This window comes from Natronoflexus pectinivorans (assembly GCF_004345615.1).
GTDB classification, from domain to species: Bacteria; Bacteroidota; Bacteroidia; order Bacteroidales; family Marinilabiliaceae; genus Natronoflexus; species Natronoflexus pectinivorans.
Genome location: NZ_SLWK01000001.1, coordinates 1 through 57,671, shown reverse-complemented (window position 1 = coordinate 57,671; position 57,671 = coordinate 1). Strand labels below are relative to the sequence as shown.

Genomic DNA, 57,671 nt, shown 5'->3' with positions numbered 1-57,671 from the left:
TCAGTATATCGAAACAAGTTCTGGGTGCCAACTTCAACGCCCTGCGTGGCGTTGATAACCATTAAAGCCGTGTCGGTAACGTTTAGGGAAGTTATGGCTCCGTTTATAAAGTCATCTGAACCCGGACAGTCGATGATGTTCAGCTTTTTTTCAAGCCATTCAGTGAACAGAACGGACGAAAAAACCGAGTAGCCGTATTCATGCTCTACCCGGTTGTAATCCGAAACAGTATTCTTGCTATTTACATCGCCTCTCCGGCTTATGACCCCGCCCTCGTAAAGCATCGCTTCTGCAAGGGTGGTCTTACCCGAGCCGCTGCTTCCCAGCAGCGATATGTTTTTTATTTGATTGGTTTGATACACCTTCATGGTAAATGTATTTAAAAAGGTTAATAAATTATGAGTTCTAAAAAAGGAATAAATAAGGGTACGACTTCAAAATTAATAATATTTGGTTAAGATGCAAGGTTTCATCCCTTAAACTTGATTGGCAAAAATTGACTTTTTTTGGGTTTTTAAATTGAGGGAATTAATCAAAGAGAACTTGAATTTATGTAATGTTATTGTTAAATTACATATTGAATACAAATTAATCCCATAATCATGGAGCTATCCGGAAAAGTAGTGAGGTTAAAAATTATAGTAGGGGAGAGTGATCAGGTGTATCAGCGTCCCTTATATGAAGCCATAGTTTATGCTGCAAAGAAATATAAGTTGTCTGGAGCTACAGTTGTCAGAGGTATTCTAAACTATGGTTCCGGTAGTTTGGTACAAAGCATTAAAGTCTTTTCGCTGGCGACGGATGCTCCTGTGGTAATAGAAATGGTGGATCACCGGGAGAGATTAACTGATTTCGCCCAGATAGTCAGCCGCCTCATGGAAAAAGCAGATGCCGGAGGTATTATTACACTTGAAGATGTGGAAGTGTTGTATCATTGTTAATTCAGTTTATTATCTTTGCTGCAAAACAAGCAGATTTTGAAACCAGAATATTTCATAGCCGGCAAAATACAATCGGGAGGAGTTTCAGGAAGAAAACTGGCAGGACCTGTTCTCAAGGTGGCTGTTGGAGGCATCATTCTGGGTATGGTGGTGATGATACTATCAATCGCCATTGGAACTGGCTTTAAGAGGGAAATCAGAGAGAAAATTGTGGGTTTTGGCAGTCATATTCAGGTTGTGAACTACGATTTTAACTTAAGCTACGAAGCCAACCCCATCCGTTTGAACGAGGATCTGTTTACCGCCATTGGAGAGTTGGATGGAGTTAGAAATGTGCAGAGATTTGCGGTTAAACCCGGATTGCTTAAATCGGAAGAGGAGATGCAAGGGGTGGTGCTTAAAGGCATTGGTGACGATTATGATACTACTTTTCTTGAATCAATTTTGCAAGAGGGCAATTTGCCAGATTTTACCGGAGAATCGCCGGCAAATGAAATAATAATATCATCTACGCTTGCTAATATCTTGAACTTGCAATTGGGGCAAGATGTCTTTATGTATTTTTTTCAGGAACAAATTAGAGCGCGCCGATATACCATTGTGGGGATTTACGACAGTAATCTTCCTGATTTGGATAAGATGTTTGTGGTGGCCGACTTGAGGCATATTCAACGATTAAACAATTGGGATGCTGACCAGATAGCCGGTTATGAAGTCCTTTTGAACGATTTTGATAATTTGGATCAACTCTGGTATGAGATATACGATTTGACTGCTTCTTATATTTCTCCGGACGGAGCCATGTTAAGAGCTCAGTCCATTAGGCAAACTCAGCCGCAAATTTTTAGTTGGCTGGACCTTTTGGATATGAATATTGCGGTAATCATCGTTCTAATTCTTTTAGTGGCCGGATTTAATATGATTACGGGATTGCTAATCTTGATACTGGAAAGAACCAATATGATTGGCATTCTCAAAGCCATCGGGATGAGCGACTGGCCTCTGAGAAAGATTTTTCTTTCATTGGCTGTCCGTATTGCCATACGAGGATTGGTTTGGGGAAATCTGGTAGGGATTGGGTTGGCGATCATTCAAATGAGGTTTGGCATTGTAAGTCTGGATCCTGCCAGTTACTTCCTTGATACGGTGCCTATTCACATTAATTTGTCGCATATTCTCCTTTTAAATGCGGGTGCAATTATCGCCATTTTCTTAATGATGATTGGCCCATCATATGTAGCTACAAGCATTACTCCGGTTAAAGCCATTCATTTCGACTAAATCTTAAACGTTTTCGAACACTTGCTGTTCGAAAACGAACGGTTTTGTTTTCAGAAATAGTCAGGTGTTTTTATTACAAAAAAAAATGATTGATTTAAGTTTTAGATATTCAGTATGATGAGGGGTTTTGGTCGATTTTTATTCCCAAAAATCATTTATGGCATGCTTTTTATAATATAAGTAATAGGTTTAGGTTAGTAATAGGATAAAAAAATGTAAAGTCATTTCTTCAAACGTGAAGAAATGGCTTTTCATTTTTATTGTAGATTGGTTCTGATTTTGTTAATTTTGCCTTGTTATGAGGATGGTTTAAACAACCTTGCTGATAGCTTGTTCTGCTTTTATTACAAGGTGATTTTTATGCACGATTGGAGAGATATCATAAAACAAGCGCTGGCAAAGCCATTACCCGGAAAGGTGGCTCACGAATTAATGGCTCCTTCAGTTAGGTTTACCGGAACAAAAGAGCCTGACCGAAAAGTGGCACGGCTCAGCAGTGTTCTGATTCTTCTCTATCCGTCCTCAAAGGGGCTTGCCATTCCGTTTATTCAACGACCGGAGTATGCCGGTGTACACGGAGGCCAGATTAGTTTGCCCGGCGGGAAGTGTGAACCGGCTGATGCCTGTTATCACGACACCGCTCTTAGAGAAACCCATGAGGAGTTGGGTGTTGACCCCGATTATGTTACTTTACTGGGCGAATTATCGTCACTTTATATCCCGAACAGCAACTACATAGTTTATCCACATGTTGGATTCCTTGATGAGGAACCTCTATTTCAGCCCAATCAGTTTGAAGTGAAGGAGGTTTTTGCTGTTCCCTTAAATGTTTTTCTCGAACCAATTAATAATACATTAATTAAGAACATTAACGGGCACCGTTTGGAGGCGCCTTACTTTGATGTTGAGGGGCGCCAGATTTGGGGAGCAACAGCAATGATCATGAGTGAGTTTGCAGTTGCTTTAACAAATCATGCATCGGATTGGGTCAGCGAAGTACGTTCTTGTAATGCTCGTAGCGCTCAAGAATCTCCCTAACATAATGATATGGCTCTTCTCCCCGGCAATAACCAAATTGAACAACGGGATCGTTGTAGTATTTAGGATTAGATTTATTTAACACATAATAGTCCACATTGTCATACCAGATTATTGGAGATCTTCCAAACTTCTCAGCCAATCGCATGCCATCCAATACATGCCCGATGCCAACATTGTAAGATGCCAGAACAAACTTCAGGCGCTCTTCCGGATCCTCTATCCTCAATGACATTCTTTCGTCAAGCCATTGCAGTAGTTGCATCCCACCTCTGATGTTTTCGCGTGGTGAAGTTATGGCATGAACTCCAAACCGCTCTGCTGTTTGGGGCATCAATTGCATCAGCCCCATGGCACCTGCCCAGCTTTCAGCGTCAGGGATGAACCTTGATTCCTGGTAGATTATTGAAGCAATCAGACGCCAGTCCCAATCAAAGCGTTCACTTTCCGCACGAATAATCTCATCGTATACAGACACCTGTCCTCCTTTTATAGAATGAAATCCTGAGTTTACAATGTGTCCCGAACGGCGGTTCTCAAAATATTTTCTATGAATTCTTTGGTATCTGGCTGTTTTCTTGAACCCTACCATCCAGTTGTTAACAGCATTTAGCAATTCTGGTGAATTTCTGTTTACTGCCCATGCCTGTTTCTGAGGAAAACTGATGGCAGTTTCGATGTCAATGTTGGGGTAAAAATTAAGGTTTACCCTGGCCAGGTTTTCATCTGACACCGTGTATTCTATTTCACCTTCGGCCACCAGTTCAATTAATTGTTCCACCTCGTAATCGGGGATTTCTACAATATGAATGCTGTCGCCAATTTCGTTGGATAGGCTTCTCAAACGTTGCACAAATGCAGATCCTTTTTGAACATATATGGTTTTCCCGGCCAGATCCAACTGATTTCGGATTAATTCTTTGTGGATGCGTTCGCTTCTTCCGGGTCTTTCGGGGCTGTATGCCTGTTGAACCAATACCTGTCTGCTGTAGCTGTGAGGTTCTGTAAATGCTACTTTTTGTTCACCTTCGCGGGTAACGGCAAGATTACTTGCGATTAAGTCAAGTTCTCCATTTGCAAGTCTGTCAATGTTCTCCTGAAGATTATTGTTTACTGAAACTTCCAGACGAAGGTTCATAAAATTGGCAAACTCCTGCAATAGTTCAAACTGGTAACCCATTGGTTGACCCTTATAAACGAAATAGTTGGTGGAGTTGTAATTGGTTACTACACGGATTTGTCCGGATTCCCGTATTTGTTGTAAATCGGGAATGTTTTTTGCGGAAACGTAGCTGCTTTCCTTTTTGGGGCCGGAACTGCCGCATCCTGTTGTAATAATTGCAATAAGTAAAATCAGTAAAAGTTGCCTCATCTGTCGCTATTAAGTTCAACATGCGCCGGCTAACCTGATTTCTTTGTTCATTATACTTTGAAATCACAATGGAAAGCCATGAATTCTGCATAGAATGCCGAATTCCTAAAATGCTCTATCAAAAAGCAGGCCACAAAGTTACACAGAATTTTGAGATACCCCAAACACCAAAATCAGTCGTAGAAATTCCAGGAGAGACCAAACCTTATTGCACGGGGATTTGCAGGATAATTTAGAGTATGAAAATAATCATTATTCGGATAACCCTGATTGATGTGATCCATTTTTATAAATATCCGTGCACGCTTCAGCTGCATGTTCAGAAACAGATCTACATAGGGATAATCGCCGGTTTTGCGTTGTCGTTGAGCATGAAACTGTCCGGTTGCCGGCATGTATGCCGGAGAATACCAGCGGGTGTTGTATCTTAAATCAAACCCCAATTGAACGAACAGCACTTCGAATAAAGTGTTCTGATAATACAATGAACTGTATAGTGACCATTCAGGCAATGGCATTAATTCTGAGTTGCTGGTTAACTGGTAAAGGATGGTGTTGTGATTGTGGAAATTACCCAGGTTGAAATGCTTAAACAGTCGGAATTCAACCGCTCTCAGGAAAGATCCTGATTGGGTTGGCATGGCATTCTGATCCCAATAGAAGTAGTCGTTAATGAGCCTGGTTTCAGCCGAAAGTTCAAACTTCCTGGTGGGTATTTTAACCGCCCCGCGCAATCTCAGGGTTTTTACCTGGTCAAACCTTTCGTCCCATATGAAGTGGTTGGATGTATACCGGGATTCGAAAAATCCCGGAGAAACAAGATACAATCCACCATCGGCAAATATTCCCGCTGTGTCGTTGGCTAATCGGAACTGACTGTTGATGGCTCCCGTGATTTCAGTGTCGCCGGTGCGATAACCCTGAAAATACAATCTCATCCCGGCATTCCACCTAAAGGATTCACCCAGGTTTTTAAAAATCTGTCCACCAATCAGTGTGGTCGTTAATTGCTCTTCTTCCGACATGTATTCGGGTGAAGTGGTAAAAGTGCCTTCAACTTCCGGCAAGGCCGGGAAGGTGAATTGTTCAACTTCGTTGGTGATGAATGCTCTTAAGCCGAACTGAAGAAGCGGGTTTGCTTCTTCGTTAAACCTTAGTTGAAACGTGTTTTTTATTGATGTATAATAGAGGTAATCTCTTGTTTTTGTTGTGTCTATATAGATGTTGTCATAGAAAAACGGCTCATTAGGAGAGAAGGAGTTACGTAAATTTTCAATGCGATGTTGTCTCCTGTTCCTATCAAGATGAAAGGTATGAATGGCAGTTCCAACAGGCAGCTCAACACGTTCGCCTTCACGCCGGCTCACGGTTATATTACCAATGTTTAAAGCCTGATTGACAAAGATTTGATGATTGTCGATGCGATTGCTGGCATCATAGAATCTAACAGGAATATTCTCCTTCTCATCGTAATCATATCTTTGAGGGTTAAGAACAAAATCATCATCTTCAATTCCGGCATTTTCCAATTGGTCGGTTTTGTTGTACACGTATGATCCGTGAACTTCATACCTAGGTCCGTTATAACTTGAAAAAAAACGGAAATGGCGGTTTTCAACTTGTTGAGCTTCGTATCTTCCAATGGATGATATCAGCTGATAATCAAACCCAACATTCCATCTTTTATTGACATTTTGAGTAAAAAGCACCCCGACAACCTCTTCTGACCTTCGTTTAGGTGCGGCATACTGGTAATATAGATTGGTGTAGGGGGTTTTAGTGTTGTAGTAACGCCACTCCTCCGGCTCTTTAAAAAAAGAACGAAGATTATCGGCAAACATAAAGCGGGAATAGATTGGCATTTTTGAAACCATGGCAGGTTGCCAAGGTGCTCCTATATTTCCCAACTGCACACTAGCGATGGCTTCTCTGTTTGCCGGGTTGTGTATCTGAAAACCCTGTGAAAGTGTATCGATGGAAACGGTATCCCGGCGAGTGCCTAAATCCTTTAAAAACCAATTGGTTATTTTATGTTCTACAGGTTGCTGACGAGGCTCAGATACTTCTCCATGGTCATGACTGTGGTCATGGTCGTGATGATGGTCATCTGTATGACCTTCCTGTTGAGCAGGCGTTCTCCCGCCACCAGGAACTAATTCCCGGTCAGGCATAATTTGCGCATTGAGTGTAAACACACTCAAAAGAATATACGATATCAGAATCAGGAGACTTCTCATGCAGGGCAAATATATTGAAAAATCCACAACCATGGAGTATGAATGTGCAATTCGTTTAGGGTTGGTTTTGTTAATGGTTGTGATTACCTGCAAAAATAACGAATATCATTCGTTATTTATATAAGAAGTAAGGGTTTAATTTCCTGCTTAGTCAGAGTAATGGAATCACTATTCCACCTCCCACACATCACCCTCAACTGCCAAATCCCGAAAAGTTTTGATGTTAGACGATGATTGTACTCTTTCAATCTGGTGGATAACTTCCTGATCGTAAACCGGGGCTTTTACTTTTCTGATAACACCCAGGGCAACGGGAAATTCCGGGTACTCCATATTTGTCAGTTTCAGGTGAAGGAAGGAGTCCTGACATTCGGCATCGTGCACCAGTAAATGATCCTTTGTAATTCCGTTCTCTCCAATTTTTACCACCTTTAACTGCATGCCATCAAGAACAAGCCCTTTGTCGCTGTTTTTTCCAAATATCATGGGTTCACCATGTTTCAGAATAATGGTGCGGTCATGCTTTTCCTCCTTGTCGGTCAGTTCTTCGTGGGTTTTATCATTATAAATCACACAATTTTGCAGCACTTCAACAATGGATGTTCCGCTGTGCATGGCAGCCTCCTTAAATACCTCAGTGCATAAATTTAGTTTGCGGTCAATGGTGCGGGCAAAGAAATTCCCCCGCGCCCCAATGGCCAGTTCTCCGGGTCTGAAAGGATGCTCAATGGTTCCAAAAGGAGAGGTTTTTGAGATGAAACCCCGCTTGGAAGTAGGGGAAAACTGTCCTTTGGTCAGTCCATATATTTGGTTGTTGAACAGGATGATGTTTAAATCGATGTTTCGCCTGATGGTATGAATAAAATGATTCCCTCCAATGGCCAAAGCATCGCCGTCTCCGGTGATTTGCCAGACTTTCAGATTTGGGTTGGCAATTTTTACACCTGAAGCTATGGCTGAACCCCTTCCATGTATGGTATGAAACCCGAAGGTGTTCATATAGTATGTAAATCGCGACGAACACCCGATTCCTGAAACTACCACCACCTCTTCACGTTTTAGGTTTAGTTCGGCCATGGCTTTTTGCACACTGTTGAGTATGGCATGATCTCCGCAACCGGGACACCATCTTACGTTTTGACTGCTTTTATATTCCTCTTTTTGAATGATGGTATGTGGATTATTCATTTCAGTTCCTCCAGATTTTTTCTAAAGAACTCTTTGAGTTCTTTAATGGTGAATGGTAATCCCTGTACTTTATTATATTGAATGTAACGGTGTTGTGGGAAATGGTTCCGCAACCAGGCTGCAAACTGCCCTAAGTTTAATTCACATACAATAATGGTCTTGTATTTACTCAAAATTTCACCGGTGTTTTTTGGAAGCGGATTGATGTAATTAAATTGTGCGAATGCAATCTGATGTCCCTCGTTGGTTAACTCCTCAATGGCTGTATGTAAATGGCCATATGTGCTGCCCCAACCTACCACGAGAACTTCTGCCTCTGTTTTTCCCTCCACTGTAAGTGGAGGAATAAAATTTGCCACCCGTTTAAGTTTTTCCTCTCTTAAATGAACCATGATTTCATGGTTGGGTCCATCATGCGATACAGCTCCGGTTTCGGCATCTTTTTCCAGACTGCCGATGCGATGTTCAAAACCTTCCATTCCTGGGCAAACCCAATCGCGGTTTAATTTTTCGGAATTTCTGAGATAGGGTGAAAATTCACCGGGTTTTTGCCTGCTAACAGGAATCTCAATATTTGGAAAGTCTCCCTCTTCCGGAACCTTCCATTGTTGAGAACCGTTTGCCAGAAAGCTGTCGGTAAGCAGTATCACCGGGATCATATGTTCAAGAGCAATTTTAGAGGCGTAAAATGCATAATCGAAACAGTTTACCGGTGTGCTTGCAGCCATCACAACCAGAGGGCTCTCACCGTTTCTGCCATAAAGTGCCTGCATAAGATCCGACTGCTCTGTTTTGGTTGGCAACCCTGTTGATGGGCCACCTCGCTGAACATTGACCACCACCAATGGCACTTCTGCCATGACTGCCAATCCCAGAGCCTCACTTTTTAGAGATAATCCCGGCCCGGATGTATTGGTAATACCAAGTGCGCCAGCATATGAGGCTCCAATGGCCGATGCAATGGCAGCTATTTCATCTTCGGCCTGAAAAACCTTTACTCCTAAATCTTTTCTGCCGGCCAGTTCTTGCAATATTTCTGTTGCAGGTGTAATCGGATACGAGCCGAGGAACAATTGCAGGCCGCTTTTTTCGGCAGCCAAAAGAAATCCCCAGGCCACAGCCTTGTTACCGCTTAAATTTCTGTAAAGTCCCTTTTGAGGTTCTGTTGTAGTAATGTGAAAAGAGGGCGTACCTGCCTGTATGATATTACCATAATTAAATCCTGTTTCCAGAATTCTCAAATTCGCCTCCATAACCTCAGGTTTATGGCTGAACTTATGGCGTATATATTTTCTGGTATAGTCAATAGGTCGGTTGAACATCCAGTTGATCAGGCCAAGAGCAAACATGTTTTTGCTTCGCAGAATGCTTTTCCTGTCGAGTTTTAAATCTTTGGTGCATTCCTGGCTGAGAGAGGTGATGGGTGCCTTTACGATGTTAAACCCTTGAAGTTTGTCTTCAATAATTGGGTCGTCGGTCTCATAGCCTGCTTTTACAAGGTTCTTTTTGTCGAAGTTGTCAACATCCATGATGATGGTGCCGCCTGGACTCATGAAACTTACGTTGGATTTTAATGCTGCCGGGTTCATTGCAACTAACACATCTGTTAAATCAGCAGGTGTACATACACCCTTACCAAAATGTACCTGAAAACCGGAAACTCCGCTGATGGTTCCTTGTGGTGCACGTATATCAGCCGGGAAATCGGGAAAGGTGGATATGTCATTGCCAAAAGCGGCGGTAGTTAGTGAAAACAACGATCCGGTGAGTTGCATACCATCTCCGGAATCTCCGGAGAATCTGACGGCGATCCTGTTTGCATCAATTATTTTAGATCTTCTTTGCATCGTGACCCTGGTTTATGTATTTGTGTATTTGATGCCTGAATGTATTAAAACCAATTTACCGATTTATTTGTTATAATACAATGACGAGAGTGCTCTGGTGTCGTGCTTTTTCTATGATTTTTATCAACAGAAAATCCAGTTGGCAGGTTGCAGAGTATAATTAGTTATCTTTGTCTGGAAATTAAATAATCAAGTCATGGCATTAGTAAGAGAAGTCAGAGGATTTACACCCAAAATAGGTAAAGACGTTTTCCTGGCGGAAAACGCCACCATCATAGGAGACGTTGTCATTGGAGATGAGTGCAGCATCTGGTATAATGCTGTTTTACGAGGCGATGTTAACTCCATTAGAATCGGTAATCGGGTAAATATTCAGGATGGCACTGTATTGCATACTTTATATCAAAAATCGGTGGTTGAGATTGGTGATAATGTTTCAGTAGGACACAATGTGACCATTCACGGAGCAAAAATTGAGGACAATGTTCTTATAGGTATAGGGGCGACAATTCTGGATCATGCAGTGATTGGCTCAAATTCAATCATAGCTGCTAATTCTTTGGTGCTCACCGGAACCATTGTGGAACCTAACAGCGTTTATGCAGGCGTACCTGCTAAAAAAGTTAAAGAGATTGAACCTGGGCAATCCAAAGATATGATTCATAAAATTGCCAACAATTACCTGATGTATGCAGGATGGTATTCTGAGGATGGTGGAAACTGATTCTATTAGTACTCCAACCTTATTGCTGTTATCTCCCTGTCCATAAATATCGAGGCGGTTTGTGAAAATTTGTTGGGATGTTCAGTGGTGTAAAATAGGCAACGATTGTTCCTTGAAATTCTTGACTCCATTTCAGGATGGCGTGCAAAATAGTCTTTCAGACTTTCGGCAACAATTGGCCCCTGCGAAATAATTCTTACACCTGCGGGAACGTGTTTTTTAATAACTGGTTTGAGCAGAGGATAATGGGTGCATCCAAGTATTATGGTGTCCGTTTCAGGGGCTTTTTTAAACAGATTCTCAATATTCTTTTTTACAAAGAAGTGCGCTCCTTCCGACAGGTGCTCATTGTTTTCAACCAATGGAACCCACATTGGACATGCCTCCTGTTCTACCCTGATATGAGGAAACAATTTTTTTATTTCCAGTGGGTATGATTCTGAAAGCACGGTGCCAGTGGTACCTAAAACACCCACACATCCTGATTGTGTTAGTTCTCCGATTTTTTCCGCACTTGGACGGATAACTCCTAATACCCTTCTGGAAGCATCAATGTGAGGCAAATCAATTTGTTGAATGGTTCTTAGCGCTTTTGCCGATGCGGTATTGCAGGCGAGAATTACAAGTGGAGAACCCATTGCGAAAAGCGATTTTACAGCTTGCAAAGTATAACGATACACCACATCAAAAGATCGGCCTCCATAGGGCGATCTGGCATTGTCGCCCAAATAGGTAAAGTCATATTCAGGAAAAGAGGATAAAAGATCATTAAGGATGGTAAGTCCTCCATATCCCGAATCAAATACTGCAATAGGCCCCGGTTGATGCATGTTCTGGAAATATCTTTGATATAATGAAAAAGGAGGCTTCCCTTTAAACATTTATTGCAAACGAACTACGTTTGCAATAAATATTCAGGAAAAACCTCCTCTAAAATAAGTAAAAATATCTTACCTCGTTAATTAATTCCAAGTTTTGCTTTCACAAGCGGGGCACAGTCAACACTGTCGTCAGAGTGAAACAGCACCACCTGTGAGCTAACATCGAAAATGTAGATGAATCCATTCTCTTCTCCTACAGCATCAATGGCTCTTTGTAGTTTTTCCAGGATGGGCTGATATAATTCCTGCTCTTTTCTGGAAAGCGTTTGTTGTGCCATGGACTGGAAGTTCTGTAGTCGTTGTTCAATTTCCTGTATCTCTTTTTCCATGGTGGCTCTGATGAGTTCAGGCATGTTTTCGCGTTCGGCTAAATATTCACGGAATTTGCGTTCGTGCTCCTCGCTCATTACACGCATTCTGTTCTGAAGAGTTTGTGCCTCTTGTTGGAGTCGCCTGTCTGCTTCCTGCTTTTCAGGCATATGCATGATTAGTTCCTGCATATCGATGTGTCCAAACTTCAATTCCTGGGCTGAGGATATCAAAGGAGTAATCAACAACAGAGTGATTACAACAGAAAGTTTTAAAAGTTTCATATTACGATGCATTATTATTATTCAACATTAATTCTGAATTCCTAATTTTTGTTTTACAAGCGGGGTTACATCCACGCTGGTTGGCGACTCAAAAAGAGTTAAGCCTGAATTTATCTCGAAGATGTACAAAAAGCCATGTTCATTTCCTACCTCTTCTATGGCAGAGAATAGTTTATTGAGAACAGGTATTTGCAATTCTTCCTGTCTTCTTTGTAGGGTTTGCTGAGAATTGGTAAAAAACTCCTGAACCCTTTGTTGAAGCTGAGCATACTCTTCCTCCTTAGCTGTTCGTTGAGCTGGAGTGTAAGTGTCAAAATTGGTTTCATACTCAATTTCAATACGGTTGAGTTCTTCTCTCATGGATGTGAATTGTCTTTCCAGCACAGAGGTTTCATCTTCCATGGTTTTGCCTATTTGTTGGTATTCAGGCATTTGAAGAATAATGTCGGCAACGCTGACATGTCCGAATTTCGGGGATTGTGCCGAAACTCCAAAGGACATTAATAAGGCAATAATAATCAGCCCGCTGTTTCTAATTAATCTCATTGATATCTGGTTTATGTTTATCTTCTATGGCCAAGTCTTTGTAGCACCTGGTCGCTTCTGTCGTGTCTCGGATCAAGATATAATACTCCGTTGGCTTTATCAAATACTGCGGCCAGATCTTCTTCTCTTGCTATTTCACGTATGGCATTTGATACTTGCTCTTGAATCGGTTGTATCAATGTCTCCTGTCGTTTAGCCATTTCTCCTTCAGCCCCAAAATATTTATGCTGAAGCATTTTAGCTTCTCTTTCTTTTGCTATTATGGCCTCTTCTCTGCTTGTTCGCATTTCGGCAGATAAAAATACACTTTCTGTTTGATAGTTCTGATACATACGTGCAACTTCCTGATAAATTTCTTCTATCTCGGCCTGCCAGCGGGTAGACAATTGGTTTAATTGTTCCTGAGCTGCCTGAAAGGCCGGAATGTTTCGTAATACGTAGTCAGTATCAACAAAGGCATATCGTTGTGCATAGGTTGTGGTTTGCAAACCTATTATTGCCAGCAAAATTAAAATTGTCTTCTTCATATGACAAAAATTTTATCGTTCTTGGTTTAAAGCTAATGCAATTATTTACAGGTAATACAAAAACTAAACCATTTTTTAATATTAAAAATTCTGTCCCATTACGAAATGGAAGTTACTGCCGTTTGCATTGGGATTATATGGGTTTTGATCGAAACCATAACCCCAGTCAATTCCCAACAGACCGAACATTGGAAGGAAGATTCTCAGTCCAACACCTGCCGACCTGTATAGTTGAAACGGGTTGTAATCACTAAACTCTGCCCATGAGTTTCCGGCCTCAGCAAAAACTAATCCGTAAACCGTGGCCGATGGCTGAAGGGTTAAAGGATATCTCATTTCCAGAGTCATCTTGTTATATATGTTTGCGTTTGCCACTTGTCGGAAGCCAGAAGACTGTGTTTCATCGGGAATTATACTAAAAGCTGTTAAAGAGTTGTTTTCATATCCTCTCAAACCGACGTTTTCGCTGCCGTAGTAGCTGAAATTCATAGCCATACCGTCGCCACCCATAGTGTACTGCTCTAAAGGTGAGCGTCGATGTTTATTGTAATACCCGAGAAAACCAGCTTCTATACGCGGCATAATAACCAATTTGTTTGCATTATCCAGAGTTTTAAACATACTTCCTTTAAAACTCCACTTATGGTACTCAATGAAGCGATATAATTCTTGTTGATTGGTTACGGTTGAATAGTCTTTATCACTAAACCAGGAATACGGTGGGGTAAATTCAAGCCCTAAACTAAAGTCAGATCCCGATCTGGTATAAAGTGGGTTATCAATTGAGCGACGTGATAGGACTGTTCTAAATTTTATATTATTGGCACGACCGTTTGACATAAGAAAATGCCACCTTTTCATATCGTAATGCTGATAGCTTAATTCATTATATAATACAAAGTAGTCATCGGGCCAGGTGAGCCTTCTTCCTAATCCCACTGACATTCCAAAAGTTTTGAAATGTCGGGAGTCGTCTCCTCTTAAGGCAAAAGGATCCTGTCGCATTCCATACATATTGAACATACTGCCATACCTACTGCTTACACCTGTTTGTATTGATCTGTGTAAGGAAACACTCAGTGAGTTTGGCTTACTACCACCCAACCATGGTTCCATAAAACTGACGCTATATGCCTGGTAATATCGGCCGTTTGTTTGTGCTCTGAGTGATAAAGTTTGCCCATCACCTGTTGGAAGTGGTCGCCATGCTTCACCGTTAAAAAAGTTTCTTACCGAGAAGTTTGTGAATCGTAATCCCAATGAACCTACAAACATTCCTGCTCCCCAACCCCCGGAAAGCTCTATCTGGTCGTTTGCTTTTTCTTCCAGGTTATATTCCAGATCAACCGTTCCTTTATCGGGATCAGGCAATGGAACAGGTCGAATTTTTTCCGGGTCGAAATGGCCTAATTGGGCTAATTCCCGGACTGTACGTATCAGGAGCGCTTTGTTGAACAACTCACCTGGTTTGGTTCTTAATTCCCTGCGAACAACATGTTCGTGAGTTTTGGTGTTCCCCCGAATAATGACGTTGTTAATTGTTGCCTGATCTCCTTCAAAAATTCTCATCTCCAAATCAACGGTATCATTTTCAATGCGCACATCCACCGGGATGATTCGGCTGAAAAGGTATCCGTTATTCATATAGAGATTATGAACCGCATCGTCGTCTATAAATAGTCTTTCATCAAGTCTTGTCTGATTAAAAATATCCCCTTTTTGGATTCTTAATACATGGCCAAGATACTCACCTGGATAAATGGTATTACCGATCCAGGTTATATTTCCAAAGTAATATTGGTCACCTTCCTCAATTTTTATATTTATGTCAACTGTATTATCGTCAGCTCTTGTAACTGATTCTTCTATGATGTATGCATCGCGATAACCTCTTTCATTGTATTTTTCTATAATGGCGCGCAGGTCGTTTCTGTAGTTTTCTTCAACAAAACGTTTGGTCCTGAAAAAGTTACGAAGTCGACGTCGTTGATTGGTCTTCTTCATAATTCGGTTCAAACGGTTATCAGTAAACTCTTCGTTTCCTTCAAAAGTCAGACTGTTAACTTTTACTCTCTCTTTTTTATCTACGTGTACATCCAGTATAACATGGTTTACTCTGGCTGTATCGTCACGTTGCACAATCGAGACTTCCGTATTGTAGAATCCTCTTTCAACAAAATGACTCCTAATGAATCGCTGTGCTCTGTCAATAAGGTATGGAGTAACCTGGCTGCCTCGCATCATGGCGACTCTGTCGTTTACCGCGTCAATTTCTGAGCGGCGCAGTCCTGTATAGTTAATTTCAGATAATCGTGGTCGTTCCTGAAGGTAAATTTCCAGCCAAATTTGGCGACCTTCTATTTTGGCTGCAGAAATTTTTACATCGGAAAAAAGTCCGTAGTCCCAATACTTTTTGATGGCATTGGTAATATCATCTCCGGGAACTGTGATCTGTTGACCAACTCTTAATCCTGATAAATTCGCAAGAATTTGCGGATCATTGTTGAGATCACCGACAACTTCGATTCCGGCAATTGTGTAGCTTCTGGGAGTACCTGAATAAGATATTTCAGGGGTGGACGTTTGTCCGTTAAGCGTTAAAATTGAAATGATAAAAAGGAAAAGAATTGTACTGAAACGTTGCAACATCATTGTTTATTTAAGTATTAACTGATCACTTGTTTTTCCGAAACGTCTTTCTCTTTGTTGATAATTTAAAAGTGCTTCATGGAAATGTTCCTTGCGAAAATCAGGCCATAATACATCAGAAAAGTATAATTCTGAATAAGCAATCTGCCAAAGCAGGAAATTACTTATTCTTAATTCTCCGCTGGTTCTTATAAGAAGCTCAGGATCAGGCATGTTTTTCGTTTCCAAATATTGGCTAAACAAATGATCGTTTATTTCGTCTGAATTAATTTTATTGTTTTTAACATCTTCGGCCAACTGCTTAATGCCCTGAATTATTTCCCATCTGGAGCTGTAACTCAGCGCTAAAACCAAAGTCAACCCTGTATTGTTCGACGTTTTTTCGATGCAGGAATTGAGTTTGTCAATAACATTTCCGGGCAAACTTTTTTTACAGCCTATGGATTTTAATTTTACGTTGTTTTTCATCAGGGTTTTGGTTTCCGATGCAATGGTGGAAACCAAAAGTGACATCAGTGCATCAACTTCATTCTTCGGTCGGGTCCAATTCTCTGTTGAGAAAGCATAAAGAGTTAGAAATTCAATGCCCAGTTCTGCTGCGGCTTCTGTGACTTCCCGTACAGCTTTTACTCCATTTTGATGGCCAAAGACCCTCACGTTACCTCTTTTTTTTGCCCAACGCCCATTGCCGTCCATGATAATGGCTACATGGCGTGGTAATTTTTCCCGGTTCAATTGTTCTTTTAAAAGCATACTATCTTCTTCCTCTGTTGTGGAAACCATCATAACATTTTGCATCTCTGGTAAATATATTGAAGGTAGCATATACACCAACAATGGAATACCAGTCATTATTATGCGTCCAATTCGATCTTCCAAAGCCAAACGGGTCACCCGGGTTGACAGGAAAATCGGTTCCAACTACATCTAAATCATCGGTGAAAGTTTTACGGAAAGTCCATTCTGCTCCAAGTTTGAACCAATCGGTAACTTTCCATTTTACTCCTGCACCGAACGGCAAAGATAATACAAAAGTCGGTTTTTCAGAGTGATTATCATCTACTTCTTCATATCTTGTGTAAAAAGTAGATGCCACACCTAAAGCAACATAAGGAGTAAAGATGGTTTCAGGCCGGTGTGGATGGTCAAATGAGAAAAAATTAATTTCCAAAAGCGTAGATAAATCTATCACATTTCTTTTGAAAGAGTATGGGGCAGAATCATATTCGCGCAAATGTACGTCATTAAACTCGGGGTAAGAGCCGCTGAGACCGGCCAGTTGCAATCCGCCTCTGAATGCAATTCGGTCGTTAACATTATATCTTATAATACCTCCTATGGAAGGATGGATGTTGTAAAACATTCTGTCAGGATTCAGATCTCCGTTATACCAGGAAATTCCAAGAAACGGACCTCCTTCTATTTTTGTTTGTGCTTCTACCGGAGCTGATAAAAAACCAATGAATAGAAATGCCAAAAATAAGCCTGATTTCAGGTGTTTGTATAGACTGTTATACGATTCTGGTTTTTGCATTGATAGAGTTATGAAGATTACCTTGATTATTAAGTCCGTTTTTATAAATAATAAAAACGATAACAGGTTTGATTTATTGCTCTTATTGCCATTGGGGAAACATCTATAATGAAGTCAGTTTCTTTTATCGGCTCCCCACATTAGCTTGGAGCGCAACGTAGAGTAAAATGTATGTCCTTCGGGTTCAATTACTGAAACTGAAAAACCGGCTTTTCTTATGATCAATTCAGTCTCTTCATCTAAAATACAGCTTCTTGAGTCGAGTGATGCCAGGTAGGTGCCTCCGCGTCCTTCAACTTTTAATTTTAACTCTACATCATTTGGCACCACAAGTGGTCGCACCGTTAAATTATGAGGAGCAATTGGGGTTATCACGAAATCCTGAGACGAGGGATGCAATATAGGGCCACCAACGCTTAATGAATATGCAGTGGAGCCTGTGGGAGTGGCCACAATAAGGCCATCTGCCCAATAGGAGTTTAAAAATTCATCGTTTAAATAGGTATGGATGGTTATCATTGATGATCCATCTCTTTTTTGGATGGCTAATTCGTTTAAAGCACATCTGAATTCACCAAATTCAGGGATTTCTGTAACAAGTTTTAGCAAATCCAGTTGTTTTACCCTGAAGCGTTTGTTTAAAATATCATCTAGTGCTTTTGGCAACTCCTCCATCGAAATGTCTGCCAGAAACCCTAATCGGCCACTGTTAATCCCTGCCATAGGGATTTTTTTGTTGCGAATCATGGTCACAGCATCCAAAAAAGTGCCGTCTCCTCCAATGCTGAACATTAGATCTGATTCCGGCAGATCATGATGATTGTTGAACAGTTTGTCGGTTTTAGGATGAATGCCGGCTGTTTGGGTCAGGAAATTGTAGAATGGAGCGTATATACAGAAGTCAATTTTTTGTTCAGCCAAGTGATTGAACAGACTGGTGCATCGTTCATAAAACAATTTTCCAAATTGTTTGCCATAAATAGCTATTTTCATTTTTTTCAGGTTTGCTTACATGGATAGGTTAAAATGTACAAAAATCCCATGTTCGCCAAAATTATTAAAAGAATAATTCAGACTCAAAATTTTATCATAAAAAGTTACCATATCAAACCCAAATCCATAACCCATTAGTAAACTGTTTGCCATTTGATTATAGCTTATGGCTCTATCATTAAGAACGTAACCTGCATCAAAGTGAAGTCTGAAGTATAATGCATAGTGAACTCTCGAAAACTGAGAAACAGGTATCCAGTTGATGTTTCTCTCTGTTCTGGGAATGATCTCATACAATAATCTGTTTTGAACATAACCATAAGATGCTCCATCTATTACCCGGTATTCAAAACCATTCAGATACTCTCTGTAACCAAGACCTGTTCTGAAAACATAAGGAACCTGATCTTTATCGATGGCAGACAAATGTGTTTTACTTCCGGCAAATATTCGATTGGTCAACGGGTATTGGAATGATGCTGTGGCGGTTGTCTGAAAAAAACCTTCATAGCCATTGTCGACGCTGAATCCCCGTCTGGCAAACGAGAATTGATATTTATTTCCCCGTAACGGATAGATTTTTGAATCTCTCCTGTCGTACTTATATTTATATTCGGCATCGATGGATTGATTGTTGTTGGAGTTTGATGGCAAAAAATCGGGATTAATTTTTCGCAAAGTATCTGCAGCATTTAAATTTTCATAGGTGACGGTGATTTGGTGGTGATGGTCAAGTTGATGTCTGTAGAAGTAATTGAACTCAAATGTTGATTGTCTTAAAAGTCTGGACCCTGAGGTTTTTATAAATACTTGCTTGTCGTACATGGTGTTATAGGCCGTTTGGTCATACGAGAGCCATCCTGCGCTAAAGCCCCAACCGGATTGCTGGTTAAATCCGGGTTTTTTAAACTCAAAAAGTACCTGGGAGCGATATCCGGTTACCATTCTCAGTTTAAGAGTCTCGTTTCTCCCTCTGAAATTGTCGTGTTTGAGGTAAACGCCATAATTGAAATGGGAGCCATCGTTTATTCGAAGAAAATCACTGAAGTTGCGTCCTTCCTGTTCAAATACCGGGAAAGCCCATATGTACCATCTCTCTTCAACATCAATATGAAAGCTTACGGTTCTTCTGTCGGGGTAAATCACATCTATCTCAACAAAGTTAAAAAGGGATGTATTCAGCAGGTTTTGTTCTGCGCGCCTGGCAAGAGCAAGAATATCTTTTTCTTTGATGAGGTTGCCGGTTTCAAACGGCAACTCAGTTAAAATGGTTATTTCACGGGTGCTGTGATTTCCGGAAATGTAAATGCTGCTTACCTGGCGGTATTCATCATATGAAGATTGAACCTCAATTCCGGCTGATGCCGGTATTGAGTAAAGGAAAATAGCTATGATTAGCCCAAAATATATATCTGCACATTTCCATCCCATCCCACCAAGAATATCAAAACCTGACCTATACGCTCAAATAACGAATCAACGATTCGTAATTTCGTTTGGCTGTTTCATCCATATGACTTTCGGAGCCATATTCGGCTCTTATTTTATAACCGTATCTTTCAAAACCATTAATTACAGGTTGTAAATCGGTTCGATTTAGTTTTATGGTAATGAACAACTGACCGGATAGCGGCTCTTGTGTTACATATAAACTTAGTATTTTGCTGTCAGAGTCTTCTACTATTCTGGCCAGTTCGGAGAGAGCATAGTCGCGCGGTGCAATCTCAATTTGTATGATTCCGCCGGGGGTGTGCGCTGCTATTAATTCACTAAACTGTTGCATTAAATCGTATTGCGTAATCACACCGGTATATTCCTGTTCAATGGTTAAAACAGGAACAATGCTCAGTTTCAATCTGGAGGCTATCTCAATCACATCATATATGTGTTGATGAGCGAAGATGTAAGGTTTCATCAATGATAACCGGTGATTTCCCAGCGGTTCTCCGGCAGTGTTCAGTTCATAAATGTCGGTGTCTGAAACTAGCCCCAGGAACACTTTGTTATTAACAATGGGTAGATGAGAAACCTTAAAGGCTTCCATCCAGTTAAGTGCATCCAAACCTGTGTCAGAGGTTTTTAATGCAGGGATTATGTCAGATATGAGATCTTTTGCCAGCATAAAAATCAGTAATAACGAAATACTTTATAACTTTGTGCTCTGCAAGCTTATATTTAAAGTTAAACCTTTTTATGCAGAAAATAGTTCTGTTGTTAAATAAAAAAGATAAATAACTTTTGGCTTCAATTTAAACAAAAGTTGCTACAAATTAAATACCGAAAATGACTAAACTTAGTGTAAACATAAATAAAATAGCTACATTACGCAATTCACGCGGAGGATTTATTCCTGATGTTGTTAAAGCAGCAGTGGATGTGCAGTTGTTTGGAGCCGATGGCGTTACTGTTCATCCGCGCCCGGATGAACGTCACATTACCAGGAAGGATGTCCACAATATCCGGCCTGTGATTAAAACGGAGTTTAATATTGAAGGATATCCCTCCCGGGAGTTTATAGATCTTGTTAAGAGCGTTAAACCGCACCAGGTTACCCTGGTGCCCGATCCTCCGGAAGCCATCACGTCAAGTTCAGGTTGGGACACCATCGCTCATTTCTCGTTTCTGCAGGAAGTTATTTCCGAATTTAAGGAAAGTGGCATCAGAACTTCTATCTTTATTGATCCGGTAGAAGAGATGATTGCCAAAGCTGTTGAAACTGATACCGACAGGGTTGAGCTTTATACCGAACCTTATGCAACAGGTTATGCCAAAGATCGGGAAAAAGCTGTAGCGCCTTTTGTAGTAGCGGCGAACCTGGCTAATAAACTTGGAATGAAAGTAAATGCCGGTCATGATCTCAACCTCGAAAACCTTAAATATTTCAATGAATGCATCCCCTTTTTAAAAGAGGTTTCAATTGGCCATGCGCTTATTGCCGATGCCTTGTACATGGGGCTTGAGAGAACCATTGCAAGTTATAAGGCGCTTTTGAAAAAGAACTAACATGGAGCTGTTTGCAAGAGAATTGGGTGCCAAGGGGCCGGTTATGGTGATTGTGCATGGACTTTATGGAGAGTCAGATAATTGGTTGACAGTGGCACGGCAGTTTGAAAATGATTACCGGATCATTATTCCTGATCAGCGTAATCATGGTCAAAGTCCACATAATAAAATCCATACCTATGAAGCAATGGCCAATGACTTGCTGGAACTTATCCGCAGCAAAACCAATGAAAAGGTGATTCTGGTTGGTCACTCCATGGGCGGGAAAACAGTTATGCGATTGGCTCTAAAAAATCCTGAAATAGTTAGCAAACTGGTGGTGTTGGACATAGCTCCCAAGGATTACGGAACCTTTTCAAATTTTGCGCAAACTACTACCAATCACCTCAAAATTTTGGATTCACTTATTCAGATATCCATCGACAAAATGTCGAATAGGGGAGAGATGGATCGGGCGTTGTCAAATGATTTGCCTTCAAAAAAACTGAGACAGTTTTTGCTTAAGAATGTGAAACGCAATAAAACAGGAGGATATTCGTGGCAATTGAACTTGCCTGTGTTAAAAGAAGAGATGCCTGAAATAATGGATGGCTTTTCAAACATTCAGTCCGTCAATTCAGGGGGTAGTTTCCCGGTTTTTTTAATCAGGGGTGAGCAATCTCCTTATGTGGCAGATGAGGATACCCTGGTTTTTAATCGGTTTTTCCCGGGAACCCAAATGGTTACCATCCCTGATGCCGGACATTGGTTGCATGCCGATCAACCTGAACTTTTCATGAAAACGCTTCGCTACCTCATTGAGGATTAATGAAGGAATTGCAGATTCTGATTTTGTGTTTTGGTAACAAAACACTATTTTTACTGATTCTAAATAAGCGGCTCTGTGAACTGCTTAGTTTTTGTGGAGTGATAAAAGTAACAGATTGAATTTAGTTTGAAGATTTTTTTTAGATTATAGATCATTATCCCGAGACATTCGGGATTAGACTGATAGAATATTTAAAATGATTGTTATAGACAATTGGCATGCTATCTTGTCTTGTTTATCGGTCTAAAATCTTATCCCACAATACGGGGATAAATTTAGACAGGCTCTAAAAAATCAATAGTTTATTAATTTCTTCTATTTAACTAATTGTCAAACGTTTATGAAATCGCTATAGTATTGCTCAATCAGTTGATAATAAGAAACATACTTGTATCTAATATCTAATAATCTAACGATCTATTGCTATGAGGATTCATGCAAAAATGAAGATGGCTGATCTGGTGCAATTCAATTTTGAAATACTTGCCGTTATTCAGCGACTTCAAATCCCTTTTGGTTTTAAGGACAAATCCATTGAAACAGTATGCAGGGAGAGTAATATAAATGTTGATTTTTTTCTGCAACTGGCACAATGGTTTAACGAGAGGGAAAACTTTCCTCAGCAACAACTGATTGATCATCCTCCTCATTGGTTGGTAACCTATTTGCATAATACTCATCAGTGCTATATCAATTACCAGATTCCGAGAATTGAAAAGGAGATAGAGCAGTTGGAGTCTATGACCGAAATACCCGACCAAACGGCTGCGTTAATGATTCGGTTCTTCAAAGAATACATCAAGGAGTTTTCCGAACACCTTGACGATGAAGAGCAGGTCACTTTTCCTTACGTTCTTGATCTGGAAAAAGCCATAAATGGGGAAATGACTTCGGAGCAGTTTCGCAACAAATATTCAGAGTACTCAATTGACAAATATCTTGATCATCACAGCGATTTGGAGGAGAAGATTTTTGATATGCAGAGTATTTTATTAAAGTATATGTCGCCTCCATCCGATAATTGCCATTTTACAAACCTACTTCTTGAGTTTTATCGATTAGGCAAGGATTTGAAAGATCATACCATATTAGAGGAGAATGTGTTAATTCCCAAAGTTCGTCAAATGGAGGCTGAATTAAAACAACGACCATCGTTTTTTTAATGATCGACTATTATTAAATCAATCAATAGGTAATGGTAAAAATATTAATAGTTGAACAATCATACCTTGTAAGAAAAGGAATCATCCATATACTAAAACAGTTTCCTGAAATTGCTAAGATAGAGATTCTGGGCTCACATCTTGGGGTTGAAGAGGTGCTGGAACATTTCATGCCGGATATATTAATCATTAACACTTCTCTTGCATCGCTGATTGCAGATGAAAAGGTAAAAGGATTGTTGGGTGATTCATCCCGCGTGATATATGTTATTGGAACGGCTTTGCCATATGAATCTCCAGAAAATCAGTTTTCTGTTTTTGATTCAAAAATTTCTATCACACGAAAGCTTGCCCCATATATAAAGGGTGCAGGAAAAGTAAAAGAACCTGAAGAATCAGAAGAACTGACACCACGAGAAAAGCTGATTCTGAAAAATGTGGCTCTCGGGCGCACCAATAAAGAGATTGCCACACAACTCCATATCAGTACACATACGGTTATCTCTCATCGAAAAAACATTACCCGGAAATTGGACATCAAGAGTGTGTCTGGTCTTACTGTTTATGCCATTATAAACGGGTTGATAAAAATGGAAGATATTTCATAAATTGTATGGCTGCTTTTTGTATCATTGCAATTTAAGAATTATAGAACCATGGCAACAAGCGGACAACCCGATGCGGTTTTAAATGCGCCTCATATGGAGCGCATTATAGCTGCAGTAATAGACATCGTAATAGTAACAGGACTGTTTTTCTTTCCCCGTGTTGGTTGGATGATCGGAATTATTTATCATCTGACCAAGGATTCACTGCCTTTTTTAAAAGGTCAGAGTTTCGGGAAGCATTTAATGCGCATAAAGGTCATTACGCGTCCTGACAACAGGAGTCTGGTTCGTCATCCCGAAAAGTCTGTCATCCGAGGACTGGTTCTTCTTATTCCGGGATTAAATCTGGTTGATATCTGGTATTTTTTTACCAAGGGCAGCAGGTTGGCCGATTATTGGGCTCAAACTTCAGTCATTTATACCTCAGATGAGAATCCCGAGAGTGAAGATTCTTCCTTGTAAGGCAGTTGCACATAAAATACTGAACCTTTATTAATCTCTGTTTCGAACCAGATGTGGCCACCTGCATTTTCAATGATTCTGCGTGCTATGGCTAAACCAAGACCCATCCCTCCGGTTTTTGTAGTGAAACTTGGGACAAAGAGTTTGTCTGTGATTTCATCCGGAATCCCTTTCCCATTATCCTTAATGGCAACTCTCACGCCATGACCTTCATTGGTTACAATGATTTCAATTTTACCCAGTTTGCTTGAAGGGATGGCCTGTATTGCATTTTTGATGAGGTTGTTAAACACCCCCAAAAGTTGCTCTCCATCGGCTTTTACATATACCGGGTCGCCTGCCAGATTGATAAATTCGATGGGGATTTTTGTGGAGTTGGCAAACAGGGTTCTGCTGTTTTCAATCTTTTCAATCAGGTTTACAATCTCAGTTTTTGCCGAGGGCATTTGAGCAAATTTTGAAAACTCCGACGCAATGGATGAGAGATTATTGATCTGCTCGATTAGCGTTTGAGTAACTTTTTTCATGTAGCTATCAAAATCCTCAACTTGATCGTTCCAGGCTCGTTGAAGATACTGAATGCTTAATTTCATTGGAGTCAGAGGATTTTTGATTTCATGAGCTATCTGTTTGGCCATCTCTCTCCAGGCCAAATCGCGTTCCGATTTGGCCAGCTTTTCCGCACTAATGGCCAGTTCGTCAACCATGCGATTATACTCTTTCACCAGACTTCCGATTTCATCTTCACCCTTATAATCAATTTTTTCGTTCAGGTGATCTAGTTTTAAGCTGGATATCCTTTCCTGCAACAACAACAAAGGCCTGGTGATTTGTCGGGCCAGGAATACTGCAAATCCAACTACCAAAAATGAGAAAACTAGGTAGAAGTTAATCACGGTAACAATAACTGAAGAAATTTCGTCGCGTAATTCATTGTTGCCCACAAAATAAGGTAGGTTTACGAATCCTGCAAGTCTGTTGTCAGCAGTTATCACCGGCACATAAAACGAGATGTAATTGAGGTTGCCAATACGTTCTTCGGCCAAATACCTTACGGCATCAGTATATGCCAGGTTGAAATATGCGTTTGGATTCATCTGGTGACCTGCCAACCCATTGTGGAACAATTCCGGTCTGGATGTTCCTGTCAATTTACCATCAACTCCGTATAAATTGATGTCTGCATGAAATACGTTGGATATCATTTGGAGTTGATAATTAAGATACTCACCGGGATTTGTGGTTTCGGGGCCTTCCAAACCAACTTTGTATTCCAGTTCCAGCAGGATGGATTGTATTTTGCTCTCTAAAAGTTCGAGATGTTTTCTCTCGAACTGCTGAACGGTGTAGTACACCGTTCCAATGGCAACGATTACAAGCATCAACAATAAAAGCATCACAAATGCTACCTGTATTCTTTTCTGAATGGATATTCTGAATGAGAATCCGGCGGAGCGCCATTGCATGATTAATATAATGAGTGCACCTGTGAGAAAGAAGAAGATAAAGAATATGGAGAAGGCCATGAATACATCCCAAATGGGGAAATCCTGACGACTTAACATAACGGCCATTTGGTCGGAATGCTGATAAAGCAAATGAGAGTGGTCGCTCTCCTTCATAAATACCTTTGTTCCTGTAGCAAGTGGTAGCCAGGATAATTCATTTTTAAACAAGTAGTCTCCGGAACGTCTTACCAGCCTGCCGTTGAGATATTTTGCATAACTGTAGTCCCTGAAAATTCTTAATCTTCCGTATTCGCGTTCGCTTATCAGTAGTTCGGGGTATCCCAACCCTTCAAAATTGGCTTTGGAATGAAGTTCTATAAATAGTGATATTTCCCGATTCGGATCGTTTGGAAAAAAACGGAAAACACCAAAATAGGAAACTCGTCCATTCACGTTATCAAGATAATGAAAATGGTTGCTTCCTGGAATGGTGTATGCATACTGATCCAGCATGTGGAAGAAATATTGGTAGCAGTTATAAATTTCGCCTGTCTCTTCAATATATAAATCTCCCTGCGGCCAGCATGGAATGATTTGCATGTCATAGCGATTCCAGAATCCGTAAAAGTAGAACTTCACAAGATGATTCCGTATAGCCTCCGGATCAGGTTCGGGTTGATCAAGTATTCGTGAGAGGGTGGCATCAGAGGAGATTTGTTTTTCAATTTCAGAAAGATACATTTCGGCCACCGGGTCTTCATCACGCATTAGTTGAAAGGCTAGGTTTTCAATGAGTAGTTCCCTGCCTGATTCCTCTTTGCGAATGGATAAATCCATAAGAACTACCCCGGCATAAATGGCAAACAATCCTGCAAACCATAAAAAGGTTGAATATGAATGTGTAAGGTGAGGCCGGCGTTTTGAAAAAATCAGCAGACTGCTGCAAGCGAAAAACAGAAGAAATGCCCAGTCACTGGCACCAATTCCAATGCCTCTAAAAATCAAGCAGAGCAGGAAAAACGTAATAAAGAAACCGGTGAATATTTGCCAGCGCGTGAGATGCAACAGAAACATCACTACGATGCGCTCTAAAACCATAAGAAAAGAGAGCAACAGTAGCGCCACAATGAGCATTTTGGTAAATGCAACCAGATCGAAATCAATAACCTTAGTAATAATTAGAGATCCTGCAGAATGTTTAGCAAGCAAATAAAACAACTGGTTGATATATATAATGAATAGGGCGCTTATTGCCAGGAATAACCCCAATGCGACATAGGTTTTTAAGTGTCTTCTTTTTCCGTATCCAATATTATCCGGTAGCCTGAAAAACTTAAAAAACCAGAACGAAACCGAGAATATCAGAATGGAATATAATAAAAAATGACCCAGTGACGGAAGAAACTCCGACATGGCAAAATACCTGGGCGAAAAAAGTGCAGAATTGTCCGGTATGATGGCATTCTTTTGCCATATAACGAGATAGTATACCAGTGCAAATAGTCCTGAAGCCAGAAAAAATAATCTGTTTGTCGCACCAGTGTTTGAAAACCGGAACTGGATTCTGTGTACTAAAAGCCAAAGAAACAGAATAGAAATTAAAAATGAGATTCTGCTCATTTGCATAATGGCAGATTGATCCTTTTCGGCACCATTGGGGATGAGGCTGAACAGAAACTCCCCGTTTGAATCATGAATGCCAACATGAGTAGATGATTGTTCACGTGAGATGAGAACAGTAGGTTCGAGGTCAAATTTTGTTGAAAATCCATTTCTCAAAAACTGGTTTTCGTAAGGATATTCCTGTTTAAAGAGGGTAAAGCCAACGGCGAGTATAGAACCGTGTTGACGATACGATGTTAAATACCAGCCATTATCTAATCTTACCAATGGATTCCTGAAATACTGAGGGTTTATACCTTCAACAGGAAGTATGTGGTTGTTCCAGGCAACCAACTCATGGCCCTGAAAAATCAGGTAATCAAAATCTCTTTTTTGAAGAGAATCAAGTCCCCGCCATAACTCTTCGTGCGTGGTATAGGATTCAATTGGTATCTGATCCAACTGATCAGACATTTTTTGGCGGATAGAATTCACTGTTTTTTCTATCCGCTGAGAAGCGAATGGTCTTTCAGGCCGCAGTTCAGACAGATACCTTAATCCTTCTCCCAAAATTAGAAAGAATAGAAATAGCAATATTTGAGGAAGGAATTTTGGGTAATTCTTGTACATGCCTGTTTTTTGTCTCTCTATTTACAATTATTGTGCAAAATAGTGAATATATATCTTAAAAAAACACTCAATCATCATTAATCGTGATGATAGGGCTCGTTGTTGAGTATTGTTAGTGAGCGATAAAGCTGCTCTGCAAAAAAAAGACGAACCATTTGGTGGGAAAAGGTCATTTGCGACAAACTGATTTTGAAATCAGCTCTTTTATACACTTCTGGTGAGAATCCATATGCGCCGCCAATAACAAACCATAGGTTTTTAATTCCTGAAGCCATTTGTTTCTCCATCCATTGTGCAAATTGCCGGGATGTGAATTCACGTCCTTTCTCATCCAATAAAACAAGAACATCGCCCGGTAAAATGTTCTTAAGAATCAACTCTCCTTCTTTCTCTTTCAGAAGATTCTCTGATAAATTTTTAGCCTTTTTTATGTCGGGAATAACAATGTCCTGAAAGGGGATGTACCTTGAGATTCTTTTATAGTAATCGGAAATACCGGTGTTCAACCAGGGGTCGGAGGTGCGTCCAACCATAACCAAATTTGTTTTCATTACGTATAACGATTTAATGTGCCAAAAAACGAATTTTGAACACGGTTTCCAAATATATGGTTTGGTTTTTGTAGATTTGAGTGGCGGAATTGGTTCGTGAGCTTATTGTAGACATTGATAGTTAGATAGATGTATTCTGATCGCCACTTGTTTGAAGATGGGTGTTTTGCTTTTTTGAAAGCAAAACCAAATGATGCAATAGTGACAGAAGGATGAATTCTATATTCGAATAAATCATGAACTTAACTCCTAAAAAATACTCATTATGAAACTTAAAAAATTGATTCTTTTTACTTTTCTGTTTTGCTCAGTCTCAGTTTTGATACATGGACAAACAGAGGGCAAATTGCAGGATGAAATAGTTGTGGCCACCAGAAATGGTGATTCTGGTCAACTTTCACAATACTTCAACGACAGGATTGAACTGGTATTGCCGGGTCAGTCCGGCGTTTATAGTCGTGAGCAGGCTCGTTTTTTAGTTAAAGATTTTTTTGACTCGCATCCTCCCGTATCCTTTCAGGTGATACACCAAGGAGTTAGAGAGAATGCAACATTCGCCATTGGCAGATATCATTTTAACACTGGGCAATTCAGAATATTGTTTCTGACCAAAAGAGCAGGCGATAAAACATTAATTCACCAAATTAGAGTAGAGCGGCAGGATGACTAACGATTGGTTAAAAAATTTCATAAAATCAGCACTACAAGAGGATATCGGAGATGGAGACCACTCTTCATTGGCCTGTATTCCACAAAATGCAAAAGGTAAAGCAGTCCTTTTAGCTAAAGAGGCAGGCATCATCGCGGGTGTTGAAATTGCGGAGACCATCTTTAAATATGTAGAACCGGCTTCGAAAATCGATGTTTTCATTAAGGATGGTACAGTTGTGCGCCCGGGGGACAAGGTGTTTGAGGTTGAAGCAAGCGTTCATACGCTGCTTAAGGCAGAAAGGTTGGTTCTTAACATCATGCAACGATTGAGCGGTGTTGCAACAAAAACCAATCAATATGTAAGGCGTTTGAAGGGTCTTAATACAAAAGTTTTGGATACCCGCAAAACCACACCGGGCATGAGACTGCTTGAAAAGCAGGCCGTTTTGATAGGAGGTGGAACCAATCATCGCATCGGGTTGTATGATATGATCATGCTCAAGGATAATCATATTGATTTTGCTGGTGGTATTGAAAATGCCATTACCCGAACAAAATCCTACTTAAAAGAACACAACAAAGAGCTTAAAATTGAAGTTGAAGTAAGAAATTTCGATGAGCTGAAAGAGGTTTTAAGGGTAGGAGGTGTTGATCGAATCATGCTGGATAATTTTACTGTAGAAGATACAAAGGAAGCTGTTGCCATCATTGATGGGGCTTATGAAATTGAATCTTCCGGAAACATAACACTTGACACCATACGGGATTATGCTGAAACAGGAGTGGACTTTGTCTCTGTTGGAGCGTTGACGCACCAAATCAGTAGTCTCGATTTAAGTTTAAAAGCCACGTAGTGGCTTTTAAATATTTATCTCATCTGTAGTTCCCTCCTCAGTTTCTGTTTTGGTTTCCTGCGGGAGTGCATCTATGTTTTTTAGCTTACTCATCATCACATTGGTGCGGGTGGTAACCAGTGTCTCTATTTCATCATTGGCCTGACGAATACGATCCTGGGCCTTTTTCAGAACCTTCCCAAACTCTCCGAACTGCTTCTTCACCGATGCCAGTACTTCCCACACTTCACTGCTTCGTTTTTGAATGGCAAGGGTTTTAAATCCCATTTGCAGACTGTTGAGCATGGCTGCCAGGGTGGTGGGGCCGGTTATGATGACTTTGTACTCGCTTTGCAATTGAGTTATGAGCGCAGGTTGTCGCACTATTTCTGCATACAATCCCTCCACAGGTAAAAACATAATTGCAAAATCGGTGGTGTAAGGCGGGTGAATGTATTTATCACGTATATCCTTTGCACTCTTCTTAATAGCCGCAACCAGGTTGCGGGTTTCAGCCTCAATGATGTTTTTATCTGCCTGTTCATAGGCTTCGTAAAGTCGCAGGTAATCTTCCTGCGGGAACTTGGCATCTATGGGTAAATAAACCGGCGTGCCGGAATGATCCTTGCCCGGAAGTTTTATGGCATACTCCACATGGTCGGCCGAGTTGGGCACGATTCTTACATTGGATTCGTATTGTTCCGGAGCCATAATTTGTTCCAGAATGTTTCCCAATTGTATTTCACCCAGAACACCTCGTGTTTTTACATTGGTCAGTACTTTTTTCAAGTCGCCAACTCCACTGGCCAGGGTTTGCATCTCTCCCAATCCTTTTTGCACAGCTTCCAGACGTTCACTCACCTGCTTGAACGACTGAGACAGTCTTTCTTCAAGGGTTTTATGCAGCTTTTCGTCAACAGTGATGCGCATCTCCTCCAGTTTCTTCTCTGTGGATTGAACCAGTGCGTCCTGTCTTTTAGTCATCTCCTCAAATTTTTGTTTTTGAAGAGTGTTAAATTCATTAACGCTGGCAGTAAATGATTCCCGAAAAACATTGAATCCTCTTGTCATCTCCTCTCTTGCCAGCCAGGCTGATTTGTCGTTACTCTCCTGCATTTTTGAAAGACGCTGCTCCAGCCTCAGCGAGAGCCTTTCCAGATTGTTGGCCAGTTCTTCCCGGTTCTGTAAAAGAGAGGTGGCCAACTCCGATCGGCTCTCATTTTGTAGTTTTTTAAGCAGATCCTGAAACGGGTCAAGAACAGCATCGGTTTTATTTGGCTTGCGGATGAGAATGATGATTTGAAAAATGATCAGGATGAAAAGTAGAATGATGATCAGAGTGATTTCCATGAACAATTGCATTTATTTTTTTACGTTGGTGATTATTTCAGAGTTTTCCCCTTTTTTCAGTAGGTCTGCGGGGATGGCTACTACAAAAACAGTTCCATGATTTGGTTTACTATCTACTTCTATCGTGCCCTTATTAATGGTCACAAAATCATGAACAAGAATCAAACCCAATCCCTGACCTTTTTCGTTCATTGTACCCCATGAACTTTTTATGCTGTCTGGTTTAAATAATGAGTCAATCTGACTTTTGGTCATCCCAATGCCACTATCCTTTACTTCCAGCCATAGCTTTCCTGAGTGATGATTAAGACTGATGTTGATGGTGCCCCCTTTTTCGGTAAATTTAATTGCGTTGTTCAACAGGTTCCTGATTATTGTAGCCCAACAATTGGTGTCGGTTTCTGCAATTATTTCAAAGTAGGGGCTTGAGTAAGTAATCTCTATATCTTTCTCTATGGCTGTTGGTTTATACAACTGGATGATATGTGTAACAAGGTCGGTCATGTTTAATGGCTTCTTTACTGGCAGATATATATTTTGTTGACTAATACTCCAGTGAAGCAGATTATTAAGAAGAAATGTAACTTGTTTTGAAGCGTCTGACATGGAGAAGGCTATTTCTTTAGCATCTTTCATGTTGTTATTGTTTAATGCCTCAAGCAAATATCGGGAGAGAGAAGTGATGGCACCTACAGGTCCTCTCAAATCATGTGCAAGAATAGAAAAAAGTTTGTCTTTGGATTGGTTTGAAATTTCCAACTCCCGTTTGTTTATGATCAGTTCATCGGCCTTCTGGCGCAGTTCCAGATTAAGCAAGTTTTTCTGACGATTTTGTCGCCAAATTACAAACAGGAAAAATGTTACCAGAATAAGAGTGAATGTAACCAGCAAAATAATGCGGCTTGCATAGCGGTTTGTAACAATCAGTTGGTCAACTTCTGCCTGTTTTAGGCCGATTTCATAATCGGTACGTAGGTTGGCCATTTCTGTTATTGTTTCAAGATTAATGATGCTATCGCTTAGGTGCATATAACGAATAAGATTCATGTAGGCATTTTGAAAATCATGATTTTCAAAATATATCTTAGCCATATTTTTATATGCATCTCTTTTTCTCTCTGCACTTTTTGCAACTCTGGCATGCTTCATGGCATCATTTGCTAGTTTTAAGGCCTTCTGATTATTTCCGGATATAATCTCATTTTGACTGTTATAAATTAGCAACGGAACAAGCGCTAAATAATCATTCAACTCAGAGAGGATACTGATCGCTTTATTGAGGTTTGCTCTGGCTGAATCTGTTCTATTCTGTTGAAAATGAATTGTTCCAATATTGCCCTGGATATACGCAAATGCATGTGGAGCAATATCAGGATCGAAATGTTGACTGGCAAGATGATAGTTGTAGAGCGCAGAATCGGGCTCTTTTAAAACAAGGTAGATATTCCCTAATTGATAGTAGCTCCCTCCAAGGAAATGATGGCTCTGATCCAGTTTTGAGTATATGTTTATGGCATCTTTAATATACCTGATGGCAGCCTCATGATTATTCGTTGTATAGAAAACTACACTCAAAGCATATTTGGCTAGTCCGGTTTCTTCAATTAAGTTATTCTCTCTGGCTATTTCAAGACTTTTGATTAAATGCGATGTGGCATCTTCGTAACTTCCCTTGTTTATGAGAGCCTGACCTTCTTCGTACCAGGAATAAAATAAGTAATAAGTATCACCTGATTTTTCTGCTATTTCCCGAAGCTGTGATGTATAATCAAAAAACGGATCTTCATAATCTGAATTTTGGATGATCTTCAGTATTAGCCGACTTTGTTCATCAATAGACAGATTTGTTTGACTGTTGAGAATTTGCAGACAACTATCTACAGCAACCCGATTTCTGCCATAACATATAAAAGTAAGGCTGAGAAACATCGCAAGAATTATGGGTTGTCTAAACATGATAGCCTGTTATTGTGTTTGACATGAGTTGGGCAAAGGTTGTTTGATGCAACCTCAAGGAAACTTGTAATATTATTACGGCATTCTCAGGGTTGGTGGTTTTGGTTCGCTTCTTATTATTTCATTAAATGCCGTTTCTTCTGCACATTTTGTTACCTCTACTTTGTACGAAATTTCTCCGTCCCCTCTATCAGCACCTTCAGCTTCCCATAAGTCAAAATCAATTTTGTGAGGTTTTGTTTTTAATATGCTAGTATCCCCTTCAATAGTTATCTGGTTGATTTCAGAAATGTCCGGACATTTGTCTAGTTTCCATATAACTCTGCTGCCGGGAGCAAGATGAGTAGTTATTGTTCTACCTGAATTATTTTGTGAATCACGATAGATTAATTCTCCCTTTTCTAGTTTTAGATAGATGATGGTTGGTTTCATAATTTAGGTTTTGATATGCTATAATTATATTTGAAACATTATTGGATGTCAATTTAGTAATTTTTTGGTACAAATGTAGCAAGCTGTTTCCATTCATATGGAAACAGCTTGCTGATTTCAATTAATGATTTACTTTGATTGTGATTATCGATTCTTAATTAAAAATTTCTTATTGACGATGGTGTTATTGTTTTGAATTGTAAGAATATATATTCCATCGGGGTAGGACGAAACATTCAAAGTTACTGAAATAGAATCTGCGAACCCTGAGTGTATAAGTTCACCGGCAATTGAGTAAATACTTACTGTAGAAGGTTTAGTTATGTTAGACACAACAATGTTTTCTGATGCTGGATTTGGGTAAATTGTAATGGTGCTTTCTTTTGTTTGAGGGATGAAGTTGGGGACGTCAATCATGCATCCAAAAGTTCTAAACGAATAAGAAAAATTTGGCATTTGATCATTTGGATCTGCCAGTCCATCCGGGTAATCACCTGTGTTGGATCCATACCAAAAGTGTCTGTCGGAGGGCCCCGTAACGGCAATGGTTGTGGTTAAGTTTATTCTGTACGCATTACCCGGAATGAGTATGACTTCCTCTGCTAAATGGAATTCGTTCCATCCATATACGAGATGCTCTTCACTAATTGATGCTGTTCCCAATACTTCATTGTTAATGTTTGTAATCTGAAGCTCCAGACCTCCTGCACTTCCGGCAGGATCAATATATAAGTCAACACGGCGTAGTTTATTCAACGTTGGTATGAATTCCTGCCATCTGGGTATGTTATGGGATAGCATAATTCCTCCTACAGGGTTGTTTTGACTTTGATCTGGTTCCACACACTCTTCGATGATTTCAGGAATATAGGTCAGAGTTAGCCTTCCATAAATGGATACCAGTCCGGAACCATTCGCTTCACCAATAAACCTTTCTGCTACAGCATAAAAGGAATTGTCTCCTCCTTGAATGTTGTAGAGCCTGGAATGGGAGAAGGAATGAGTGTTAAGTGTTCCGGCAGCAACTCTTAATGAAATATTACCTTCATTAGTGTCCCAGTCAGGACGGTCGCTGGCTGCAAGAATGATTCGGTCTCCCGGCGATATTACTGCGAATCCATCAAAGTTGGCCAGCAATTTGCCATCTGCAATGGCATCCATATCAATTTGCGATGCAATAAGCAATGCTTCACTTACGTCTGCATGGGTTAGATTAATGTCTTCATGATAAATAATCTGATGCGCATAACTATTTGGGATGAATTCGACTGTTAATGCTCCGTAAATAGTTGCAATTCCGTCTCCATCATTAAAAACTATGCTTTGTGTCCCTGTTGCATAAAATGTGTGCTCCCCTGGGTCGACATCAAACACCCTTGTATGAGAAAAACTGCTCCGTGTTACACTTTCACTGGTAGCGTGAGCCGCTACATGTCCATTATTTACTTCCCAGTCAATTCTGTCATTAGCTGCCAGCAAAATTTCATCACCATGTGATGAAATAGCAGTTCCATCAAATCGGACTTTAACCCGTCCGGATTCAGAAGCGTTTAGCGTAACTTCGGCAAATGCAACTGTCTCACTTACATCAATCAGCGTTTCGGCTATTTCCCTATTATGCAAAATTACGGGAGATGATGATGGAATGTATTTTGCAGTCAGACTTCCGTAAACAGAAACAATGCCGCTTCCTGCATTCTGCACAACACTTTGCATCACCGAGGCGTAAAATGTGTAGCTACCTTCACCCACATCATATACCATGGTATGCGAAAAACTATTCCGGTTGTTGTTTGCATCTGTTGCCTGTACCGATACATGTCCGTTATTGATTCCAAACACACCGGTATTGCTTGCAGCAAGTATTATTCGGTCACCTTCTGATGTGTTAGCTACCCCGTCAAAACGAACCACAACTTTCCCGGGTTCATCAAATTCCATAGGAATTTCAGCTACTATCTGTTCGCTACTCACATCGAGAGAAGTTTCCCGAACATTGGCCTGTTCTAGAATTATACCTCCCGCCAGGGAACTTGAAGCTATAATAAATAGCAATAGAAGAGTAAAAATTGTTTTCATAACTGATGTTTTAAGTTAATATAAAATTCAAAACAGTACCGAAATACCGAAAAAGAGTAAAAAAAAATGATCATGCGATCAATGGGGGTGTTGTTGTTATTGCAAGTTACTACAATTTAGATGTTTGAATCAATTTTAAAATGATGAACTGCTCAAATCCTTTGATTAATGGCTGATATTTATTTGTAACACGAGCCGAAAATTCAATTTGAATTCACCAGCTGCACATCGAATACAGACCAAAATTGCAAAAAATGATGTATCTGTTAAATTCAGCTTTGATGATTAATTCAATATATTTTGAAACAGTCTCAAGATGATTAATGTGTTTTAAAGGGAAACTTTGATTATATTTATAATTTGCTGGTATTCTCAAATTAGTGGTATTCAAGGAAACAGGGAAGTCTTGATTAACAGTCTTTAATTAGAAAGGCAAAACGGTAATTATATTTATAATTACCGTTTTACGGCTTCCCGGGGACGCATCCCCAGTAACACTTCAAATATATACAAATAAATTATTAAAGTCAGTTTAGCAGGAAACTATGTCTTTGCTATATTACCTATTAGGCAGTTGTGAATTGCTTTGGCTCCACCGATTTCCGCTTCGCTCCAATTCAAATTGTATCTTTGACATATTGGTAACAGCCAACATGAATAAATCTACCTCATTACCGGTGTTGTGAATTGCTTTCAAATTGTATCTTTGACATATTGGTAACAGCCTTCGATACTTTCTTCAAGTCCATTTACCTGTTGTGAATTGCTTTCAAATTGTATCTTTGACATATTGGTAACAGCTATTTCAGACTTGTCATTTGCCGGGATTGTGTTGTGAATTGCTTTCAAATTGTATCTTTGACATATTGGTAACAGCTATCCCAATTAGTAACAGATTCTAAGCCGGGTTGTGAATTGCTTTCAAATTGTATCTTTGACATATTGGTAACAGCTGACTTTATTCGGGTTCTGAGCGTCTAATGTTGTGAATTGCTTTCAAATTGTATCTTTGACATATTGGTAACAGCATTAAACCGTTTAAATGCTTTAATTATGGCGTTGTGAATTGCTTTCAAATTGTATCTTTGACATATTGGTAACAGCTTTAAATTGATATTTTGTTTTTAGAGCGCGTTGTGAATTGCTTTCAAATTGTATCTTTGACATATTGGTAACAGCTCTGCTCTGCTGATACAGTATCAGCAGGAGGTTGTGAATTGCTTTCAAATTGTATCTTTGACATATTGGTAACAGCATAGTTTTCTGTGTATAAAACACCTCCCTGTTGTGAATTGCTTTCAAATTGTATCTTTGACATATTGGTAACAGCGTCACAGAAAAATAGTTCTTATCAAAATCTGTTGTGAATTGCTTTCAAATTGTATCTTTGACATATTGGTAACAGCCTTAAAGAAGAAATCAGTGAATTTAAAACAGTTGTGAATTGCTTTCAAATTGTATCTTTGACATATTGGTAACAGCGCAGCAATATAACCGATTTGCGAGTAGGCGTTGTGAATTGCTTTCAAATTGTATCTTTGACATATTGGTAACAGCAACGTTTGACGGTAAACTCTCGTTGCCGTAGTTGTGAATTGCTTTCAAATTGTATCTTTGACATATTGGTAACAGCAAACTACGGATTATGGGAAAAGCGATTTGAGTTGTGAATTGCTTTCAAATTGTATCTTTGACATATTGGTAACAGCCCCTTCAATTTTCGCAGAACGGCAGGGCGAGTTGTGAATTGCTTTCAAATTGTATCTTTGACATATTGGTAACAGCGACTACTGGGGACGGACTGCATATTTCAGCGTTGTGAATTGCTTTCAAATTGTATCTTTGACATATTGGTAACAGCTAACAGAGGTACTGGAAACTTCTTTTGGCAGTTGTGAATTGCTTTCAAATTGTATCTTTGACATATTGGTAACAGCAGACCTCTATTCAAAGGGTTGTCATTGAGTTGTTTGTGCCAATATTTAGGATAAAAAAATGAGCTGTTGCGAAATGCAAAAAAAGTCCGGCCACCGGACTTTTTTTGTTGCATGATTTGTTGAGTCGATGACAAATTGAGCGACCTTAAATTTAAGAGCTACGTTAAAAAAGCTCCAGTTGCAGATATGGCGTCTCTTTTTTATCCGGCTCTTTTCCCATAAACAGTTCCATGTCGCCAAACTGTTTGTCGGTAATTCTTAAAATGCCAACATGTCCCTTGGGCGGCAGCATTTTTTTTACCCGTTTAATATGTACTTCTGCATTTTCGCGGCTGGGGCAGTGCCTCAAGTAGATGGAGAATTGAAACATCACGAATCCATCTTTCAACATTTTTTTTCTGAAATCGCCGGATATTTTCCGGTCTTTTTTTGTCTCTGTTGGCAAATCAAACAGTACCATTACCCACATAACTCTGAATTCATTTAATCGGTTCATGTTTCGGTAAATTTTGGATAAGCAATTCTTCTGGCGCTGCCTTCGAAACAATTAAAGAGCGATGCCGTGGTTTGAGAAGCAGCAATCATCAAAGGGCTTCGTTTGTCATTAATCATCACATCGGTTTGTGGTATGCTCAGCAGTTGCCACTTCACCTCTTTGGATAGTTGCGTATAATCAATGCCGGAATCCACAATGTTATAAACTATTTTATCCACAAACGGTCGGTACGGCTCCATGATGTCATCTGCCAGGCAATAGGCATTGTATCGGTTATGATGATGAATGCCTAAAGTTGGCATCAGTCCGCTGGAAACAAGCGAACGTGCAATAATTGCCCGCAAAATGGCATAACCGTAATTCAGAAGATTGTTAGGTGGCTCCTCTTCGCGTCCTCTTTTGAAACCATCAATGGGAAAGAAATTTGCCCAGTAGAACGCTGCTGCTCTCGCCTCATGGTTTTCACTGTCGCCGGATGTCACGCTGGATGCCCAGTGTTGCATGTTATCTGTTCTGATTCCTCTTAACCGGGACAATAGGGTGCTTTGGTTACTGATTTTACATTTAATGGTTTGTTGCCACAACTGTTTCTTTAACGGAATGGATGCTTTGATCTGTTGCTCATATCTTTCAGTCTGAACTGAATTTCCGCTAAGCGTTAACAAAAGTCCATGTGGCATGTGTGAGTTATCGCAGGTTACAACGGCACAATTGTTGGCCAAAAGCTTCTGAATCAGAGCGTGGGTAATGGTAATCTGTTTGTGATCCGTTATAACCATTCCAATGTCTTCAATGGGGATGGTGTTTTTCCCTGATTCATTATCAAGTCCCTTGGCATCGGGAAAGTTGATAACCAGCTGCTCGTTGCGGGTGCTTAAATAGACGGGATTTCCAAAGTAGAGAGTTTTTTTTATCATGGCGTTTATTGTTCATCGGATGATTTCAAGTTATCCGATGATCAATTTGCACGGAAAAACTCAAAATCAGTCGTCAATGGTTTTATATACCATTTTTAAGTTACTGCGTTCAAATAACCATAAGAAGTTATATGTTCTTATGCTGTAATTTCTGATACGCAGGAATTCGGCAAAGGGTTATAAAAGATGCTTTTAAACACAATTACAGACAATGGAATATATTTTATTCGAAGGCTCCGATTCGCCCTTGAAATCAAACGAAAGTGATTTGAAATAAGGCATCAGATAAAATTATCCGCGTAATGATAATGTGTTGATATAGGATTGTTTAGATAGAAGGGGTAGTTGTCTTTGCTAAAGTTTTGTTGCGATTTTTTCCCTTAATTTCAGAGATTATAGTTCTGGCTTTCTATAAAAAAATCAAGGGGGTTATATTGATGAGGTTGGTCGTTTATTTTGAACTGAGTGCTTCACTGCAAGTGAAGCACTCAGTATAAAATTAGCTGTCTTGAAAGTAAGGTTTTTACTGGATATTGCCTAACCTATCCACATTTAGTTTTATACATTTATCTTTTATCATTATTCCATTTATGTCTCTTTCCATTTTGTTTAACGTTGAATACTCAATTTTATTCACAATCGAATTAGCAACCTCATGTTTTATGAAGAAACATTGGCTTCCTGAAGAGCTAACCATCTTATAAATCCTTTCAGCCTGTTCTTTCGATGGATTTTTAAGATCTATTGTGCTGATATCTTCATCTTCGTCGGGTACATATACCAGATCGTTTGGCGACAGGCTGAATAGAAATTTCCCCCTGTCGTTTTTTACCGGTATCATTGGTGTTTCAGCTTGTTCCTCTTTTGAAAGCGTGGCTCTCCATTTTTGATGTTCAATGACTTCGTTTAAGGGGATGGTTTCATAATTTCTTTTTCCGTTTTCGTCTTCGTAAACAGTAAAGAAGAGGTTGGTTCCTTTTGCAGCTTCCACATATTTGTCCTTTTTATTTCCGTTTTCGCCCAGCTTGAATTTACTACCCACTTCATATACCCGAACTTTATAAATCGGGTGGTGATTTTTTCCATTATTAAAGTGCCGTATATTATTATTTAATTCTTCAAGTCCTTCAGGTGAAAAGGCCAGTTCAGAATTATTGCCTCTGCTGGTGAGGTAATTATCTAAAATCGCTTGTATCCCTTTATCGGTAATTGATTTTATCGTTTTATGATTAAATGAAGGATCAATGTTTTTACGTGTTGCAGTTAGTATCTTATCTTTTGGTACTTTTACATTGTTTAAATGAACCTTCCCGGATACGGTTTCTTTGTGCATGGGTTTTCTTACGGCCCAATTTTGACCTTCCTGCTCAACCAATTCTTTGGTCTTTTTACCGTTCTTAACTACCCATTTCTGATAGCGGTTGGTTGCTTTATTTATTATACGTTGATTAAGCTTAAAGCTAACCACCATTTTTTCTAATGAAGTTTTCGCGTCAACGGTAAAATTTGACCAGGGCTTTATGAAGTTGACGGGGACTTCTTTTTCTACACGTTCACCGTCTCTTATAAAAACTCTTTTTTCGTAATTCCTTAGTTTTCTGTTTAAATCAAATCGTTCTTTTGATTTTGCATGCTTATTACTTAATAGGTTTATGTGGTCTCTGGTTGCACATGCAATGATTAATGCGTCAACAGCATGATGTCTGTGATCTATACGTTTTTTGTTGAAACCCTTGCTATATTCGTGTGGTACAGAAGGCAACTTTTTTTGATGATTTTTACTATAGGTAGTGAAAAGTTCGCTCTTGGTAATGGCGTTCATTCTTTCGAAGCGGGGTAAAATCAACTCATTCCAAACATCGTTTAAACCCCAGTCCTGTTTTAATTGATTCGTAACTTTCCCGTTACCGGGAAGTAGATTCTTGGAATTTATGCCATCATCGTTGTTTTCTTCACGCACAATATTAGATAAAATTGAACAGATGTATTTGCTTATATAGCGGGAGTCATTCAGCTGCCTTAGAATCATCTTTTCCGGAATTTCTTCCAGAAGCAATTTGTTCCGTTTGCCCGGGCTTTTTGCATAGTGCTTATCTACAAATTCTTTATATTGCGATTCCGTGAAAACTTCAACTTCTTTTCCAAAGCCTATTGAAACCTTCTGTCCATAATGATTTTTAATAAATTCTAACCCCAGTTGATTGTCCTTAAGTTTATTTACCGCTGCTTCGCAAATAACTTTGTTCGTAAAACCATCGTCAAAGTACCGACTTTGTGGAATGACATGTTCAATCTCATATTCCGGAGTAAATAATTTGTTCAAAGGAATGATTTGTCCGGTGTACGGCGACCGGTACTTCTGTTCGAGCCAGAGTTTGTAGCGTTGTAATTCTGATTTTGTTGGTTCTGCTTTCTTGCTTATTTTCTGGATGTCGTCTTCAATTTCAATATCAGAGTTTAATACGCCATCCTCATAAATTTTTAAAATTTCCTGTTGCACGGGAGAGTATGGACGCACATTCTCAACGGAGCTGTCGTTCATCATTTCAATCAGTAAGGCTTTAATCCTTTGATTGGTGTTTTCGTTCTCAGAAACAATTGTCGTTAGTCTTTTTCGTTCTTCTGCATTGTTTTTCAAATCACGACCCAATTCAACATGAATCTCATTAAAGAAATTCTTTTCTCCGTTACCATAATGTTGCCAAATATCTCTCACTACTCTTAGCGTTTCAGTAACTACTTGTTCAACAATTGGATTGCGTAATGAGTGTTGTTTAAATTGACTGATAAATTTATCCATTTCATCCACCGAATTCCATTTTGCTACATCACCGGCTTCAGAATGCCGATCATAAACAACGTAGCCTGCAAGCCAAAGTTGTAGGCCTTGGAAATCATCTTCTTTTTCCAGTTTTATTGCTTTTTCTCGTACTTTGTCTTTTATATTTTCGTCATACTCTCCGGTAATAAATTTATTGATGCGTTCGCGGGTTCTTATGTCAATATTATCCCATTCCCAATATTTTCCTATCCGCATTAATGGCAGAAGTCTTTTTATTGCCTTTTCAGAGTAACTTCCATAATCACTTTTAAATGGAGGGAATTTTAAAAATGCTTCTACAAAAGATTCAATTTCCAGTTCATTTTTAGTTGCATAAGATTTTAATGCTTTTTCATAATCCTTTTTATCGGTGACTGAATATATGATGTGCCATAAACTAATTTCTTTCTCTTTGGTGAGAAATTCAGGGGTAATGTCATCAACTTTTTTTAATCGGCTTCTTATATCGTATCCAGTTTCGTTGCAGGGATACTTTTTTGATTCATCCTTAACAGAGTCGTAAACATAGTTCCACCTGTATTTCGCAATTTCAGAATTCAATGCTTTGCCTTTCAAACCTTCGGCACTTAAAAAGTATTTTAGAATTGTTTTATGGTCTGCTTCTTTTTGTTGCATCAGAAAATCAAACAGGTTTTCATAGTCCTCTGTTGATTTTATAAATAGATTTGTCACCTCAAAATCATCATCTTTTCGGTATATTTTTAAATTATACATCCATTGCCAAACCCTGAATTCCTGATAAAGGGGGTGGGATTTAGGAATGGCTTTGAGGTGTTTCTTTTTGGTTTCTCCGTTATGTTTGTATGTTCTATATTCTAAAGGACAATTGCTAATGGTTGATTTTTGGCTTCGCAATGGTCGTTGGTAAAAAATAATATCTTCTACAATAAGATGAACAAAATCCTTTGTTTTCAAATTAAGCTGGTGACCTTCATTGTTTCGGTAAAGTTCTCTGATTGAATCGTAGTATAGGTTTTCGTTTTTTAGTTCCGGGTGGAAATCTTTTTGCTTATTTAGAATCTGTTCTAATTCATCTTTGTAAAACTTGCGCTCAATGGTTTTAACTAAATCTCCTTTAATTTTTTGGGATGGGTCGATTAGTAAGTTTTCGTAGATATAGGAACCAACAGTTTCAGATGAATTATTGATTTCTTTTTCCGTTTTCTTTTTCAAAAGAGTCCAGTCATCTTCTTTCGGAGCCCGAAAGCTACGCTTCTCTGCACCTTCTTTATCGGTTTTAACACTACCATCATCATTTAAGTCTGTGGTTACAATAAAATCACGAGTTTTATTCTTCCAGTCATATAGAGGTGTCTTACTTGAACGACGATAAATCCAGCCGTTATTAAGATGCAATGAATACCAAACTTCACCTTTGCTATTCGGCTTTTCATCAGCTACAACATCAACCACTTTTAGCGAATAGAATTCAACCAACTTATTTTTATTTTCTTCCTCTTCTTCACCCCTCAATTGATAATACCCTCTTTTTTGGTTAAAATTCAATATTATCCAGGCAAGTTCTTCTTTTTTAATTTTTTGCGTGAGTGCTTTTTTTCTTAAATAGTAGATCGTCCAGTCGTAGGGAATTAATCTTGGCTTTCCATTTTCGTTTATTAGCAAGTCTGGTTGTTTATTACGAAAGTCTTCTACCATTTCATTAAAGGAATCAATAAAGATGAAACGATTTATGTTGAAGGCTAATTTTGGTTCCGTACCAGGGATAAACTGTCCTAGTTTTTCTTTAAAATCAATTTGTTTTGCGTAATGTTCAGGTAAAAACTTCAAAATATTTAATACACGGTGTATTCTTTCTCTACGAAGCAAGTGTCGTTCCCTTAGTCTTCTAACGCTTCTGTAGGCTGTTCTTTCTGCTGTTTGGGAAACAGAGTTCCCTTTTCCAAAGTCTCCAATAATATCCTGGCTCATTGGTATTATTCTGCTTCCTAATCCCAGTATTTTACCTTTTTTTTCTTCAAAACTTCCTTCAATCAATGCCCAGCCAATAGAATTTGTTCCTAAATCAAGACCTAAAACTTTTTTCATAACAAACAATTTTATGGTATTCTCCAAACAACTTAAAGCCATTGGAGGAATTTATTTTTTGAATTTATATTTTGATTTTGTAATATTGTTATACAATTTGAAGCAATTCACAATAAGGATTATTCCGTTGTGAAAACATTTAAGGCGGGGCAAAGCAATTTGTCTCGCTTTTGTTATTTTGCAATTTAACAATTTTATCCAAATTCCCAATTTCAGTTTAAAGGTTTGATTTCATAATATAGAACCGGGTTTCTCTTTAAGAGAAACCCGGTTTATTTTACATATTGTGGACTAAGTCCTGGTATATGATCGATGTTTTGTTCTATGAAGTATCTTACTCTTTGGATATTCCCCTGCGCGGATGAGGGAGTCTTACCCTATGGATGGTGCATACTCTTCGGTCTGGTGTCCTGAGTTTCGGACGATGTCCCGCTCTGCGGGCTATTCTCTATGGACGGTGCCCATAGTTATCTACTCTCAGGCCTTCAGCCTGAAGATGGATCATTCCCAGAAAAATTCCGGATCGTATTCTATGATGTCATATTCTTTTACAAATTCTTCTACCTCCTGCTGAAAGGTATGATAGCCGTGGTGTTCTTTTTGGTTATTAATGTATCTTTTAACGACGTCGATCTTAGAGGTGCTTACCGAAAAAGCACCATAACCAATTTGCCATTTGAATTCAGAAGTTCCGCCCTCAATGGTTTTTATCCATTTGGACGACTGTTTTTTGACCTCTTCAACAATTTTGGCTAAGGCATAATTTTTAGATAATCGAAATAGGATGTGTATGTGATCAGGGACTGAATTAATGACCAATGCCGGGCTTTGATATTCTATAAGAGTGGCCGCCATATAATCGTGCACCCTTTTCTCTATACGGGGAGTTATATATGCCTTCCTTCCTTTTGTGCTAAAAACCAGATGGATGTACATCTGTGATAGCGATTGTCCCATAATGCTCTCTTTAGAATTTATTTACATCATATCTATTCAGACCATCGGTCTGAGAGTTCATAACTACGGGCATCGCCCGTAGAAAGAGGGCATCGCCCGTAGAAGAGGGTATCAAGGCTCCGAAGCGTAAGCCATGAGCCATAGCAGAGGTATCGCCCAATAGTATCAGCCTATAAGGCTGCGAGAGGAATCAATCCCTCCTCACTCCACCTCCAAAAACTCCTTAATGGCTCCAAGCATATATTCTGTCCATCCTTCGACTATATCGTCAAAAGCTTCTTCAGGGATGTTGGTGTGAACCACATCTACCTGCACTTTTGAACCTGCCGGGAATAGTTTTATGGTGGCTATAGATGGTTCATCCTGGTCGCCAAAATACCACTCTTGTACAATTTTGCTTTCCGGCACCAGCTCTAAAAGGCGTCCTTGGATGTCGCCTTCCCACATGGAAAATTCCTGTCCGGTTTCGGTAGGCATCACAGCCGGATATCCCGACCAAAGCTCAATGGTAAACGAATTGGTGAATGCTGCATATACATCTTCCGCTTCGGCTTTAATTTTTACCCGTGTTTTGAGTTCTTTTAGCGACATGTTATTTAATTTATTTGTTCTGTTTGAACAAATATAGACAAAAGCAATGAAATTGTCAGGAAAGTAATTGTTGATGACCGGTGGAATATTCTCCCCGCCAAACTAAAAGGGGTTACCTCACACTTATAGCGAATCTTTTATGCAATAGGTTTAGAAAGGGGCAATCTAAAGTTATTCACTTCTTGTAAGAGATTCTTCCGGTTCTTCAAAGCGATAAACACCTTTTATAACAGCTTCTCGAATGGATGCTATGATTTTCTGGGTGCGCAACGTTGCGGCTGAATAGCCGTCAACTTCTAGGGAAACAACGTTCCCGGGCTCGTGCAGATCTTCCAGGTGATCGCTTAGCTTTTTTCCGACCAAATATTGTAAGGCTTCTTCATATTGAGCAATCACCGATTTGTAAGGCTCTGTTTCTGTTTCCATATAGTAGTTCTCATCTCGCCACATATGCCTGAATTCAGCCTCTTTTACAATGCCATCTTCCAAAATAAACTGAATGTTCATCTGAATGGCCCCAAGGTCGTAAAAACCTCCGCGGTATGTACCATCCGGAAGCTGATAGAGTTTTTCCGGTTGCGGAATAGGCTTGTGGTCATGCCTGTTTTCAGAAGTTTGGAGTGTTAACTTGACAATTAAAAAGATTACCAGAATCGATAAAAGTACAATGATGATGTTTTTTTGCATGGTTCTGTTTTTTTGAAGAATATTTCTGCTAAAGGGATTCTGCTGGAATGGGAAGACTAGCTGCTTCTTTTGTAGAATTAATTCTTTGTCTTTATCAGTTTAACCCGTTGAAAGGATATTTGTTTAATTAAGAATGCTTCTATAAAGAATCAGGCCGTTCCTAAAAGGAACGGCCTGAAAAATTAACTAAATCAAAATAATGAATTATTTATCGTATTCAACCGTGATGGTTTCTATGCTGCCATCAGGTAAATGGTTAAGATCAGCAACTCTGGCACTTCTCAACCAGGTTTTTCCGGAAATTTCCGAATCGTGGAAGAACAGATACCATTTCCCTTTATATTCAACAATTGAATGGTGAGTTGTCCATCCAACAACAGGATTTAAGATCACTCCCTGATAGGTAAATGGTCCATAAGGATTGTCACCTGTTGCATAGCAAATTTTGTGAGTGTCACCGGTGGAATATGAGAAATAGTATTTCCCTTTATATTTGTGCATCCATGATGCTTCAAAGAAGCGGCGATCGTTGTCTCCGGCCAATAAAGGTTTTCCGTTTTCATCAAGGATTACAAGATCTTTTGGTTCTTCGCCAAAATTGAGCATGTCATCGCTCATAACGGCCACTTTTGCACACAAAGCAGGCTCATTATCGGCAGGCTGGTGGCCACATTCTATGGCTTTGTTGTTACGGTAACGTTGTAACTGACCACCCCAAATACCACCAAAGTACATGTAGTGCTTTCCATCATCATCTTTAAATACTGCGGGATCAATGGAGTAACTTCCGTCCATTGGGGTTGGCAGTGGCTTAAATGGACCTTCAGGTTTGTCGCTGATGGCAATACCCAATCGGAATATGTCGGTTTTATCCTTTAATGGGAAATACATATAGTATTTTCCATCTTTTTCGGCAACATCACAATCCCATAATTGGCGACCTGCCCATTGAATATCATCTACATCCAGAGCTTTTCCATGGTCGGTGATCTCATCATCGATGTTTTCAAGAGAAAATACATGATAATCTTTCATGGCGAAATGCGATCCAAGATCATCTTCAGGAATCCCTGCTTCGTAGTCATGCGAAGGGTAGATGTATAATTTTCCATTAAATACATGTGCATGAGGGTCAGCAATGTACATGTCCTTTAAAAAATGCTTTCTTACCATAATTATATAGTTTTAAAATTCCTACTTGTTAAAAAGAACCACCCGGCTCAATCCGGATGGTTCGATCCCAAAATAAACGAGTCAGAAAAAATTATTGTTTTTTTGCGTTTGCCAGTTCAATAATTCTGGTAACAGCTGATTTAGGCTGATAATCTCTGTCGAATAACAATGGATAATCAGTTCTACCGCGAATTGGCCAGTTGTTTCTCCACGACTGGTTGTCGTCAACTCCCCATACTGTTACACGGGAGATGATATCCTTATTTCTCATGAACATTTCAAAAAAGTCAACATATTTGTCCATCAGTGCGGTATATGCTTCCTCAGTAAGCCCATTAGGATATGGGTTGTATTCATCAGAGATTTCATAATTTAAAGAAACTTCTGCACTATGCCTTCTTGATGGCCATGGTAAAACGGTTATGTCCAATTCTGTAACCATTACTTTAACACCCAGGCTTGCTAATTTTTGTAAAGCCTCTTCTTTCATCTCTACAGTTGGAAAATCCATAGATAAATGACCTTGCAGTCCTACTGCATCAATTTTTACGCCATTGTCAATCAGGTCTTTTACCATGTTGTAAATTCCATCTCTTTTCTCCGGACGAGATACTGAATAATCGTTATAATACAGCTCTACATCGGGATCGATTTCATGTGCAAATTCAAATGCCATTTGAACAAATTCAGGACCAATGATTCTTACCCATGGACTTTGTCTCCATGATCCATCGTCGAGAATGGTTTCATTAACAACATCCCAGCCGTGAACACGTCCTTTGTAGCGCTCTACAACTGTTTGTACATGGGTTTTCATCCTCTCAATAAGACGCTCGCGTGATACTTCATCCCCGTTTTCGTCAACAAACATCCATCTTGGAGCTTGAGAGTGCCAAACCAGGGTGTGTCCAATAATTTGCATATCGTTAGCTTCTGCAAACTCAATAAAAGCATCGGCTTCATCCCAAAAGAAGACTCCTTCTTCAGGTTGAAGGTACATCATTTTCATGCAGTTCTCTGCTACAACGGAATTGAAATGTGTTTTTACTATTTCGATGGCTTGAGGATCTTGTCCTGCAACCTGAGGTACATTTAAGGCTGTCCCTATGTAAAAGTAATCCTTTAATGCATCTTTTAATGTTGTTGCCTCTTCTTGCGCTGTGCAGCTACCCATTAGGATAATTGCGAAAGCAATTGTTGCTAGTTTCCTTAATGTTTTCATGTGTCTATTATTTGATTTTAATTTACTCCTGATGTTTCGGTAAAACGAGTCCCGAAGTTTCGGGACTCGTTCTATGATAAAAACTTTTTTAAATAAGCTAACTATCCCTCTATTTAAGATTCTCCTGTTCCAGAGTCTCTAATCCTTCTTGTCTTCTTTTTCCAAGTTCTCCTTCAAGCAATACTTCTGTTGATTTATTAATTTCATAGAAGAACAAGGCAACAAGAGCCACGAGGAAGGTAATGGCAGGATAAACACTCATGGTCATCAAAATACCATTAATGGCCTGCTCTGATTGAACGATAACAGTCCCTTCTGCCGGAGGTTGGTATCCGTAGAAAGAAAGGATGGCTGCAACCAATGAACCACCAATCGCCAATCCGGCTTTTAATCCAAACAGCATGGCAGAGAAAATGATGGCTGTGGCGCGTCGGTTATTTTTCCATTCCGACCAGTCAGCAACATCAGCAATCATAGCCCATAAAAGTGGAATGGTAAGACCATATGAGAAACCGTGAACAATTTGACAGATAAATACCCATCCAACGTTCTGAGCCGGGATGAATAAGAACAGGAACTGAGACAAAGTGGCAACAGAAAGTGCAACAATAAACAAGTCTCTTTTTCCGTATTTATCGGCAATGGGTTTTGATAAGGCAATGGCAATGATCATTAGAATAATTCCCGATCCGTTAAATATTCCAAACCCTATAGAGGCCGGATCTTCAGGAAGGGTTACAGGAGTTAATCCCATTCCAATCAGAAAACTGTTGAATCCTTCTACCACTCCAAAGAAACCAATAAATTGAAGGAATTCATTTAAGTCGTTTTGACTTAAATAATTCTCGAAGTAGTATATGTAGTTACCACCTTTTAACGCTAGCGTAATAAAGATAAAAATAGTAACAATCAACATAATTACCCAGGGCCTGTTCTTCGAAAGGTCTATCAAATCCTGCTTAACACTTGTTTTTTGCTCAGCGGGAGGAGCAATTCTTTCCTTGGTTGTAAGAAACGTAATGATAAAGCAAACAACGCCTATAAAGGCAAATATTCCCATTACATATTCAAAACCAACAGCGCGGTCCCCATCACCAACGATAAGAACTAATGGCAATAAGATTACCTGGATAATGAACTGAGCAACGGTTACCGCGGTAAAACGATAAGAGGATATACTGTTACGCTCGGACATGTTTCCGGTTAGCACTCCACTTAAAGTTGCATAAGGTAGGTTATTTGCGGTATACACTATTACCAATAAAATATAGGTAATTAAAGCATAAGCAATTCTTCCGGATGGACTGAAGTTTGGTGTTGTAAATGCCAATAATGCGATCACACCAAATGGAACAGAAGTCCACAAAATCCAAGGACGGAACTTTCCCCAACGCGTATTGGTTCGGTCAGCGATAACTCCCATAATTGGAGTAAAGAAAGCCCCTGTCATACCCCCTACAAATATGATGACTGCTGCAATGTCACCTTGTATTTTAAATACATCGGTGTAGAAATATGCCAGGAAGGTCATTAGAGTTTGAAAAATAAGATTGGCTGCAAAGTCTCCAAGACTATAACCAATTTTCTCCTTTACAGAGATCTTCTCAGTTGCGGAACTCATAAAATTTAATAATTAAGATTCGTTAGTGACTATTTTTATTTCCAATAAATGCAATACCGTTCTGTTATGGTATGTCAAATTTAATATGATTGAAACAATAATTAACGGCTTTTGTAATTATTTACTCTATAATCACAGAAATTTCCACTTTTGAGGAAGCGAAATCGTATTTTTTACTTTTTTTCAGAAATATGGAATAATATTGGAAGCTTGTTTTAATGATAAACCGGATGATGAAAAAAGCGCCAAAACACTGAAATAGAAGTGTTTTGGCGCTTTTTTGTGATGTGACGGGGTGTGCCTTAAATTATTCCCATTATTTATGGCGTTTCTTTAGTTCTTTTATTAAATCTTCAATTCTGTACCCCTTGTGTGTTAATAAAACGACTAAATGATATAGCAAATCTGCCCCTTCGTAGAGGAAATTTTCATCATCATTGGCCATGGCGCCAATGATGGTCTCAACAGCTTCTTCTCCTACTTTTTGAGTTATTTTGCGGGTTCCCTTTGTGAACAATGAGGTGGTGTATGAGCCTTCAGGCATCTCTGCCTTTCGTTTGTCAATAAAATCCTGAAGATGCTTAAGGAAATCCAGGTCACTAACCTCATTGGTCTCACTCCAGCAAGTGTCCGTGCCGGTATGACAGGTTGGGCCTACAGGATTACACTTAATCAATAATGTGTCGTTATCGCAATCAACAGCTATGGAAACCACATTTAAAAAATTGCCCGACTCTTCACCTTTTGTCCAGAGGCGTTGTTTCGACCTGCTAAAAAAAGTTGCTTTGCCCTCTTTTTTTGTTTTTTCCAGCGCTTCCTCATTCATATAGCCCAACATTAATACTTTATTGGTATTGCTGTCCTGAATAATTGCCGGAACCAAACCATCAGGTGTTTTACTAAAATCAACCTTCATTATTCTATGTTTTTATTTTTAATATTATGTCCTCCGTTGCTTCAACCATCAACCCCCAACTATAAACTATCAACCCTAAACCCCCTACCGTACCGTTATTCCCTCTTTTCTAAGATACTCCTTAAGTTGTGGTACCGAAATTTCATTGTAATGAAAGACGCTGGCAGCCAATGCTGCATCAGCTTTCCCTAATTCAAAAGCATCTTTAAAATGTTGCATATTTCCGGCTCCTCCCGATGCGATAATTGGTATGGAAAGATCATCGCTTAACTGGGCAAGGGCTTCGTTGGCAAATCCTTGTTTTACGCCATCGTGATCCATGCTTGTGAAAAGAATTTCACCGGCGCCTCTTTGCTCTGCCTCTCGTGCCCATGAGAAAAGCCTCTTCTCTGTGAAAATGCGTCCCCCGTTAACCGTTACAGCCCATTCGTTGCCGGTTTCTTCTTTTTTGGCGTCAATGGCAACAACAACAAACTGGCTGCCAAAGTTTTTTGCCATATCGTCAATCAATTGTGGATTTCTAACGGCCGATGAGTTGATGCTGATTTTATCGGCTCCTGCATTCAGCAGGGCTTCCGCATCTGACAGTTCTGAGATTCCTCCGCCAACTGTAAAGGGGATGTTGATGTGGCGTGCAATTCGATGCACCAAATCAACAAAGGTCTTACGACCCTCGTGAGATGCTGTGATATCCAGAAATACCAGTTCGTCGGCACCTTGATCGGCATAAGCGGCGGCCAGTTCTACAGGGTCGCCTACTGTTTTTAACTCCACAAACTTAATGCCTTTAACGGTCATTCCGTCTTTTATGTCCAGGCAGGGGATGATTCTTTTTGCTAACATTTTGATTCTGTTTTAAGGTTATTGGGGATGAGTAATTTATGAAATAAATTGCTCCAGTTCTTTTAAACTGATTTTGCCCTCGTATATTGCCTTGCCAAAAATTACGGCAGGTAAGCCGGCCTCTTGCAAGTCCTCTATATCTTTCATACAGCTAACACCACCACTGGCAATGAGGTATAAGTCGGGGAACTGATTTAGCACCTCTCGATATAGTCCAATGGCAGGCCCCTGAAGCATTCCGTCTTTGCTGATGTCGGTACAAATGGTTTTGGTGATTCCTTTTGATGTGTAATCTCTAAGAAAATCCATCAGTTCAAGTTCGGAAGTTTCCAACCAGCCCGAAACAGCAATTTTCCTCTCCTTTACATCCGACCCCAGTATGATTTTCTCTGCTCCGTAAATTGAAATCCAACTTTCAAACTCCTGCGGGTTTTTTACGGCGATGCTACCCCCGGTTACCATTTGCGCCCCGCTATCAAAGGCGATTTTTAAATCAGCGTTTGATTTTAATCCTCCTCCAAAATCAATCTCCAGGTTGGTTTTGGATGCAATGGTTTCCAAAACTTTGTAATTAATGATGCGACCGGCTTTTGCCCCATCTAAATCTACCAGATGAAGGCGAGATATTCCATGCGCTTCAAACTCTTTGGCAACTTCCAGAGGATGTTCGTTATATACTTTTTTTGTGTCGTAATCGCCTTTGCTCAGGCGCACACATTTCCCGTCAATGATATCAATGGCCGGTATCAGTTCAATTTTCTTCATAGTTTCAGGAAGTTTTTCAGAATTTTCTCGCCAACAGGCCCGCTTTTTTCGGGGTGAAACTGTGTAGCAAAAAAATTGTCGCGTTGCAATGCCGAGCTGTAAGGATGTATATAATTTGTGGTGGCTGCTGTGTCGCTGCCCAGAGCAACGTAATAGCTGTGAACAAAATAGACATACTTTCCTTCAAGTGAAACATCAAACAGGTCGCTTTTTAAATCTGTGATCTGATTCCATCCCATTTGCGGGATTTTCAGGTTTTGTGAATTGGGATCCGGAAGCTGAAATTTCTTTACTTTCTCATCAAAAATGCCCAGACAATTTACATCACCTTCTTCGCTGTGGCTGCCCATCAGCTGCATTCCAAGACAAATGCCCAAAACCGGTTGTGTTAAAGTTTTTATGAGATCGGCCAGCCCGGTTTCATTCAAATGTTTCATGGTTGTACTGGCTTCCCCCACACCCGGAAATATAACTTTATCCGCTTTAATGATCTTTTCCGGATCCGCTGTAATTTCTCCCTCCTGTTCCAATCGCAGCAGTGCGTTGTTAACCGAGCGGATGTTTCCGGCGTTGTATTTTATTATTACAATATTCTGTTTGGTCATGGAAGTGTTGTTTTCTATTACTGGAATACCACCGTTCTGTTTTTGTAAACCAGTGTTTTCCGTTCAATGTGAGCCATCACCGCACGCGATAGCACAATCTTCTCTATATCTCGCCCTTTTTGAATGAGTCTTTCAACCGTGTCGTGGTGACTGATGCGGCTCACATCCTGCTCGATAATGGGGCCGGCATCCAAATCGGATGTCACATAATGGCTGGTGGCTCCGATGATTTTAACTCCCCGTGCATGTGCTGCGTGATAAGGTTTTGCACCAATAAAAGCCGGCAAAAATGAGTGATGGATGTTGATGATTCTTTCAGGGTAGTGATCCACAAATTTTGGCGATAAAATTTGCATATACCTGGCCAATACCAAAAAATCCACTTCATGTTCTTTCAGTACATCCAGCGCTTTTTGTTCCTGTTGTGTTTTGGTATCAGATGTAACCGGCACGTGAACAAACGGAATTCCAAACTTGCCAACCACCTCTTCCAAATCTTTGTGGTTACTGATAATCACGGGAATTTCAACTTTCATTTCACCACTCTGATAGCGAGCCAAAATATCGTATAAACAGTGCGACATTTTTGAAACAAACAGCCCCATACGGGGTGTTTTGTCACTGAAATGAAGTTTCCACTTCATTTTGCAGGGGGTGGCAATGGCAAACTCAAAGGCAGGTTCAATTTGTTCCCTGTTAAGCTCGAATCCTTCCAGCTCCCATTCTACACGCATAAAGAAACGTTTTTCGTCGCGGTCGGTATGCTGATCCAGCGCCACAATGTTCCCATTGTTGCGATGAATGAAGTCCGTTACCCGCGCTACGATCCCCCGCTGATCCGGACAGTGTATTCTGATGATTGCGGTGGCACTGTGATTTGTACTCATTTTTTACTGATCAAACTTTATTATAATAATGATTTCAATATTTTCTAACTTTCTTGAATGCTTCGTTTAGCTTTTCATTATAGCCAAACCTATTTCCTGACTCGTTATGGCTGGAAAGGGTGGTCTAGATTAATTGAAACTGTTACTCCTTTTTTTGTTGCAATTACAAAAGTACTTATTTCAATTTTTATGATACCGCTTTTAACCAGAAAAACTGACGTAGGTCAGTTTTTCATTCTGTGTCTCTTTATTTTTTCCTTAAAAAGATATTTACCGGAACTCCTGTTAAGTTCCATTTCTTTCTGATTTTATTCTCAAGGAACCGCTTGTACGGATCCTTAACATATTGAGGTAAATTACAGAAAAAGGCAAACGATGGAGTTGTTGATGGTAGTTGTGTTATAAATTTAATCTTAATATATTTTCCTTTGTGAGACGGGGGAGGGTTGTGTTCAATCACCGGCAGCATGTAATCGTTTAGCTGCGATGTTGAGATCCGCATTTTTTTATTCTCATAAACAGCTACTGCATCTTCCAGCACCTTAAAGATTCGTTGTTTTGTTAACGCCGATGTAAATATGATGGGGTAATCTACGTAAGGAGCTGTTTTTTCCCTTATTTCAGCTTCAAAATGTTTGGTCGAATGCGTGTCTTTTTCTATTAAGTCCCATTTATTAACCACTACCACCACTCCTTTTCGGTTACGCTCAATCAGGTTAAATATCTTCTGGTCCTGTCCTTCAAAGCCTCGTGTGGCATCTACCAATAATATACATACATCGGAATTTTCAATGGCACGCACGGCTCTCATCACCGAGTAGAACTCAAGGTTCTCGTGCACCTTGTTCTTTTTTCTGATTCCGGCTGTGTCCACCAGTAAAAAATCGTGACCAAATTTGTTGTATCGTGTATGGATGCTGTCACGCGTGGTCCCTGATATGGGGGTGACAATGTTTCTGTCAACCCCGATGAAAGCATTAATAATTGAGGATTTCCCTGCATTTGGTCTGCCAACTATGGCAAATTTCGGCAAATCTTCCTCTTCTTCACTAAGGTCTGTTTTATTTGGCAGGGCTTCTACCAGTGCATCCAGCAAATCTCCTGTTCCGGAGCCGTTTATTGCGGATACAGGGTATAGCTGATCAACTCCTAAAGCGTAAAAATATGACGATTCAGGAATTCTCTCATGGGTGTCCACCTTGTTCACTACTACGAAAGCTTTTTTACCCGATTTTCGAATAATTTCGGCCACAGCCTCATCATAATCGGTGATTCCGGTGCTGACATCCACCAAAAAGAGAAGAATATCAGCCTCTTCAATGGCAATCAAAACCTGCTCACGAATGGCTTGCTCAAACTGATCTTCTGAATTGATGGCGAACCCACCTGTATCAACAATGGAAAACTCAGCGCCATTCCAATGTGATTTCCCATATATCCTGTCGCGGGTCACTCCGCTTATTTCATCTACGATGGCATGTCTCTGGCCGGTCAGACGATTAAAAAGTGTCGACTTCCCAACGTTTGGACGTCCTACTATGGCAACTATATTTCCCATTTTTTATAATTCTATATAAATTAATCTTAATAGTTCGTTAATCATTCTTTAATTGCTTAATTATCAGCTGCTTGTAAGTTTGCAGCCGTATTATTCAATCAGTTAATAATAAGGAGCTTACTGCAGCTAATATCTAAGAATCTAAAAGTCTAACGTTCTATTGTTAATCTGTCGCGAAATGATGTTTTTGAAATCCGGGTGCAACAGGAGCACGGATCTCAAATGTTTTGGATGAAATACGATGGATTAACCATCGTATCCAAACTGCTTAAGCATATTGTCCTGATCCCGCCAGTTTTTTGCAACTTTTACATAAAGTTGCAGATATACCTTCTTATCCAGAAATGTTTCGATATCCTTTCTTGCTTCTGTACCTAGTTTTTTCAGAGCTTTACCCTGATGTCCAATGATGATTCCTTTTTGCGAATCCCGGGCAACATGAATATTAGCGCTTATTTCGGTCTGTTTTTCACGTTCTTTAAATGACTCAATGCTTACCTCAACAGAGTAAGGAATCTCTTTTTGATAATAAAGCAATATTTTTTCTCGTATAATTTCAGATACGAAAAACCGTTCCGGTTTGTCCGTCAATGCATCCTTGTCAAAAAATGGGGGACATTCAGGCATCAAATCCAAAATCCTTTTAAAGAGATTATCTGCATTGAATTTATGAAGCGCAGATATTGGGAATATCTCCGCCTTTGGCAAAAGTTCTTTCCACTTATCGGCAAGGGCTTCCAGTTTTCCCTGGTCTGCAAGATCAATTTTGTTGATCGCCAACAAAACAGGAACCTTACTCTTGTTTACTTCATCAATAAAATTCTGGTTTTTCCCCGCTGTCTCAACGGTATCGGTAATGTATAATATCACATCGGCATCAACCAGAGCCGATTTGCTGAATTTCAGCATGGACTCCTGTAACTTATAATTTGGCTCCAGCACACCCGGTGTATCGGAAAATACCACCTGGTACTCCTCTTTATTAACTATACCTATTATTTTGTGTCGTGTTGTTTGTGCTTTGGAAGTAATAATACTCAGACGTTCTCCCACCATGAGGTTCATCAGTGTTGATTTACCTACATTTGGATTCCCTACAATACTAACAAAGCCGGATTTATGTGCCATAATTTTTCTCCGTTCATATTAAATTTTGAGGCCACAAAGTTACTATAATTACCCGTTATTTTATGCAATTTCCAAGAAAGTTCACCATTTCCTATTCATGATTAGTGTTGGAAGTCAGGTGTTTTACATTTTTTAATATAAAATGATTGCGAAAAGGTTTGGAATATAACCTTTCTTCTTCTACTTTTGCACCCGCTTTTGATAATAACGAAAGCCACAAACCAAATGAGGTTGTGAAAAGATGATTATTGAAAAACACAGTCCCGATTTATTTGAAAAATTATTTTGAAAATTAATTTGGAGATTAAGTGAAAAATTTGTTATCTTTGCAACCTCTTTCGCCAAAAAATGTTTGGCGAATTTGTTTTGAAAAGAAAACGTTCTTTGACAATATTGATGCAATACCAAAAGATCTAAGGTTAGACAAAAATTTAATTTAGCAAGATCCTTGAGTCAATTTTTTTTGAGATATGTCAGGAAATTAGGCTATGAAAGTAGCCACCAACTTTTTTATACAACGAAGAGTTTGATCCTGGCTCAGGATGAACGCTAG

The 57,671-nt window shown here is 39.6% G+C and carries 48 protein-coding genes and 1 CRISPR repeat array (1 of these 49 running past the window's edge); of the genes, 11 read left to right on the top strand and 37 right to left on the bottom strand.

What is annotated here, in order from left to right:
- Nucleotides 1-368: the start of an elongation factor G gene (locus EV194_RS00240; protein WP_132430908.1), read on the bottom strand. The gene continues 1,789 nt to the left of window position 1, outside the view; 368 of the gene's 2,157 nt are visible here — the first part of the coding sequence; the start codon lies at nt 366-368; its stop codon lies off the left edge, out of view.
- A gap of 234 nt (nt 369-602) precedes the next feature.
- On the opposite strand from EV194_RS00240, the gene EV194_RS00235 reads away from it, so the two are divergent.
- The 3 genes from EV194_RS00235 (at nt 603) to EV194_RS00225 (ending at nt 3,260) form a co-directional block, all read left to right on the top strand.
- Entirely contained in the window at nt 603-941 is a 339-nt protein-coding gene (locus tag EV194_RS00235; protein ID WP_132430906.1) for a DUF190 domain-containing protein, read from the top strand.
- A 36-nt stretch (nt 942-977) separates the two neighbouring features.
- Nucleotides 978-2,222 (top strand): ABC transporter permease, encoded by a 1,245-nt coding sequence (locus EV194_RS00230; protein ID WP_132430904.1) that lies wholly within the window; start codon nt 978-980, stop codon nt 2,220-2,222.
- A gap of 243 nt (nt 2,223-2,465) precedes the next feature.
- Nucleotides 2,466-3,260 (top strand): NUDIX hydrolase, encoded by a 795-nt coding sequence (locus EV194_RS00225; RefSeq protein ID WP_243699282.1) that lies wholly within the window; start codon nt 2,466-2,468, stop codon nt 3,258-3,260.
- On the opposite strand, the gene EV194_RS00220 is transcribed toward EV194_RS00225, so the two are convergent.
- From EV194_RS00220 to EV194_RS00205, 4 genes are all read right to left on the bottom strand, one after another.
- Nucleotides 3,211-4,632, bottom strand: a complete 1,422-nt coding sequence (locus EV194_RS00220) for an MltF family protein (RefSeq protein WP_132430902.1) — start codon at nt 4,630-4,632, stop codon at nt 3,211-3,213. The two genes, EV194_RS00225 and EV194_RS00220, sit on opposite strands and share 50 nt — an antisense overlap.
- Nucleotides 4,633-4,805: 173 nt before the next feature.
- On the bottom strand, nt 4,806-6,869 hold the full coding sequence (locus EV194_RS00215) for a putative porin (RefSeq protein WP_132432159.1): 2,064 nt from the start codon (nt 6,867-6,869) through the stop codon (nt 4,806-4,808).
- 168 nt (nt 6,870-7,037) lie between these two features.
- Entirely contained in the window at nt 7,038-8,057 is a 1,020-nt protein-coding gene (locus EV194_RS00210; protein WP_132430900.1) for a 2-oxoacid:ferredoxin oxidoreductase subunit beta, read from the bottom strand.
- Nucleotides 8,054-9,904: a 2-oxoacid:acceptor oxidoreductase subunit alpha gene (locus EV194_RS00205; protein WP_132430898.1), complete on the bottom strand. Its 1,851-nt coding sequence runs from the start codon at nt 9,902-9,904 to the stop codon at nt 8,054-8,056. Before EV194_RS00205 ends, EV194_RS00210 begins: the two co-directional genes overlap by 4 nt.
- Nucleotides 9,905-10,100: 196 nt before the next feature.
- Between EV194_RS00205 and EV194_RS00200 the strand changes: the two genes are divergently transcribed.
- Nucleotides 10,101-10,628, top strand: a complete 528-nt coding sequence (locus EV194_RS00200) for a gamma carbonic anhydrase family protein (protein ID WP_132430896.1) — start codon at nt 10,101-10,103, stop codon at nt 10,626-10,628.
- 5 nt (nt 10,629-10,633) lie between these two features.
- Here EV194_RS00200 and murI read toward each other — a convergent pair whose 3' ends face one another.
- The 10 genes from murI to EV194_RS00150 form a co-directional block, all read right to left on the bottom strand.
- Complete coding sequence (gene murI, locus EV194_RS00195; protein ID WP_243699281.1) at nt 10,634-11,509, bottom strand: glutamate racemase; 876 nt, start codon at nt 11,507-11,509, stop codon at nt 10,634-10,636.
- Between the two features lie 77 nt (nt 11,510-11,586).
- The gene (locus tag EV194_RS00190; protein ID WP_079558828.1) at nt 11,587-12,102 is read right to left on the bottom strand and encodes an OmpH family outer membrane protein; all 516 of its coding nucleotides are present in this window, start codon (nt 12,100-12,102) and stop codon (nt 11,587-11,589) included.
- A 27-nt stretch (nt 12,103-12,129) separates the two neighbouring features.
- Nucleotides 12,130-12,648 carry an OmpH family outer membrane protein gene (locus EV194_RS00185; protein ID WP_132430894.1) on the bottom strand — a complete coding sequence of 173 codons (519 nt, stop codon included), beginning with the start codon at nt 12,646-12,648 and terminating at the stop codon, nt 12,130-12,132.
- 17 nt (nt 12,649-12,665) lie between these two features.
- Nucleotides 12,666-13,175, bottom strand: coding sequence for an OmpH family outer membrane protein (locus EV194_RS00180; RefSeq protein ID WP_132430892.1), 510 nt, complete (start codon nt 13,173-13,175; stop codon nt 12,666-12,668).
- Nucleotides 13,176-13,256: 81 nt separating this feature from the next.
- A complete protein-coding gene (gene bamA / locus EV194_RS00175; RefSeq protein ID WP_243699280.1) occupies nt 13,257-15,824 on the bottom strand; it encodes an outer membrane protein assembly factor BamA in 2,568 nt (855 codons plus the stop codon).
- A gap of 6 nt (nt 15,825-15,830) precedes the next feature.
- On the bottom strand, nt 15,831-16,610 hold the full coding sequence (locus EV194_RS00170) for an isoprenyl transferase (RefSeq protein WP_243699279.1): 780 nt from the start codon (nt 16,608-16,610) through the stop codon (nt 15,831-15,833).
- Nucleotides 16,579-17,358 (bottom strand): type IX secretion system protein PorG, encoded by a 780-nt coding sequence (porG, locus tag EV194_RS00165; protein ID WP_132430888.1) that lies wholly within the window; start codon nt 17,356-17,358, stop codon nt 16,579-16,581. The genes EV194_RS00170 and porG overlap by 32 nt, the downstream gene beginning before the upstream one ends.
- A 114-nt stretch (nt 17,359-17,472) precedes the next feature.
- On the bottom strand, nt 17,473-18,351 hold the full coding sequence (locus EV194_RS00160) for an NAD kinase (RefSeq protein WP_132430886.1): 879 nt from the start codon (nt 18,349-18,351) through the stop codon (nt 17,473-17,475).
- A gap of 15 nt (nt 18,352-18,366) precedes the next feature.
- Complete coding sequence (locus tag EV194_RS00155; protein WP_132430884.1) at nt 18,367-19,782, bottom strand: POTRA domain-containing protein; 1,416 nt, start codon at nt 19,780-19,782, stop codon at nt 18,367-18,369.
- Nucleotides 19,783-19,807: 25 nt separating this feature from the next.
- Nucleotides 19,808-20,473: a CBS domain-containing protein gene (locus tag EV194_RS00150; protein ID WP_132430882.1), complete on the bottom strand. Its 666-nt coding sequence runs from the start codon at nt 20,471-20,473 to the stop codon at nt 19,808-19,810.
- A gap of 161 nt (nt 20,474-20,634) precedes the next feature.
- On the opposite strand from EV194_RS00150, the gene EV194_RS00145 reads away from it, so the two are divergent.
- The 5 genes from EV194_RS00145 (at nt 20,635) to EV194_RS00125 (ending at nt 24,395) form a co-directional block, all read left to right on the top strand.
- Complete coding sequence (locus EV194_RS00145) at nt 20,635-21,354, top strand: pyridoxine 5'-phosphate synthase (RefSeq protein ID WP_132430880.1); 720 nt, start codon at nt 20,635-20,637, stop codon at nt 21,352-21,354.
- A gap of 1 nt (nt 21,355) precedes the next feature.
- The gene (locus EV194_RS00140) at nt 21,356-22,162 is read left to right on the top strand and encodes an alpha/beta fold hydrolase (protein WP_132430878.1); all 807 of its coding nucleotides are present in this window, start codon (nt 21,356-21,358) and stop codon (nt 22,160-22,162) included.
- A 425-nt stretch (nt 22,163-22,587) separates the two neighbouring features.
- Nucleotides 22,588-23,325, top strand: a complete 738-nt coding sequence (locus EV194_RS00135; RefSeq protein ID WP_243699278.1) for a hemerythrin domain-containing protein — start codon at nt 22,588-22,590, stop codon at nt 23,323-23,325.
- A gap of 32 nt (nt 23,326-23,357) precedes the next feature.
- Entirely contained in the window at nt 23,358-23,933 is a 576-nt protein-coding gene (locus tag EV194_RS00130; RefSeq protein WP_132430876.1) for a response regulator transcription factor, read from the top strand.
- Between the two features lie 48 nt (nt 23,934-23,981).
- Nucleotides 23,982-24,395, top strand: a complete 414-nt coding sequence (locus EV194_RS00125) for an RDD family protein (RefSeq protein ID WP_132430874.1) — start codon at nt 23,982-23,984, stop codon at nt 24,393-24,395.
- Here the strand turns inward: EV194_RS00125 and EV194_RS00120 are convergent.
- Nucleotides 24,350-28,075 carry a sensor histidine kinase gene (locus EV194_RS00120; RefSeq protein WP_243699277.1) on the bottom strand — a complete coding sequence of 1,242 codons (3,726 nt, stop codon included), beginning with the start codon at nt 28,073-28,075 and terminating at the stop codon, nt 24,350-24,352. The two genes, EV194_RS00125 and EV194_RS00120, sit on opposite strands and share 46 nt — an antisense overlap.
- Nucleotides 28,076-28,152: 77 nt before the next feature.
- Nucleotides 28,153-28,626 (bottom strand): 23S rRNA (pseudouridine(1915)-N(3))-methyltransferase RlmH, encoded by a 474-nt coding sequence (gene rlmH / locus EV194_RS00115; RefSeq protein ID WP_132430872.1) that lies wholly within the window; start codon nt 28,624-28,626, stop codon nt 28,153-28,155.
- A 265-nt stretch (nt 28,627-28,891) separates the two neighbouring features.
- Here rlmH and EV194_RS00110 point away from each other — a divergent pair, with 265 nt between their 5' ends.
- Nucleotides 28,892-29,296, top strand: coding sequence for a DUF4783 domain-containing protein (locus EV194_RS00110; RefSeq protein WP_132430870.1), 405 nt, complete (start codon nt 28,892-28,894; stop codon nt 29,294-29,296).
- Nucleotides 29,289-30,131, top strand: a complete 843-nt coding sequence (gene nadC, locus EV194_RS00105; RefSeq protein ID WP_132430868.1) for a carboxylating nicotinate-nucleotide diphosphorylase — start codon at nt 29,289-29,291, stop codon at nt 30,129-30,131. Before EV194_RS00110 ends, nadC begins: the two co-directional genes overlap by 8 nt.
- A 6-nt stretch (nt 30,132-30,137) precedes the next feature.
- Here the strand turns inward: nadC and EV194_RS00100 are convergent, their stop codons facing one another.
- The 20 genes from EV194_RS00100 to era form a co-directional block, all read right to left on the bottom strand.
- The gene (locus EV194_RS00100) at nt 30,138-31,460 is read right to left on the bottom strand and encodes a DNA recombination protein RmuC (protein WP_243699276.1); all 1,323 of its coding nucleotides are present in this window, start codon (nt 31,458-31,460) and stop codon (nt 30,138-30,140) included.
- Nucleotides 31,461-31,472: 12 nt separating this feature from the next.
- Nucleotides 31,473-33,416 carry a tetratricopeptide repeat-containing sensor histidine kinase gene (locus EV194_RS00095; RefSeq protein WP_132430866.1) on the bottom strand — a complete coding sequence of 648 codons (1,944 nt, stop codon included), beginning with the start codon at nt 33,414-33,416 and terminating at the stop codon, nt 31,473-31,475.
- A gap of 75 nt (nt 33,417-33,491) precedes the next feature.
- Nucleotides 33,492-33,848, bottom strand: coding sequence for a hypothetical protein (locus EV194_RS00090; protein WP_132430864.1), 357 nt, complete (start codon nt 33,846-33,848; stop codon nt 33,492-33,494).
- 144 nt (nt 33,849-33,992) lie between these two features.
- Nucleotides 33,993-35,927, bottom strand: a complete 1,935-nt coding sequence (locus EV194_RS00085) for a T9SS type A sorting domain-containing protein (protein ID WP_132430862.1) — start codon at nt 35,925-35,927, stop codon at nt 33,993-33,995.
- Between the two features lie 679 nt (nt 35,928-36,606).
- A CRISPR array of direct repeats spans nt 36,607-37,864; the repeat unit is 46 nt; unit sequence GTTGTGAATTGCTTTCAAATTGTATCTTTGACATATTGGTAACAGC.
- Between the two features lie 163 nt (nt 37,865-38,027).
- Nucleotides 38,028-38,360, bottom strand: a complete 333-nt coding sequence (gene cas2, locus EV194_RS00080) for a CRISPR-associated endonuclease Cas2 (RefSeq protein WP_132430860.1) — start codon at nt 38,358-38,360, stop codon at nt 38,028-38,030.
- Complete coding sequence (gene cas1 / locus EV194_RS00075; RefSeq protein ID WP_132430858.1) at nt 38,357-39,277, bottom strand: type II CRISPR-associated endonuclease Cas1; 921 nt, start codon at nt 39,275-39,277, stop codon at nt 38,357-38,359. Before cas1 ends, cas2 begins: the two co-directional genes overlap by 4 nt.
- Nucleotides 39,278-39,800: 523 nt before the next feature.
- Nucleotides 39,801-44,165: a type II CRISPR RNA-guided endonuclease Cas9 gene (gene cas9, locus EV194_RS00070; protein WP_132430856.1), complete on the bottom strand. Its 4,365-nt coding sequence runs from the start codon at nt 44,163-44,165 to the stop codon at nt 39,801-39,803.
- A gap of 501 nt (nt 44,166-44,666) precedes the next feature.
- Complete coding sequence (tnpA, locus tag EV194_RS00065) at nt 44,667-45,122, bottom strand: IS200/IS605 family transposase (RefSeq protein WP_132430854.1); 456 nt, start codon at nt 45,120-45,122, stop codon at nt 44,667-44,669.
- 201 nt (nt 45,123-45,323) lie between these two features.
- Nucleotides 45,324-45,713, bottom strand: a complete 390-nt coding sequence (locus EV194_RS00060; protein WP_132430852.1) for an SRPBCC domain-containing protein — start codon at nt 45,711-45,713, stop codon at nt 45,324-45,326.
- A 171-nt stretch (nt 45,714-45,884) separates the two neighbouring features.
- Complete coding sequence (locus EV194_RS00055; RefSeq protein WP_132430850.1) at nt 45,885-46,400, bottom strand: hypothetical protein; 516 nt, start codon at nt 46,398-46,400, stop codon at nt 45,885-45,887.
- Nucleotides 46,401-46,604: 204 nt separating this feature from the next.
- Nucleotides 46,605-47,573 carry a glycoside hydrolase family 43 protein gene (locus tag EV194_RS00050; protein ID WP_132430848.1) on the bottom strand — a complete coding sequence of 323 codons (969 nt, stop codon included), beginning with the start codon at nt 47,571-47,573 and terminating at the stop codon, nt 46,605-46,607.
- 91 nt (nt 47,574-47,664) lie between these two features.
- On the bottom strand, nt 47,665-48,795 hold the full coding sequence (locus EV194_RS00045; RefSeq protein WP_132430846.1) for an endo-1,4-beta-xylanase: 1,131 nt from the start codon (nt 48,793-48,795) through the stop codon (nt 47,665-47,667).
- Between the two features lie 109 nt (nt 48,796-48,904).
- Nucleotides 48,905-50,416 (bottom strand): MFS transporter, encoded by a 1,512-nt coding sequence (locus EV194_RS00040; protein ID WP_132430844.1) that lies wholly within the window; start codon nt 50,414-50,416, stop codon nt 48,905-48,907.
- A gap of 316 nt (nt 50,417-50,732) precedes the next feature.
- Entirely contained in the window at nt 50,733-51,332 is a 600-nt protein-coding gene (gene hisIE, locus EV194_RS00035) for a bifunctional phosphoribosyl-AMP cyclohydrolase/phosphoribosyl-ATP diphosphatase HisIE (RefSeq protein WP_132430842.1), read from the bottom strand.
- An 84-nt stretch (nt 51,333-51,416) separates the two neighbouring features.
- On the bottom strand, nt 51,417-52,175 hold the full coding sequence (hisF, locus tag EV194_RS00030) for an imidazole glycerol phosphate synthase subunit HisF (RefSeq protein WP_132430840.1): 759 nt from the start codon (nt 52,173-52,175) through the stop codon (nt 51,417-51,419).
- A 36-nt stretch (nt 52,176-52,211) separates the two neighbouring features.
- On the bottom strand, nt 52,212-52,940 hold the full coding sequence (gene hisA / locus EV194_RS00025; RefSeq protein ID WP_132430838.1) for a 1-(5-phosphoribosyl)-5-[(5-phosphoribosylamino)methylideneamino]imidazole-4-carboxamide isomerase: 729 nt from the start codon (nt 52,938-52,940) through the stop codon (nt 52,212-52,214).
- Entirely contained in the window at nt 52,937-53,545 is a 609-nt protein-coding gene (hisH, locus tag EV194_RS00020) for an imidazole glycerol phosphate synthase subunit HisH (RefSeq protein WP_132430836.1), read from the bottom strand. Before hisH ends, hisA begins: the two co-directional genes overlap by 4 nt.
- 17 nt (nt 53,546-53,562) lie before the next feature.
- Nucleotides 53,563-54,432 (bottom strand): formyltetrahydrofolate deformylase, encoded by an 870-nt coding sequence (gene purU, locus EV194_RS00015; RefSeq protein WP_132430834.1) that lies wholly within the window; start codon nt 54,430-54,432, stop codon nt 53,563-53,565.
- A gap of 247 nt (nt 54,433-54,679) precedes the next feature.
- A complete protein-coding gene (gene der / locus EV194_RS00010) occupies nt 54,680-55,990 on the bottom strand; it encodes a ribosome biogenesis GTPase Der (RefSeq protein WP_132430831.1) in 1,311 nt (436 codons plus the stop codon).
- A 246-nt stretch (nt 55,991-56,236) separates the two neighbouring features.
- Nucleotides 56,237-57,118, bottom strand: coding sequence for a GTPase Era (gene era / locus EV194_RS00005; protein WP_132430829.1), 882 nt, complete (start codon nt 57,116-57,118; stop codon nt 56,237-56,239).
- Nucleotides 57,119-57,671 lie beyond the last annotated feature (553 nt).

What these genes read in the sequence shown, in the direction of transcription:
- EV194_RS00235 (WP_132430906.1), top strand. Translation starts at nt 603, where the DNA reads ATGGAGCTATCCGGAAAAGTAGTGAGGTTAAAAATTATAGTAGGGGAG.
- EV194_RS00225 (WP_243699282.1), top strand. Translation starts at nt 2,466, where the DNA reads ATGGCTTTTCATTTTTATTGTAGATTGGTTCTGATTTTGTTAATTTTG.
- EV194_RS00220 (WP_132430902.1), bottom strand. Translation starts at nt 4,632, where the DNA reads ATGAGGCAACTTTTACTGATTTTACTTATTGCAATTATTACAACAGGA.
- EV194_RS00215 (WP_132432159.1), bottom strand. Translation starts at nt 6,869, where the DNA reads ATGAGAAGTCTCCTGATTCTGATATCGTATATTCTTTTGAGTGTGTTT.
- EV194_RS00210 (WP_132430900.1), bottom strand. Translation starts at nt 8,057, where the DNA reads ATGAATAATCCACATACCATCATTCAAAAAGAGGAATATAAAAGCAGT.
- EV194_RS00205 (WP_132430898.1), bottom strand. Translation starts at nt 9,904, where the DNA reads ATGCAAAGAAGATCTAAAATAATTGATGCAAACAGGATCGCCGTCAGA.
- EV194_RS00200 (WP_132430896.1), top strand. Translation starts at nt 10,101, where the DNA reads ATGGCATTAGTAAGAGAAGTCAGAGGATTTACACCCAAAATAGGTAAA.
- murI (WP_243699281.1), bottom strand. Translation starts at nt 11,509, where the DNA reads ATGTTTAAAGGGAAGCCTCCTTTTTCATTATATCAAAGATATTTCCAG.
- EV194_RS00190 (WP_079558828.1), bottom strand. Translation starts at nt 12,102, where the DNA reads ATGAAACTTTTAAAACTTTCTGTTGTAATCACTCTGTTGTTGATTACT.
- EV194_RS00185 (WP_132430894.1), bottom strand. Translation starts at nt 12,648, where the DNA reads ATGAGATTAATTAGAAACAGCGGGCTGATTATTATTGCCTTATTAATG.
- EV194_RS00180 (WP_132430892.1), bottom strand. Translation starts at nt 13,175, where the DNA reads ATGAAGAAGACAATTTTAATTTTGCTGGCAATAATAGGTTTGCAAACC.
- bamA (WP_243699280.1), bottom strand. Translation starts at nt 15,824, where the DNA reads ATGTTGCAACGTTTCAGTACAATTCTTTTCCTTTTTATCATTTCAATT.
- EV194_RS00170 (WP_243699279.1), bottom strand. Translation starts at nt 16,610, where the DNA reads ATGATGGTTTCCACAACAGAGGAAGAAGATAGTATGCTTTTAAAAGAA.
- porG (WP_132430888.1), bottom strand. Translation starts at nt 17,358, where the DNA reads ATGCAAAAACCAGAATCGTATAACAGTCTATACAAACACCTGAAATCA.
- EV194_RS00160 (WP_132430886.1), bottom strand. Translation starts at nt 18,351, where the DNA reads ATGAAAATAGCTATTTATGGCAAACAATTTGGAAAATTGTTTTATGAA.
- EV194_RS00155 (WP_132430884.1), bottom strand. Translation starts at nt 19,782, where the DNA reads ATGGGATGGAAATGTGCAGATATATATTTTGGGCTAATCATAGCTATT.
- EV194_RS00150 (WP_132430882.1), bottom strand. Translation starts at nt 20,473, where the DNA reads ATGCTGGCAAAAGATCTCATATCTGACATAATCCCTGCATTAAAAACC.
- EV194_RS00145 (WP_132430880.1), top strand. Translation starts at nt 20,635, where the DNA reads ATGACTAAACTTAGTGTAAACATAAATAAAATAGCTACATTACGCAAT.
- EV194_RS00140 (WP_132430878.1), top strand. Translation starts at nt 21,356, where the DNA reads ATGGAGCTGTTTGCAAGAGAATTGGGTGCCAAGGGGCCGGTTATGGTG.
- EV194_RS00135 (WP_243699278.1), top strand. Translation starts at nt 22,588, where the DNA reads ATGAGGATTCATGCAAAAATGAAGATGGCTGATCTGGTGCAATTCAAT.
- EV194_RS00130 (WP_132430876.1), top strand. Translation starts at nt 23,358, where the DNA reads ATGGTAAAAATATTAATAGTTGAACAATCATACCTTGTAAGAAAAGGA.
- EV194_RS00125 (WP_132430874.1), top strand. Translation starts at nt 23,982, where the DNA reads ATGGCAACAAGCGGACAACCCGATGCGGTTTTAAATGCGCCTCATATG.
- EV194_RS00120 (WP_243699277.1), bottom strand. Translation starts at nt 28,075, where the DNA reads ATGTACAAGAATTACCCAAAATTCCTTCCTCAAATATTGCTATTTCTA.
- rlmH (WP_132430872.1), bottom strand. Translation starts at nt 28,626, where the DNA reads ATGAAAACAAATTTGGTTATGGTTGGACGCACCTCCGACCCCTGGTTG.
- EV194_RS00110 (WP_132430870.1), top strand. Translation starts at nt 28,892, where the DNA reads ATGAAACTTAAAAAATTGATTCTTTTTACTTTTCTGTTTTGCTCAGTC.
- nadC (WP_132430868.1), top strand. Translation starts at nt 29,289, where the DNA reads ATGACTAACGATTGGTTAAAAAATTTCATAAAATCAGCACTACAAGAG.
- EV194_RS00100 (WP_243699276.1), bottom strand. Translation starts at nt 31,460, where the DNA reads ATGGAAATCACTCTGATCATCATTCTACTTTTCATCCTGATCATTTTT.
- EV194_RS00095 (WP_132430866.1), bottom strand. Translation starts at nt 33,416, where the DNA reads ATGTTTAGACAACCCATAATTCTTGCGATGTTTCTCAGCCTTACTTTT.
- EV194_RS00090 (WP_132430864.1), bottom strand. Translation starts at nt 33,848, where the DNA reads ATGAAACCAACCATCATCTATCTAAAACTAGAAAAGGGAGAATTAATC.
- EV194_RS00085 (WP_132430862.1), bottom strand. Translation starts at nt 35,927, where the DNA reads ATGAAAACAATTTTTACTCTTCTATTGCTATTTATTATAGCTTCAAGT.
- cas2 (WP_132430860.1), bottom strand. Translation starts at nt 38,360, where the DNA reads ATGAACCGATTAAATGAATTCAGAGTTATGTGGGTAATGGTACTGTTT.
- cas1 (WP_132430858.1), bottom strand. Translation starts at nt 39,277, where the DNA reads ATGATAAAAAAAACTCTCTACTTTGGAAATCCCGTCTATTTAAGCACC.
- cas9 (WP_132430856.1), bottom strand. Translation starts at nt 44,165, where the DNA reads ATGAAAAAAGTTTTAGGTCTTGATTTAGGAACAAATTCTATTGGCTGG.
- tnpA (WP_132430854.1), bottom strand. Translation starts at nt 45,122, where the DNA reads ATGGGACAATCGCTATCACAGATGTACATCCATCTGGTTTTTAGCACA.
- EV194_RS00060 (WP_132430852.1), bottom strand. Translation starts at nt 45,713, where the DNA reads ATGTCGCTAAAAGAACTCAAAACACGGGTAAAAATTAAAGCCGAAGCG.
- EV194_RS00055 (WP_132430850.1), bottom strand. Translation starts at nt 46,400, where the DNA reads ATGCAAAAAAACATCATCATTGTACTTTTATCGATTCTGGTAATCTTT.
- EV194_RS00050 (WP_132430848.1), bottom strand. Translation starts at nt 47,573, where the DNA reads ATGGTAAGAAAGCATTTTTTAAAGGACATGTACATTGCTGACCCTCAT.
- EV194_RS00045 (WP_132430846.1), bottom strand. Translation starts at nt 48,795, where the DNA reads ATGAAAACATTAAGGAAACTAGCAACAATTGCTTTCGCAATTATCCTA.
- EV194_RS00040 (WP_132430844.1), bottom strand. Translation starts at nt 50,416, where the DNA reads ATGAGTTCCGCAACTGAGAAGATCTCTGTAAAGGAGAAAATTGGTTAT.
- hisIE (WP_132430842.1), bottom strand. Translation starts at nt 51,332, where the DNA reads ATGAAGGTTGATTTTAGTAAAACACCTGATGGTTTGGTTCCGGCAATT.
- hisF (WP_132430840.1), bottom strand. Translation starts at nt 52,175, where the DNA reads ATGTTAGCAAAAAGAATCATCCCCTGCCTGGACATAAAAGACGGAATG.
- hisA (WP_132430838.1), bottom strand. Translation starts at nt 52,940, where the DNA reads ATGAAGAAAATTGAACTGATACCGGCCATTGATATCATTGACGGGAAA.
- hisH (WP_132430836.1), bottom strand. Translation starts at nt 53,545, where the DNA reads ATGACCAAACAGAATATTGTAATAATAAAATACAACGCCGGAAACATC.
- purU (WP_132430834.1), bottom strand. Translation starts at nt 54,432, where the DNA reads ATGAGTACAAATCACAGTGCCACCGCAATCATCAGAATACACTGTCCG.
- der (WP_132430831.1), bottom strand. Translation starts at nt 55,990, where the DNA reads ATGGGAAATATAGTTGCCATAGTAGGACGTCCAAACGTTGGGAAGTCG.
- era (WP_132430829.1), bottom strand. Translation starts at nt 57,118, where the DNA reads ATGGCACATAAATCCGGCTTTGTTAGTATTGTAGGGAATCCAAATGTA.